Origin of the sequence: Pseudomonas sp. NPDC012596, assembly GCF_042902325.1 — a bacterium.
In the GTDB taxonomy this organism is placed as follows: Bacteria; Pseudomonadota; Gammaproteobacteria; order Pseudomonadales; family Pseudomonadaceae; genus Aquipseudomonas.
Genome location: NZ_JBIBEB010000015.1, coordinates 55,864 through 110,247 on the forward strand (window position 1 = coordinate 55,864; position 54,384 = coordinate 110,247).

Genomic DNA, 54,384 nt, shown 5'->3' on the forward strand with positions numbered 1-54,384 from the left:
TTCGCTACCAATCTCAAACTGGCATGCAGCCACTACCGCTCTATCTCCGAAGTTTGCCGCCAGCTGTCGATCAACCGCGCCCAGTTCAACAAGTACTTGAGCGGGCAGAGCCGTCCGACGGCGTTCAACCTCAAACGCATCGGCGATTTCTTCGGGGTCGAGGATTACGAGCTGAATTTGCCGCCCGAGCAGTTCGCCCGCCTGATTGGCGCACGAGTGTCCACGGTAAGCGACCAGCCCAGCGACCCCATCAGCGAGCTGTTCCGCCCGCTGCACGAGCATGCCGGCAACCTGTCGCGCTACTGCGGCTATTACTTCGAATACTCCAATTGCATGTCGGTACCCGGCACCATCCTGGTGTCGCTGGTGCACCTGCGCGAAGAGCGTGGCCGCTTCCTGTTCGAGCGCCAGGAGCGCCAGGAACGCTCCAGCGCCACCGATCAGCATGCCGAGGTACGCTGCCGCTACCTCGGCGCGGCGTTCCAGCTGCAGGACCGGATGTTCCTCATCGACTACGAGTCGCTGACCTTGAACGAGATGAGCCAGACCATCCTCATCCCCAGCTTCAAAAGCCGCATCACCCGCTTGAACGGGCTGAAGACCGGCGTCTCCAGCGGCGATCGACGCAACCCGGCCTGCACCCGCGTGGTGTGGGAGTTTCTGGGGGAGGAGATCAACCGCATCAACGCCTACCGGCAGGTCAAACTCTACCGACCGGATGATCCGCGCATTGATGACGATGTGCGCGAGCGGTTGAGCGTGGGGCCGCTCAGTAACGGGCTGTTCGAAATCGAGTGATGGTCAGGGCATCAGCCGCCGTCGAGGATGAACATTTCAACCGCATTGGCAACCTGGTCCGCGATGGCTGGCGTGCTGCGCAGGTGGGCGGCGATGCCGTGGTCGCAGTCGGTAAGAAACAGGCATTGCAAACGCGCTGCCGGTACGGCGCTCATCAGCGCTTGGGTGACTTCTTCAGGGATCGGGCTGTAGCGTTCGGTGCCGCCCAGCCACAGGTTACCTGCGCTGGTGCCCGGCCCTTTGCCGAAGCGTTGTGAGTTGAGCCCGTCGTACTCGCCAATCACCATCAGCACTCTGCCCTGGAACTGCTTGAGGAAGGCGTAGCTGTTGCTGTCCAGAAAGCCATAGGGCTTGCTGATGGCGGCAGTGAATGCCGGGCCAAACGGCGCCTGGTGGGCATCATCTGGATAGACCGCCGGGCAGATCAATACGATGCTGTCCACTTGCGGCAACCGTGCTGCAAGTTTCAGCGTGATTGCCGCGCCCAGGCTGTGGCCTATCAGCGTTCTGCATCGAGGTGCGATATGCGCGTAGAAGCGCTGTGCCTCTTCGAGGTTGGTAACCAGTGACGGCGCCACTGCGCCTGGCTCGCTGGCATGGCTGTGACCAGAAAGGTTGCCCGTGAGCGACCCGATACCAGCGGCTTGCAGGCGATAGAGCAGAGGGTTGAGCCGGGTAAAGTCCGAACGCGCGCCACCCAGCACGAATACCGGCGCTGCGCGCTCGGTATCAGGTACCAGCAACCTGGCCTGTTGCTGATAGCTTGCGAAGTGTTCGTCGATGAACAGCTCTCTGCCCGGGGCAGGCTCGTCGAACTGCCATTTAAGACGCTGATCAATGCCCGTTTCCAAGTGTCTGGTGTCCCTAGGCTCTGTTCGAAAAGCCTTGATACTTGTCCATGCTGCGTTGAAAACAGCCTCGGAATGCTCATGTACTCCAGTACACTCCGCTTCCTCGGCTGTTTTCGCCTTGCTGCCCTGCGTCTCAAGACTTCTCGTACAGAGCCTAGAAAGCCCGGAGGTGCAGCCATTCGCCAAGTGGGTTGTCAGTATCGAGCAGCAGCTTAAGCGCCATGATGCAGCAAACGCAGACCAACAGCGGCTTGACTAGACGCGGGCCGAAGCGGACTGCACAGCGTGCACCCAACTGTGCACCCACGAACGCAGCAAATGCCATAGCCAGTGCCAGCGGCCAGATGATAGCTCCGCTGAGTGAAAACACTGACAACGCGCCCAGGTTGCAAGCTGCGTTCAAAAGCTTTGCGTTGCACACCGCTTGGATCAGATGTTGACCCAGCAGAATCACGCACGCCAGCATGAAAAACGACCCGACGCCCGGGCCAAAGATTCCGTCATAAAAACCGATGACGGGAGCCACTGCCATGCAGAACAGGCTAGTCGAGATCTTCGCCTGGCGCGCTTGTTTATTGGGTTTTGGACTGAACGCGAAGTAGGCCGCTACCAGAATAAGCAATATGGGTACGCAGGCCTGCAAGACGTGCTTGGGTACGTAGCTTATCGATAAGGCGCCCAAGGCCCCTCCGATAAATGACATGACAGCCATTGGGCTGCCGCGCTTCCAGTCAATCATGCCTTTGCGGGCAAAAGCACACGTAGCCGAAACCGTGGCAGAAGCCGCCTGGAATTTGTTGGTGGCGATTGCCGCCAAGGGTTCTATACCGGCAATGAACAAGACTGGCAGCGTGATCAGCCCTCCGCCTCCAGCAATCGCATCGAAAAACCCAGCCATAAGTGCAACCAGGGCAAGTATCAGTACGAGGTTCAAGTCGAGTTCGATCATTGGATGTTTTCCTGTATTCAGCCACGGACCAGGAGGGGGTCTTCAGCGAGTACCAGCGGTTGTGCGAAGGGTGAATATCCGAACTGACGAACAAGCAAGCGTCGGTTGTCCTGGACTCTGTCGCGGCCGTGATGGCGCACCAGTTCCAGCAGTAATTGATTTCTTGAAGCGAGATATTGGCAACGAGGGCTCAGCATCAGGGTGGAAATGTCGGGTAGCTGGTCGGGTAGTGGGTCGTCAGGGAAAGGCATTTGCCTGTACATCAAGGCAGACAGATTTCCTTCGCTAAAGCGCTGCAGGGTCGAACGCTGATCTTCGCTCAAGGTCTTTCCAGCTGTTTGGCGAGTCGGCGAGCTTGAATCGCAACCCCTTTGACTTCAGGGCCGCCCGCTGCAGCGATGGCTAGGCTTGCGGAGGCTATGGCTCGGCTTTGTTCCGAATTGAAATCCAGATAATCGACTTCCGAATGAGGCATTGAACGTTCCCTGTAGTTGTTTTTATGCCGTTCCCACCTGGCTAGTGGGTGAGTCAACTATTCAATGCAGTTATGCTGCTACGCGAAAGCCAGCTCGTTCCCGGTATCTCGTAGGAGATTTCTGATGGCGACGGTCTTGGCCAGGCCCTGCGTTGGACTTCCCGGGCAGGAAACCGCAAAATGACCCCTTTCCCTCATCAATCTGTTCGGATCTGCTGACTCTATGCGTATGCGCCTGATGCTGTTGGGTGGTGGCAATGCCCTCGGGCAAGCGCTGATTCGTCTCGGGGCCGAGGAGGACATCGCATTCCTGGCGCCGCGCCCGCCGGAAGACGGCTGGACGCCAGCCAACCTGACCCAGCTGCTTGACGATCACCGTCCCGATGCCCTGGTCAACCTGGCTTACTACTTCGACTGGTTCCAGGCCGAGTCGGTCAGCGAGCAGCGCCTGGCTCAGCAGGAGCGGGCAGTTGAGCGGCTGGCGGAGCTGTGCCAGCACCACCAGATCACCCTCGTGCAGCCTTCCAGCTACCGGGTGTTCGATGGTTCGCGGGCCACGGCCTACAGCGAAAAGGACGAGCCGGTACCGTTGGGCCTGCGTGGCCAGGCGTTGTGGCGCATCGAGCAGAGCGTGCGTGCGGCGTGCCCGCAGCATGTGCTGCTGCGCTTCGGCTGGCTGCTGGACGAGAGCATCGACGGTGCCCTGGGCCGCTTCCTGACCCGCGCCGAGCAACCTCAGGAACTGTTGCTGGCCGATGATCGCCGCGGCAATCCGACGCCGGTCGACGATGCTGCGCGGGTGATCCTGTCGGTGCTCAAGCAGCTCGATTGCACAGCGCCGTTGTGGGGCACGTACCACTACGCCGGCAACGAAGCGACCACGCCGCTGGCGCTGGGCCAGGCGATCCTCACCGAGGCCGGGCAGCATCGCCAGTTGGCGGTGCAGGCGCCGACCGCGCAGGCGCATGCCGCTCGCCCGGATGCCAGCGAAGAGCCGCAGAACGCGGTGCTGGCCTGCAAAAAAATACTTCACACCTTTGGCATCAAGCCGCGTGCCTGGCGCGCTGGCCTGCCGCCTCTACTGGACCGATTCTACCGCCATGGCTGATGCCCCCATCCTGATCACCGGCGGCGCCGGCTTCATTGGCTCCCACCTGTGCGATGCGTTGCTGGCCAAAGGGTACGCCGTGCGCGTGCTCGACGACCTCTCCACCGGCAAGCGCGACAACCTGCAACTAGGCAACCCGCGCCTTGAACTGATCGAGGGTGATGTCGCCGATGCCGCGCTGGTTCAGCGCGCCGCAACCGGTTGCCGCGCCGTCGTGCATCTGGCTGCAGTGGCTTCTGTGCAAGCTTCGGTGGAAGACCCGGTGAAGACCCACCAGAGCAACTTCATCGGCACCCTGAATGTCTGCGAAGCCATGCGCCTGCAGGGCGTGCGCCGGGTGCTGTTTGCCTCCAGTGCGGCGGTGTACGGCAACAACGGCGAAGGCCAGTCAATTGCCGAGGACACGCCCAAAGCGCCCTTGACGCCCTATGCGGTGGACAAGCTGGCCAGCGAGCAATACCTGGACTTCTACCGCCGTCAGCATGGGCTGGAGCCGGTGGTGTTCCGCTTCTTCAACATCTTCGGGCCGCGCCAGGACCCTTCGTCCCCGTACTCCGGGGTGATCAGCATTTTCAGTGAGCGGGCCACCCAAGGGTTGCCGATCACGGTGTTCGGCGACGGCGAGCAAACCCGTGACTTCCTGTACGTGGGCGACCTGGTGCAGGTGATGGTGCAGGCGCTGGAACAGCCGCAGGTGGAGGAGGGTGCGGTGAATATCGGCCTGAACCAGGCGACTTCGCTGAACCAGCTGCTCAAGGCGTTGGAAAAGGTGGTCGGCAGCTTGCCGCCTGTCAGCTATGGCGAGGCTCGTTCAGGTGACATTCGCCACTCCCGGGCGGATAACCAGCGTTTGCTGGCGCGATTCGATTTCCCGCAGCCGACATCGATGGTCGAAGGGCTGGCGCATTTGCTCGGCAAGCCCTGAAACCAGGGCCTCTGCAGTAGCGGGCTTGCCCGCAAAGACGGTACTGCTCAGCCATGGCTGATCACCCGTCTCCGGCAGTCTTCCGGCCCCACAACCCGGCCATCCTGCGCGCGCACCAGCAGCGTCTCGATCGGCTTGCCGCTGGCGTTATCGAGTAGCTCCGACCGCGCCTCCCCCGCCTCGAACAAAAACCGCTCCCCCCACTGCCGCAGCCCCACCACGATCGGAAACACCGACCGCCCTTTGTCGGTGAGCACATATTCCTTGTAGGCACTGCCATCCGATGCTGGCTGCAGCTGCAGCAGGCCGCTTTCCAGCAAAAGCTTGAGCCGCGTTGTGAGGATGTTCTTCGCCAGCCCCAGGTTCTTTTGGAATTCACTGAAGCGGCGCAGGCCGTCGAAGGCATCGCGCAGGATCATCAGCGCCCAGCGGTCGCCCAATACTTCCAGGGCCCGTGCTACAGGGCATTGAGCGTTCACGTCATCGAGCATGGGTGCAACCTCTAGCGATCATCTGGTTGCAGATTAAAACCACATTTGCTAAATAGCCAGCAGGTGGTTTCAATTTGAAACCAGAAGCGCTGGAGCTGAGCCGATGAACGATGTGCCGACCCGCGGGATAACCCTGCTGCTCGCCGCCACCTGCGCCATGGCCGTGGCCACGGTCTATTTCGCCCAACCTTTGCTCGAGTCGATCGCTGCGGACCTGGGCGTGCCGCAGGCACGGATTGGCTGGGTTGTCGGTGCCACCCAGGCGGGTTACGCGCTGGGGCTGATCCTGATCGTGCCGTTCGGAGACTTGTTCGATCGCAAGCGCCTGGTATTGGGCCAGCTGCTGGTCGCGGCGCTGGCGCTGGCCGCCGTTGGCCTGGCACAGAACTGGGCGGTAATGCTTGCCGCTTTGGCCGTGGTCGGGCTGATGGCGGTGATGGTGCAGGTGATGGTGGCGTATGCCGCAGTCCTTGCCTCACCTGCCCGCCAGGGGCAGGCCGTGGGTACGGTCACCAGCGGTGTCGTGCTGGGCATTCTGCTGGCGCGCCTGGTGTCCGGTGCGCTTGCCGATGTGGCGGGTTGGCGCAGCGTCTACTTCGTGGCAGCGGGGTCGCTGTTGCTGATGGCCCTTGTGCTCTGCCTTAGCTTGCCAGCAGGGCGCCGCCCGCAACGTCGATCAGGTTACCTGGCATTGATCGGCTCGCTGTTCAGCCTGTACCGCCAGGACCGCTTGCTGCGCCGGCGCGGCCTGTTCGGCCTGTTGATCTTTGCCGCGTTCAGCGTGCTGTGGAGCAGCATGGTCTTGCCCCTGGGGGCCGCACCTTTGGCGTTGAGCCACAGCGAAATCGGCCTGTTCGGCCTGGCAGGCATCGCCGGTACGTTGGCGGCGTCGCGTGCAGGGCGTTTGGCCGATCAGGGGTTGGGTGAGCGCACCACGGGCCTGGCGCTGGCAGTGCTGACGCTGTCATGGCTGCCGACAGCTTTGGTCGGGCAATCGTTGATAGCTTTCACCCTGGGTGTACTGATGCTGGACTTCGCCGTGCAGGCGGTGCACGTCACCAACCAAAGCCTGTTGCTGGCCGGGCGGGGCGAGCTGGCCAGCCGGTTGATCGGCGCCTACATGTGCAGTTATGCGATTGGCAGCGGGCTTGGCGCGGTGCTGGCGAGCTGGGTGTATACCCGTTGGGGCTGGGGCGCAGTGTGTGCGCTGGGGATGTCGTTCAGCGCGCTGGCGCTTGGTTACTGGCTGTGGCTGCAAACAGAAAGGGCGGCCTCGGCCGCCCTGTCTCGCAGTGGTCAGAACTTGTAGCCAAGGCCGACCATGTAAACCCACGGGTCGACTTCCACATTGACCTTGGTCTTGCTGTAACCCAGCGCGCTCGGGCCGTCGACGCTGGCCTTGGTGTCGATGTCGACGTACCAGACCGAGGCGTTGACCAGCAGGTTGTCGGTCAGCATGTAGTCCATGCCCAACTGGCCGGCGATACCCACCGAGTCCTGCAGCTTGAGGTTGCTGAAGCCCTGTTGCTTGCGCGCGCTGCTCAAGTCTTCATCGAAGAACAGGGTGTAGTTGATGCCGATACCGGCGTAGGGCTGGAAGCGCGAGTTCGGGGCCATCGGGTAGTACTGCAGCGACAGGGTCGGCGGCAGTTGCTTGATGTCGGCCAGCTTGCCGTCCAGGCCGCCGCCCAGGCCTTTGACGCCAACGGTGTGCTGGAACGGCGTGGCGGCCAGCAGCTCAAGGCCGATGTGGTCGGTGAGCATGTAGGCGAAGGTCAGGCCCAACTGGGTGTCGCTGTCCAGGGTAGCCTTGGTGCCCGACACCTTGTTGCCATCGAACTTCAGGTCGCCGCTGCTTTCGTTCGGGGCGGTGGTGATGGCGCCTGCGCGCAAGATCATGTCCCCCGCCTGATAGGCGTGGGCGGCAGGGGCGACGAGCGCAAGGGCCAAAAGCGAGGCGCCGAGCAAGGACTTGTTCATGGAAGCTCCCAAAGGACGTTATTAATCGAGTAGTCCAATGGTACGGAGCCGTCTAAACCGATTGTTTGACCCAGCTCAAAGAACCGCGTTCACGAATTCGAAACAGTTCTCACTTCAGGTCATAAACGTATATTTTCTCGGCTTCCATCTGGTAGCCAGCGTCGGCCAGTTCGCTGCTGGAGGCTCTAACCTGCAGCTTTCCTTCTATCCAGTAGGGCTGGTAGAGGTCTTCGACGCGAACGCCCATCTCGCTGAAAATATGCACGATCTGGTTGGAGGGCGGGGGTGGCACATGGATGCAGGCGCCGTAGTAAGGCACCAGCAGAAATTCGGTGGTGCGGCCTTCTTCGCTGACTTCCAGCGGCACGATGTAGCCAGGCAGCTTGATCTGCTGGCCATCCAGGCCTTTGACCACGGGCGCATCCGGCGCTTGCTGGCGCGCCGGTGGCGCCGATTCGGCAGACAGTGCGTTGCTCAGCTGCGACATGTCATGCAGCGGTGCAAGCTGCGGTGGGATGACCGGCGCGCCTTCAGGGATCAGCGCGGGCCAGTCGAGTTCGCGGGGCTCCGCCGCCCAGGTTTGGGCGGCGAACATCAGCAGGGTTAAAAACAGCGCGCGGAGCATGGCGTTTTCTCAGAGGTGAATCGACAAGCCATCAGCCAGCGACTGCCGATAGGCGCGCCAGGCCGGCACGCTGCCCATCAGCAGTGCTGCGCCGAGGATGATAGCCAGCAATGTCCACTCGTGCGCACTGGGCCAGGCCAATGGCAGGTACAACCCGTAGTTGGCCTGCACGTAACCCTGGGCAAGGGCGATACCGGCGTAAAGCAGGCCAAGCCCGGCTACGATCCCGGCAGCCGCCAGCGCCAATGCCTCAAGCACCAGCAACCCAGCAATGTGCCAAGGCCGGGCACCCACCGAGCGCAAGATCGCCATCTCCCGGCGGCGCTCGTTCAGGCTGGTGAGGATCGCCGTAAGCATGCCGATCAGGCCGGTCAGCACGACGAACAGCGAGACCACGAACAGCGCCTGTTCGGCGGTGCCCATCAGGCTCCACAGCTCCTGCAGTGCCACCCCCGGCAAAATCGCCAGCAGCGGTTCGTTGCGGTATTCGTTGATCTCGCGCTGCAGGCTGAAGGTGGCGATCTTGTTGTTCAAACCGAGCATGAATGCGGTGATCGCAGCTGGCTGCAGGTCCATGCCACGTGCCTGATCGGCACTGATGCGCCCGGCGCCACGGGCCGGCACGCCGTTGTGCCAGTCGATATGGATCGCCTCCATGCCTGCCAGGCTGATGTGCAAGGTGCGGTCGACCGGCGTGCCGGTGCGTTTCAGCACGCCGACCACGGTGAAGGGTTTGTCGTCGTGCTTGACCAGGCTGATCGCTGCTACGCCATGCGCCAGCACCAGCTTGTCGCCCAGCTTGTAGTGCAAGGCGTCGGCGACTTCTGCGCCAAGCACCACTTCGAACGGGTCGTCGGCAAACTCACGGCCTTGGCTCAGCGTCAGGTGCTGCCTGCGCCCATATTGATAGTGGCTAAAATAGTCGCCGGTGGTGCCCATCACCCGGTAGCCGCGGTGCGAGTCACCTAGCGAAATAGGAATAGCCCACTTCACCCGCGGGTCTTGGGCGTAATGCTGGTAGCTGTCCCAGCGAATGTTGTTGGTGGCGTTGCCGATGCGGAACACCGAATACAACAGCAGGTTCACCGAACCTGAGCGGGCGCCGACAATCAGGTCGGTACCGCTGATGGTGCTGGCGAAGCTGGCGCGGGCTTCGGTACGCACGCGCTCTACGGCCAGCAGCAGGCACACCGACAGGGCGATGGCGAACGCGGTAAGGAAGGCGGTGAAGCGGCGGTTGGCCAGGCTGGCCAGGGCAAGACGAAGCAGGTACATCAGGCCTCCCGGGGCTTGGCGGCGCGGTTGAGTTCGGCCAGTGAAAGGTGACGGTCGAACAGCGGCGCCAGGCTCTGGTCATGGCTGACGAACAGCAGGCTGGAGCCAGCCGCCCGACACTCGGTGAACAGCAGGCGGATGAACGCTTCGCGGGTGTCGGCATCGAGGGCCGAGGTTGGTTCGTCGGCGATCACCAGTTCGGGCTGGCCGATCAGCGCACGGGCCGCGGCCACGCGCTGCTGCTGGCCGATCGACAGGCTGTCAGCGCGCCGCGCAAGCATGGCCGGGTCGTCCAGGCCCAGGTGCGCAAGCAACTCGGTGGCGGCCTGGTCGACACTGCCGTGACGCTGGCGCGCACGTTCGGCGCGGCTGCGCGAGAAGCGGCAGGGCAGTTCGACATTTTCGCGCACCGAAAGAAACGGCAGCAGGTTGAACTGCTGGAAGATATAGCCGGTGTGGTCGACCCGGAAGCGGTCCCGGGCGCCTTGGCCCAACGCACCGAGGTCCTGGCCGAGCAACCGGATACGCCCCTGGGCTGGCAAGTGGACCCCGCCCAACAAGCCCAGCAAGGTGGTCTTGCCGCTGCCGCTGGGGCCTTTGAGGAACAACGCCTCACCGGCATCCAGGCGAAATGCCGGGATGTCCAGCAGTGGGGGCTGGTTGGGCCAGGCGAACACCAGGTCCTGCAGTTCGATCAACGGCAGGCTCATTCAGAACGCGACCATGGCCTTGGCGGGCGAAGTTTCAACGCCTTTCTGGCCGTTCGGGCCGATCAGCTGCACGTTGATTTTCTGTGTGGCCGGAAAAGCCTTGAACAGCGGCGCAAGGTCGAGCTGGGTGAGTTTCTCAGGTGCCGAGCAGTTCAGCTGGTAATGGGCACCGATGTCGCTGTGCGGGTGGGCGTGTTCGTGCTCGTCGCCGTCGTCATCTTTTACCGCATTACCGAACAGCGGGCTTTCAAGCTCCTGAGCGTCCTCCTTGCAGCCTGCGGCCGCCGCCAGGCCAAACAGTTTCAGCGGTTGTTCGAGCTGCTGGCGCACGGCGGCGACCTTGGCCTTGTCGGCATCAGTACTGGCCGCGTGCTCGAAGCCGACCAGGTTCATTGCCGGGCTGTCCAGCTCCAGCTCCAGGGTGTTGCCGTCGAGCACGGCGTTGAGCTTGGCCACGCCATGTTCGTGGGCGCCGAGCGTGCCATGGGCGTGGTCATCATCGTGGGCATGGGCCACGGCCAGTGGCAGCAAGGCGAAGGGCAGGGCGAGCAGCAGGCGGCGCATGGACGACTCCGGAACGGTCTGGAAGATTGGGTTATGTTATAACAGCTTTTCTCCCTATCGCCAGCCCACGTGGCGCAGGTTTCATCTTGCGGTAGCATGGGTACATTGACATGGGCTCAAGGAAAGCATCGTGAGAATTCGTGGACAGATTGGTGACTGGCCGGTGGACCTGACCATCGAGCTGGAACCGGCGGAATGGGCGCAGATGGGGCGGCAAATCGAGGGGCAAGCACCGCAACCGGGTGGCGCCGTGGGTGCGGCGATGGTACCGGCCCCGCGCCAGGATGATGGCCAGTGGGCGGCAGCGCTCGATATGTTGCGCCAAGCGGGGAGGCTATCCGGGCCCGAGTTTCTGGAGAGCCTGACGGGTCTGGCTGGGAGTGCAGCAGCAGGAAAGAGAATGCTGGTGCGTTTGCGGCACTGTGCACAGGTCCGCGTGCTGGCAGGTGAAGATGCTCCACTCTACTGTTGGCAGGAGAATGCAAACGAGCAGTCTTGAGCAAATGCGGCTGCGATCACCTGATATTTTTGCCAGTTTTCATTGAGTGTCCAAAGGTGTCGAATGTGTAGATCTCCATATAGGAAGGCCTGCCATGCACACCCAGAACGACGCAGCAACCCAGCAGTACGACCTGCGCGGTTGGCGCTCACACTTTATTTTTGACGCTGAAAAACTGAACGCCCTCTGCCTGCATTATTACGAGGGGCGGCCTGACACTGTCCACACCGACGCTGTTGATTTTGTCCATCAACGCCCTAGCGGCTGGCTGACGACGCGTTGTGTGTTGGGCAGTCCGCTGCCGGAGTTTCCAACCGGCAACGGTGAAACGATCACTGTGGCAAGGCGTTTTGTGTCGTACACCAGTTACGAATTTCACAGAGAGCAGGGTGCGCGGTACGCCGATATCCTTGAAATAGTTGCCGGCAGCCGGAATGAGCGCAGGGCATTGTTTCAGACATTCAGACTGGATCAGTGCGTTGGTACATACCAATACAACGATGACACAATTTTTACGCTGTCGGCAGGCTCCGACTTCTCAGTCGGATTTCTAGGATTCCCAGAGCGTGACACGGACGCAGGCCTGCCATTCAAGATTCGCTTTGACAAACTTCCTGCGGGTGAAAAAATTGTCGTGCTGCCCAAGACTGCGGATGTCACTTTTGGCAAGTGGTTGATGCAGGATATACGTTTCTATCTGCGCCGCACTCAAGACCAGCATTCCCATGTCATGTATATTGCCAATGCGAGCGATGGCAACGGTTCAATTCCTGCCAGCACGGAAGATGAGCGTGAGCAGGGGCCGGCAACAGCATTGAATGCATTAGGGTATTGCTTTGTACATTGGGATGATATCCCGGATGAAGGTTTTTATGGCCGAGACTTCGAAGAATTTTCACAGTTACTCTTCCCGGTAGGGAGGGCGGCATACTACGGTTTCGTGGAGGACTATCCGGTCTCCAATGCCACGCTGCTTGAACCTTCCACGGGTTTTGAGACACCAACGCCAGACGCTGCCGTTTATTCGTCGCATATAGATCCCTTGGTCCGGATCGTATCTGCAGGCAGCCCCCGCCAACGATTGGTGCTGAATACCGTCAACCCTGCCACGCCGATCTGGCAAATCACTCCGCCTGCTGTTGGGCAGTTGGTCCCTAACGGCCGCTTCTGTGATTACATCCCGCAAGACGAGGGGGGGGTGATTTATGAAAAAAACCCGTTGACCGGCAAGGACGCTGCGCTGCGCACTTCAATGACAAGAGACCCAGTCGATATTGTCCGGATTCTTTCGGGCTTTGCGCTACTTCCGTATTTCTCGACCATGGTCGTACTCAATGCCAGGCCGACCCATTACTTCAAACTCGCCGCAGTCGGTGTAAAACTGCAGCTCACGTTAGTTTATGAGAAGTGGGGAGAGGGAGAAACAGTCGTACCGCCGGAGCTTATCGAGTGGAAAGTGCTGGCGGGGGATGGGAACCTGTCAAATGGCCTTTTTACGTCTGGCACCACCAATAGGTTCAGTGTTGTGCAGGCAATCCACCGGGATGAAAAATGGATGCAGTTCGCGGTAATCATCATTCCCATGCCATTGCTGACTGCCGCTGAGTTCGTGGCCATGCGTAATGGGGGTTGACCTCAAAAGGTGATGGGCAGGTAGCGGATACGCTACCTGCCCTCCCTGTTGGGCTACGGTGCAGGTTAGAACATCGCCGCCGACAGCTTGCGGCGATATACACCAACCAGCGGGTGGTCCCCACCCAGCAACTCGAACACCTGCAGCAACGCCTTCTGCGGCAGCCCATTCTCGTAGCCACGGTTACGCTGGAACAACTTCAACAGCCCATCCAGCGCCGCTTCATACTGCTGGCGCGCCAGTTGCTGAATGCTCAGCTGGTAAGCCGCTTCGTCATCCTGCGGGTTCTGCGCCAGGCGGCTTTTCAGGTCGGCCACTTCCGGCAGGCTCTCAGCCTGGCGCAGAAACGTCAGCTGGGCCTTGGCACCGGCCAGCGCCGCCTTGTGCTCGTCGGTCTTCACTGCATCCAGTACCACCTGGGCTTCACCCAGTTCGCCACGCTCTGCCAGGCAGCGGGCATACAGGATCAGCGCCTCGGCATTGCTGTTGTCTTCACCCAGCAGCACCTGCAGCAAGGCTTCGGCCTCGGCAAAACGGCTTTCGGCGAACAGCGCCTTGGCCTGCTCCAGTGGCGAAGCGGCCGGGGCGGCAGGCATTTGCACGTGCGGTTCGAGCATGGCGCGGATGCCCGACTCCGGCTGCGCACCGGCAAAGCCATCGACCGGTTGGCCGTCCTTGAACAGCACCACGGTCGGCAGGCTGCGAATGCCGAATTGGGCAACCACCTGCTGCTCCACGTCGCAGTTGATCTTGGCCAGCAGCAGCTCGCCCTGATATTCCTCGGTGATCTTCGCCAACAGCGGCATCAGCGCCTTGCACGGCGCGCACCATTCGGCCCAGAAGTCCACTAGGACCGGCTTGTGGAAGGAGTTCTCGATGACCAGTTGCTGGAAGTTGGCATCGGTGGCATCGAAGATGTACGGCAGATCTTTACTAGGAGCTTGGCTCATCGCGACTCTCGCAAAACCGTGAATCGCACCACTATAAAGGCTCGCGGCTGGCGTGGTACAGGCTGACCCGGCGGAATTCGTGCGGCTCGGCCAGGTCCGGCAGGGTCAGCGCATCGAGCACGCCCAGTTGCCGGTACAGCGGGTGGCTGAAGTCGCGTACCCGCGAGTCGGCCACCAGGGCCTGTCGACCACGGCCCAGGAAGGCATCGAGCAGCGGCAGGTTGGCGCGGTCGTAGAGCACGTCGGCGACCAGGATCAGGTCGAAGCGGTCTGCCTCGGCGAAAAAATCAGTGCTGTAGCCGAGCTCCACGCCATTGAGCAAGGCATTGGCCTGGCAGGCTTGCAGCGCCAACGGGTCGAGGTCGCAGGCCACCACTTCGGTGGCCCCGGCTCGCGCAGCGGCAATCCCGGCAATGCCCGAGCCTGCGCCAAAGTCCAGCACGCGTTTGCCTGCCACCCACTCGGGGTGTGCGGCCAGGTAGCGGGCCATGGCCAGGCCGCTGGCCCAGCAGAAGCTCCAGTACGGCGGGTCTTCGAGAATGCGCCGGGTTTCTTCCATGCTGAAAGCGCGGTCCATGTTCTGGTCGTCGATCAGCCACAGCTTGAGTGCGCATTCCGGCAGCTCACTGACCACCAGGCGCGCTTCACCGATCAGGCCGCTGAGGGCTTGTTGCAGGGCAAGTGGCGCCACTTACGGTGCCTTTTCGAACTGCAGCGGGCCGGTGGCCTGGGTTTGCGCCTGCGTGATGCGCACCGGTGGCAGGTGCAGGATCAACTGCCCGGAGTTGCTGGCGCGGCCGCGCAGCTCCACCCTGGCGCCGGCCGGGAAGGCCTCGGGGTTGAAACGCAGCTGGTAGGGCAGGGCCTGGCCGGTACCGGTCAGGGTGCTGCTGGCCAGCAACTGTTGCGGGCGGCCGCGCTCGTCGATAACGAGCAGTGCCAACTCCACGTTCGCGCCGGCGGGGATCGCCATCAAGGTCCCGCTCAGCTCGCGCTGGTAGGCCGGCAGGGGGCCGAGCGGCTGGGCTTTTTTCGCCACCTTGGCAGGTACGGGCGCGGGGGCTTGTTCAGTCTTGGGCCGGTCACTGCCGCAGGCAGTGAGCAAGGCGGCGCAGCACAGCACGGCGAGCGCTCGAAGATGCATGGGGTAGTCCTTCACGGGCAGAATTCTATGGATGTTAACCCCTTTGGCTTGTCTTGCCAGTGGGATGCGCTACCATGGCCCTCCCTTTTTTTGTTGCCTGCCACCATGCACTGTCCGTTTTGCGGTGCCAACGACACCAAGGTCATCGACTCGCGCCTGGTCGCCGAGGGCGAGCAAGTGCGCCGCCGTCGCGAATGCGTCGCCTGCGGTGAGCGCTTCACCACCTTCGAAACCGCCGAATTGGTACTGCCCCGGCTGATCAAGCAGGACGGTACCCGCCAGCCCTTCGACGAAGACAAGCTGCGTGCGGGCATGCAGCGCGCGCTGGAAAAGCGCCCGGTCAGCGTTGAACGCCTGGAGGCGGCGCTGGCGCATATCAAGAGCCGCCTGCGCGCCACCGGCGAGCGTGAGGTGAAGTCGCTGGTGGTCGGAGAGCTGGTGATGGCCGAGCTGCGCAAGCTCGATGAAGTCGCCTATATCCGTTTCGCTTCGGTGTACCGGCGCTTCCAGGACCTCGACGAATTCCGCGAAGAAATCGACCGCCTGGCCCGCGAGCCGGCTAAAGAGTGAGCATGCCGAGCCAGACCGCGATCCTCGACGCCCATTACATGGCCCGTGCCCTGGAGCTTGCCCGTAAGGGGGTGTACACCACCCACCCTAACCCGCGCGTGGGTTGCGTGATTGTTCGCGATGGCGAAGTGGTCGGTGAGGGCTGGCATGTGCGCGCCGGCGAGCCGCACGCCGAGGTGCATGCCCTGCGTCAGGCCGGTGAGCGTGCTCGTGGTGCCTGCGCCTACGTAACCCTTGAACCTTGCAGCCACCATGGCCGCACGCCACCGTGCGCCGAAGCGTTGGTGAAGGCGGGCGTGGCGCGTGTGGTGGCAGCGATGCAGGACCCCAACCCGCAAGTTGCCGGCCAAGGCCTGCAACGCTTGGCGGATGCCGGCATCGAAGTCGCCAGTGGCGTACTCGAAGCCGAGGCCCGCGCCCTCAACCCCGGTTTCCTGAAGCGCATGGAGCACGGCCTGCCATTCGTCCGCGCCAAGCTGGCAATGAGCCTGGACGGCCGCACCGCCATGGCCAGCGGCGAAAGCCAGTGGATCACCGGCCCGGCCGCGCGCTCCGCCGTGCAGCGCCTGCGTGCGCGCGCCAGCGTGGTGCTGACCAGTGCCGCCAGCGTGCTGGCCGACAACGCACGGATGACCGTGCGCGCTGCCGAGCTGGGGCTGGATGAAGAAACCACCGCGCTGGCCATGAGCCGTACCCCACTGCGGGTGTTGATTGACGGGCAGCTGCGCCTGCCGCTGGATGCACCGTTCTTCCAGGCCGGCCCGGCCCTGGTGGTGACCGCCATGGGCGATGACCCGCGTTACGCCGAAGCTGGCCACCAATTGCTGAGCCTGCCCGGCAGTGGCGGCCACGTCGATCTGCCGGCCCTGATGCAGGCGCTGGCAGCCCGTGGCGTCAACGAGGTCCTGCTGGAAGCCGGTGCCGGCCTGGTCGGCGCCTTCGCCCGGCAAGGCCTGGTTGACGAGTACCAGCTGTTCGTTGCCGGTACCTTCCTCGGCTCCCAGGGCCGCCCGCTGCTGGACTGGCCGCTGAGCAGGATGAGTGAAGCGCCGCGGCTGAAAATCACCGAAATGCGCGCAGTAGGCGATGACTGGCGGGTCACGGCCATCCCTCTGCCGGCACCCGGCGTATAATGGCGGGCTTGCCCCGTGCAAACCGTTTTTGAGGAACACCCCATGTTCACCGGCATCATCGAATCCATCGGCACCATTCGCAGCATGACCCCCAAGGGCGGTGACGTGCGCGTTTACGTCGAAACCGGCAAGCTCGACCTGGGTGACGTCAAGCTCGGCGACAGCATCGCCGTCAATGGCGTGTGCCTGACCGCCGTCGAACTGCCGGGTAACGGTTTCTGGGCCGACGTCAGCGTCGAGACCCTCAAGCGCACCGCGTTCATCGACCTCAAGAGCGGCAGCAAGGTCAACCTGGAAAAAGCCCTGACCCCTACCACCCGGCTGGGCGGCCACCTGGTTAGCGGCCACGTCGACGGCGTCGGCGAAATCATCTCGCGCAGCGATAACGCCCGCGCCATCCAGTTCCGCGTGCGTGCGCCCAAGGAGCTGGCCAAGTACATCGCCCACAAGGGTTCGATCACCGTCGACGGCACCAGCCTGACGGTCAATGAGGTCAATGGCGCCGAATTCGAGCTGACCATCGTCCCGCACACCCTGTCCGAAACCATCATGGCCGACTACCGCGCAGGGCGTCGGGTAAACCTTGAGGTCGACCTGCTGGCCCGTTACCTGGAGCGTCTGCTGCTGGGTGACAAGGCTGCCGAACCGAGCAAGGGCAGTGGCATTACCGAAAGCTTCCTGGCCGCCAACGGCTTCTTGAAATCCTGATTGAGAAGGGGGTGCCGCGTGGCGCTCAACAGCATCGAAGAACTGGTTGAAGACATCCGCCAGGGCAAAATGGTCATCCTCATGGATGACGAAGACCGCGAAAACGAAGGCGATATCATCATGGCAGCCGAGTGCTGCCTGCCTGAGCACATCAACTTCATGGCCAAGCACGCCCGCGGCCTGATCTGCATGCCGATGACCCGCGAGCGCTGCGAAACGCTCAAGCTGCCGTTGATGGCACCGCGCAATGGCTCGGGCTTCGGCACCAAGTTCACCGTCTCGATCGAAGCTGCCGAAGGCGTTACCACTGGCATTTCCGCTGCCGACCGTGCGCGTACCGTGCAGGCGGCGGCCGCCAAGGACGCCAAGGCCGAGGACATCGTCAGCCCGGGCCACATCTTCCCGCTGATGGCCCAACCCGGCGGTACCCTGGCCCGCGCCGGCCACACCGAAGCGGCCTGCGACTTGGCGCGCATGGCCGGCTTCGAGCCAAGCGGTGTCATCTGCGAAGTGATGAACGATGACGGCACCATGTCGCGCCGCGCCGAGCTGGAAGTGTTCGCCGCCGAGCACGGCCTGAAGATCGGCACCATCGCCGACCTGATCCACTACCGCATGATCCACGAGCGCACCGTACAGCGCGTTTCCGAGCAGCCGATCGAAAGCGAGCTGGGCGAGTTCAACCTGGTCACCTACCGCGACGCGGTGGAAGGCGATGTGCACATGGCCCTGACCCTGGGCAAGATCTGCGCCGAAGAGCCGACCCTGGTGCGCGTGCACAACATGGACCCGCTGCGCGACCTGCTGATGGTCAAGCAACCGGGCCGCTGGAGCCTGCGCGCGGCCATGTCCGCCGTGGCCGAGGCCGGCAGCGGCGTGGTGCTGCTGCTGGGCCACCCGCTGGACGGCGACGTGCTGCTGGCGCACATCCGCGAAAGCGCCGGCGACGCCCCGACCAAGGCCCCGACCACTTACAGCACCGTCGGTGCCGGCTCGCAGATCCTGCGTGACCTCGGTGTGCGCAAGATGCGCCTGATGAGTTCGCCGATGAAGTTCAATGCGATATCCGGATTCGATCTGGAAGTTGTAGAATACGTGCCCTCCGAGTGACTTGAGGCGGCGCTTGCGCCCTCACGCTCGAGTCCAAACCCTCCCGAGGCCGCCAGTGCGCGGCCTCGCTCTTGAAGATGAGAACATCGGAATGACCCTGAAGACCATCGAAGGTACCTTCATCGCCCCCAAAGGTCGCTATGCTTTGGTGGTTGGCCGCTTCAACAGCTTCGTCGTCGAAAGCCTGGTAAGCGGTGCCGTTGATGCCCTGGTACGCCATGGCGTCAGCGAAAGCGACATCACCATCATCCGTGCCCCGGGCGCGTTCGAAATCCCGCTGGTGGCACAGAAAGTCGCCCAGCAAGGCGAATACAACGCGATCATCGCCCTGGGCGCAGTGATCCGCGGCGGTACCCCGCACTTCGAATACGTGGCGGGCGAATGCACCAAGGGCCTGGCCCAGGTGTCCATGGAGTTCGGCGTGCCGGTGGCCTTCGGTGTCCTGACCGTCGATTCCATCGAGCAAGCCATCGAGCGTTCCGGCACCAAGGCCGGTAACAAAGGTGCTGAAGCTGCCCTGTCCGCACTGGAAATGGTCAGCCTGCTGGCGCAGTTGGAGGCCAAGTGATTAGCGACGAAAGCGATCGTTTCAACCCGCGCGATCCAAAACCTGCGGATGCCGGCAAGCCATCGAAAAGCGCCAAGCGCCGCGAAGCCCGCAAGCTCGCGACCCAGGCCCTGTACCAATGGCACATGGCTCAGCATTCGCTGAACGAGATCGAAGCGCAGTTCCGGGTCGATAACGATTTCACAGATGTCGACGGTGCCTATTTCCGCGAGATCCTGCATGGGGTCCCGGCGATCAAGGGCGAAATCGACAGCGCACTGAAGCCGTGCATGACCATGACCCTCGAAGAACTCGACCCGGTCGAGCTGGCCGTGCTGCGCCTGTCCACCTGGGAGCTGATCAAGCGGGTCGACGTACCATACCGCGTTGTGATCAACGAAGGCGTGGAACTGGCCAAGGTTTTCGGCGCCACCGACGGCCACAAGTTCGTCAACGGCGTGCTGGACAAGCTGGCACCTTCGCTGCGCGAAGCAGAAGTCAAGGCGAACAAGCGCTGATCCTGGCGCTGTCGAGCCATGGGTGAGTTCGAGCTGATCAACCATTACTTCGCCGCCGCGCCCTGTGCGCAGGGCGGTGAGGGCGTGGCCCTGGGTATCGGCGACGACTGCGCCTTGCTCGACCTTCCCCCCGGCGAGCAACTGGCGGTGTCCACTGACACCCTGGTGGCCGGGGTGCACTTCCCAACGGTCTGCGACCCGTGCCTGCTTGGCCAGCGTTCATTGGCCGTGGCGGCCAGCGACCTGGCGGCCATGGGTGCCCACGCCATCGGCTTCACCCTCGCCCTGACCCTGCCCGATGTTGGCCCTGACTGGCTCGCAGCCTTTGCCGACGGCCTTAGCCGCATGGCCGAGCGTTGCCGCATGAGCCTGATTGGCGGCGACACCACACGCGGCCCCCTGAGCATTACCGTCACTGTGTTCGGTCGCGTGCCGGCCGGTCAGGCCCTGCGCCGCAGCGGAGCGCGGCCGGGCGACCTGCTGTGTGTCGGTGGCGTGCTGGGCAAGGCGGCGGGTGCGTTGCCGCTGGTGCTCGGTGAGCGCGAAGCGCCGGCCGAGCAGGCCGAACCGCTGCTGGCCCATTACTGGTCGCCGCTGCCGCAGCTCGATCTCGGCCTGCGTTTGCGCGGCCTGGCCACGTCGGCGCTGGACATTTCCGATGGCCTGCTGGCCGATTGCGGGCATATCGCCAAGGCCTCCAGGGTCGCGCTCGAGGTGAACCAGGCGCAGGTGCCAGTGTCTCCTGCACTAGAGGCTTTTCTCGGTCGCGAAGCGGCGGTGCGGGCGGCGCTCACCGGTGGCGACGACTACGTGCTGGCATTCACCTTGCCGCCCGAGGCCCTTTCAGCCCTGGCCGATGCCGGCGTGCATGTGATCGGCCGGGTGTGCGAAGGGCAGGGCGTCATCCTGCGTGACCCGCAGGGCCAGGACATCACCCCCGTACAGCGGGGCTATCAACACTTTAGGGAGACACCGTGACCGACCACCCGAACCAGGTGCCTGCGGAGTTCGTTCCGCCATCGGTCTGGCGCAACCCGTGGCACTTCATCGCCTTTGGCTTCGGCTCCGGCACCCTGCCCAAGGCCCCCGGTACCTGGGGGTCGATGGTGGCCATTCCGTTTATCCCGCTGTGGCAGATGCTGCCTGATTGGGGGTACTGGCTGCTGTTGGGCGTGACCATGCTGTTCGGCTTCTGGCTGTGCGGCAAGGTGGCGAATGACTTGCGTGTACACGACCATGAAGGCATTGTCTGGGATGAGATGGTCGGCATGTGGATCACCCTGTGGCTGGTGCCCGAAGGGTGGCAGTGGATCCTCGCTGGGTTCCTGATGTTCCGCTTCTTCGACATCCTCAAGCCGTGGCCGATTCGCTGGATCGATCGTCACGTGCACGGCGGTGTCGGCATCATGCTCGACGATATCCTGGCCGGTGTCTTTGCCTGGCTGGGCATGCAGGTTCTGGTGTGGGCGGTTGGCTGAGACAGGGAGCGCTTTGATGGCCATACGGACTGTGCTGCTGGCAATGATGCTTGGCGTTGCCCCATGGGTGGCGGCGGCGGAGCAGACGCCGAAGCAGGTCCATCTGGTCAGCGAAGAATGGCTCGACTACACCAATGCCGATGGCAGCGGCGTAGCCTGGGACGTGCTGCGTAAGGTGTTCGAGCCAGCAGGGGTCAAAGTGGTGGCGCAAAGCGCGCCTTACAGCCGGGCAGTTGGGCTGGTCAAGCGCGGCGAGGCCGATGCCTGGGTCGGCTCGTACAAGGATGAGAACGAAGACAACCTTTACCCACGCTGGCACTTCGACATGGACCATATCTATGCCCTGGGCCTTGCCAGCAAGCCTGTGCCAACTCTGAACACCGTCGGCCAGTACCGCCTGGCGTGGGTACGCGGCTATGACTACAGCAGCTACCTGCCGAACGCCAAGACCTTCCGCGAAATCCAGCGCCGCGAGGGTATCTTGCCGATGCTCGAGCATGATCGGGTGGACTTCTACATCGATGCATTGACCGAGGTGGACTACGTGCTCGGCCAGAGCCCCCAGCCCGAGCGCTTCCGCCGCACCCACGTGGCCGAACTGCCGCTGTACCTGGCGTTCGCCCGCAACGACCAGGCCAGGGCCTTGCGAGACCTGTTCGACAGGCGCATGGACGAGCTGGTGCGCAGTGGCGAGCTGCGGCCGATTTTCGAGCACTGGAAGCAGCCGTATCCATTCGCTACCGACAGCCAGCCGCAGTGATGCCACCCTGCTCAGCATCGAACTTTTCGATCTTAAGCCACGGTATTCAACGAGCGCGCAGCCGCCGACCTGCTGATACAATCGCTTCACGAGAAATTTCCTACTTATCCAGGAGCACAACGTGCCCGTCGTCTTTGTTGCCGCCTCTAAACTCCCGACTCCCTTTGCGACTTTCACCATGCATGGTTTCCTCGAAGAAGCCACCGGCCGTGAGCACGTGGTGCTCAGCCTGGGTGATATTGCCGACGGCGAGCCGGTGCTGGGGCGCCTGCATTCCGAGTGCCTGACCGGCGATGCCTTGTTCAGCCAGCGTTGCGACTGCGGCTCGCAACTGGAAGCCGCTTTGCAGGCCATCGCCCGTGAAGGCCGTGGTGTGCTGCTGTACCTGCGCCAGGAAGGCCGTGGCATTGGCTTGTTGAACAAGATCCGCGCCTACGAGCTGCAGGACGGTGGTGCCGACACCGTCGAGGCCAACGAGCGTCTGGGCTTTGCCGCCGACCAGCGTGATTACGCAATCTGCCTGCCGATGCTCGAGCACCTGGGCGTGAAGTCGCTGCGCCTGATGACCAACAACCCGCGCAAGGTCAAGGCGCTGACCGACATGAACATCAAGGTCGCCGAGCGCGTGCCGCTGCACACCGGGCACAACCCGCACAACCGCTACTACCTGGCCACCAAGGCCGACAAACTTGGCCACATGCTGGGTAACGAGCACCAGGGCGAGGTGCCCCAGGCGTGACCCGGGGCGAGGTGAAGCGGCGCCTGGCGCTGGCCTGGTGGCAATACCTGGCAGTCGGCGTGGTGCCGCTGCCGGTCATGGCCTGGGCCTTTGGCGGGGGCGATGCGCTGATCCCGGTGCTGGCCATGCCGCTGTTCATCGCGGGCGCGGCGACCATGTTCCTCAGCCTGCCGCGCTTTGGTGCCTACAAACGTTCCTTGATTGCGGCCTCCAAGGTCATGGGCACTGCTGAAGAGCCCGAGGCCTGGATCGAGTTGGCGCGGGTGCGGCGTATGGCGATGCTATACGCCTGCTTCCCTGCCTGGGTGGCCGCGCTGTCAGTGCTGGTGGGGCTTGAGGCGGTACCGCAGATCCTTCTGGCGCTGTCCACCGTGGTCATCCTTTACCTCTACCGCATTCCGCGTCAGCTGGGCTGATGCGCATCCTGCTCTGCCTGCTGACGCTGCTGGCCTGCACCGCCCGGGCTGGCGAGCCCTTGCGCGTGGTCAGCCTCGCGCCCTCGATGAGCGAGATCATGCTCGAACTGCAGGCCGATGACCTGCTGGTGGGCGTGCTCGATGGCGGCGAGCGGCCAGCGGCGCTGCGCAACCTGCCTTCGGTGGGGCGCCAGGGGCAACTGGACATGGAGCGCTTGCTCAGCCTCAAGCCGGACCTGTTGTTGTTCTGGCCTGGCAGCGTGGTGCCGGCCCAGCGTGATCAGCTCAAGCGCCTGGGCATTGCCATGTACAGCGCCGAACCCCACAACCTTGACCAGCTACTCGAACAGATCGAGGCCATTGGCGTGCGTGTCGGGCGGGCAGAGCAGGGGCGGCGCTACGTGACGGGCTTGCGTGAGCGCTTGGTGCAGTTGCGCCAGCAGTATCGGCGCGAGCAGCCGCTGCGGGTGTTCTATCAGGTCTGGGACCGACCGTTGTACACCTTGGGTGGGCGCCAGGTGGTCAGCGACGCCTTGGCGGTGTGCGGGGCCCGCAACATCTTCGCCGACTTGAGCCAGCCGGCCCCGCAGGTGAATGTCGAGTCGGTGCTGCTGCGTGATCCGCAGGTGATCCTTGCTGGCGATGCGGCGCAGCTTGCCAGCTGGAAGACATGGCCACGCCTCAGTGCAGTGGCCAGTAACAGCTTGTTGGTGGTGCCAGACAAGGGCCTGGAGCGGCCTAGCGGGCAAATGATCGAAGCCACCGCCCGCCTGTGCGCATTGCTTGCGGCTAAAGCGCCGGTGTCCAGGTGACGCTGAACAGCGCTGTGCGGCCTTCTTCGCGGTAGCCGTAGCTGGCGCCTTCGTAGCTGTACAGTGCGCGGCTGTAGCCCTTGTCCAGCAGGTTATCCAGCTTCAACTCCAGCTTCAGCTCATCCGTCGCAGCCCAGCTGCCACGCAGGCCCAGCAGCCCGTAGCCAGCCAGGCGATTGCGGTTGGCCTCGTCGTCGTAGCTGGCGCTGACGGCTTGCCAGCTGCCCCCCACCGTAAAGCGCTCGAACTGACGGTCCAGATCCAGGCTCAAGGTGCGCCGGGCGCGGCGGGCGAGGGTGTGGCCGCTGTCCCGATCACGCGGGTCGATCAACGCCAGGCCGAGCTGGCTGCGCCATTCACCCCACTGCTGGTCCAGGGCCATTTCAAAGCCGTTGATGCGTGCCGAGGCAACGTTACGCGGGATCGAGTCCTGCCCGAAGATGATCGCATCGCGCAAATCGGTGCGGTACAGCGAGGCTTCCAGGCGGCTATCGCGGCTCAACTGGCTGCGCCATTGCAGCTCGTAACTCTTCGAGTGCTCTGGGTCCAGGTTCGGGTTGCTGAACTGCGGGTAGTACAGGTCGTTGAAGGTCGGGGCGCGGAAGCCTTCGCTGTAGGACAGCAGCACATCGTTGTGCGCGTTCAACGGTACGGTGACGCTGCCGCTCCAGGTGGTCTGGCCGCCGAACTGTTGGTTCTGGTCGCGGCGCACGCCGAGCTCGGTGGACAAGTGCTCGCCACTGAAGCGGTGCTGGATGAAGACGGCGCGGTTCCAGCGGCTGTCCTCGGTAAAGTCGGTGCTGCCGTGCACGCGGTCTTCGTACCAGTCGCCACCCACCAGCAGGTTGTGCTGCTCGGTCAGGGCCAGGTCATTCTGCCAGGTGACCTGGTCGCGATAGGTGTTGAACACCGAGCGTTCGTCGCTCAGCTTGTCGCGCTTGTCGTCCCGGTTTTCGCTGTGGCCCAGCTCCAGGCGGGAATGCCACGCGTCGGTAAGCTGGGCGTCGAGGTAAGTGCCGATGCTACTGACGCTGAAGTCGGTGTAAGGCTTTTGCCCGAAGCTTTCGAACGTCACCGGGTCAAAACCGCCGAACGGGTTGTCGTACTCACTGCGGCCACGGCTGTCGAGCAGGTTCAGGCCCGCTTCGAAGCGTTCACCAAAGGTGTGGCTCAAACTCAGGTTCAGCGATTTGTTGCGGTAGGCATCGTGGTCGCCGTCGCTGGCGAAGGACGGGCCGGTGGAGTCGATGCCGGCCGTTTCGTCCAGGCTGGCGCCCAGGTTGAAGCGCGTGGCGCCGTCACCGCCGGACAGGCCCAGGCTGCGTTGCCAGGTGTGGTTGCTGCCTGCGGCCAGGCGCAGGCGAGGCTGCAGGCCGGGGCCAGTGCTGCGGCGGGTGAAGATCTGGATCACGCCGCCGATGGCGTCGCTGCCGTAGACCGCCGAGCGCGAGCCGCGCAGTACTTCGACGCGTTCGATCTGGTCGACATCGAGAAATTGCAGGCCGCTGTCGCCGGAGGTGGCATTGGCGATGCGTACGCCATCCACCAGCACCAGGCTCTGGGCGGCCTTGGTGCCACGGATGAAGATACCCGGCAGGCTGCCGCGGCCCCCGGTGGGCGCAACTTGTACGCCGGGTACTCGGGTGAGCAGGTCGGTGACACTGGTGGGTTGCAGGCGGTCGATGTCGCTGCGGGTGAAGACGGTGTTGGCTGCGCTGGTGGCGGTGCGGGATTCGACCTGGCGGTTGGCGCTGATCAGCACGTCAGGGAGTTTCAGGGCGTCATCGCGGGCAGGTTCGGCTGCAAGGGCAGCGGCGGGGACACAGAGCAAGGCGGCAAAGGTCGGGATCTTCATCGGTTTATCCAAAGCATTCGCGGGGCAAGCCCGCTCCCACAGGGGTTCAGCGCATAACCTGTGAGAGCGGGCTTGCCCCGCGAAAGGGCCGCAATGCGGCCCCGGGGATTACAAGCCGAGCGTAGCCATGCGGGCCTTCACCGAGGCTTCGATCCCAGCAGCGTCCAGCCCACACTCAGCCAACATCTGCGCAGGCTTGGCGTGCTCGACATAGATGTCCGGCAGCCCCAGGTGCAGCAGCGGCTTGATCACGGCCTGGCTGGCCAGGAATTCACCGACGGCAGCGCCCGCACCGCCCATGATGGCGTTCTCTTCGAGGGTGACCAGCAGCTCATGGCTGGCAGCCAGTTCGAGTACCAGCGCCTCGTCCAGCGGCTTGACGAAGCGCATGTCGACCACGGTAGCGTTGATCTGCTCGGCCACCTGCAGCGCTTCGGCCAGTTGCACACCGAACACCAGCAGGGCGACTTTTTCACCCTGGCGGCGGATAACGCCCTTGCCGATCTCCAGGGGTTCCAGGTCGCCGCTTATCGGTGCGTTCGGGCCCGTGCCCCGTGGGTAGCGCACCGCCGCCGGGCCGTTGTACAGGTGCCCGGTACTGAGCATCTTGCGCAGTTCGTTCTCGTCGCTCGGCGTCATCACCAGCATGCCCGGGATGCAGCGCAGGTACGACAGGTCGTAACTGCCGGCGTGGGTCGGGCCGTCTTCGCCGACCAGGCCTGCGCGGTCGATGGCGAACAGCACGTCGAGGTTCTGCACCGCCACGTCGTGGATCAGCTGGTCGTAGGCGCGCTGCAGGAAGGTCGAATAGATCGCCACCACCGGCTTGCTGCCTTCGCACGCCATCCCTGCAGCCAGGGTAACGGCGTGCTGCTCGGCGATGGCGACGTCGAAGTAGCGCTCCGGGAAGCGCTCGCTGAATTCGACCAGGTCGGAGCCTTCCTTCATCGCCGGGGTGATGCCCACCAGGCGGTTGTCGGCCGCGGCCATGTCGCACAGCCACTGGCCAAACACTGCGGAGTACTTCGGCCCGCTGGCCTTCTTCGGCGCTGCCGGCTTGTCGGCAGGCTCGAGTTTGGTGATGGCGTGGTAGCCGATCGGGTCGATCTCGGCCGGCGCGAACCCTTTGCCCTTTTTGGTCACCACATGCAGGAACTGCGGGCCCTTGAGGTCACGCATGTTGCGCAGGGTGGCGATCATGGTGGGCAGGTCGTGGCCGTCGATCGGGCCGATGTAGTTCCAGCCCAGCTCTTCGAACAGGGTGCCGGGGACCAGCATGCCCTTGGCGTACTCTTCGGTGCGGCGGGCGATTTCCCAGGCGCCGGGCAGGCGCGACAGCACCTTCTTGCTGCCCTCGCGCATGCTCGCGTAGGTGCGGCTGGAGAGGATCTTGGCCAGGTAGTTGGACAACCCACCGACGTTGCGCGAAATCGACATGTCGTTGTCGTTGAGGATAACGAGCATGTCGGCGTTGACTTCCTGGGCGTGGTTCAACGCCTCGAAGGCCATGCCGGCGGTCAGGGCGCCGTCGCCGATGACCGCAATCGACTTGCGTGCACTGTTTTGCAGGCGGGCGGCAATGGCCATGCCCAGCGCTGCGCTGATCGAGGTGCTGGAGTGGCCGACGCCGAAGGTGTCGTACTCGCTCTCGCTGCGGCGTGGGAAGGCGGCGATGCCGTCCTTCTGGCGCAGGCTGAGCATGCGGTTACGCCGGCCGGTGAGGATCTTGTGCGGATAGGCCTGGTGGCCGACATCCCACACCAGCCGGTCGTCCGGGGTGTCGAAGACGTAGTGCAGGGCGATCGTCAGCTCGATGACGCCCAGGCCGGCGCCAAAGTGCCCACCGGTCTGACCCACGGTGTAGAGCAGCTCCTGGCGCAACTCGTCGGCCAGGGGCTCCAGGTCGGCTTCGGCCAGCCGGCGCAGGCCGGCAGGCGTGTCAGCGCGGTCGAGCAACGGCGTGACCGGGCGTTCGCGGGGGATCTCTTGAAACGTCGTGGGCATCAGGCGAGTCGTTATAGATGTTAAGACGCGGCAGTTTACCCCATTGTGGGAAATACTGCCCATTCAGACGGGTGTGGGATTGGGCCGCAAGGCGGCCGCAATCAATGGCGGCGTTCGACGATGTAGCGCGCCAGCGCCCGCAGGGGTTCTGCGTTTTCGCCCAAGCCTTGCAGTGCGTCCAGCGCCTGGTCGCGCAGTTCGATTGCATAGGCTTTGGCAGCCTCCAGGCCGAGCAGGGCCGGGTAGGTCGGTTTGTCACGGGCTATGTCTGCGCCCTGTCGCTTGCCAAGGGTGGCGGTATCGCTTTCCACGTCGAGGATGTCGTCCTGAACCTGGAATGCGAGGCCGATGGCCTGTGCATAAGTCTGCAGGGCATCCAGCTGAGCCTGCTCGGCGCGGCCACTGGCCAGGGCGCCCAGGCGCACGCTGGCTTCGATCAGCGCGCCGGTCTTGTGCCGGTGCATGAATTCGAGTGCCTGCTGGTCCAGCTTGAGGCCTACCGAACCGAGGTCGATGGCCTGCCCGCCGACCATACCGGCCGGGCCGGCCGCTTTGGCCAGCGCCTGGACCATGGCCAGGCGAATGCTGTCGGGTTGCGGGCTCAGGCGTGGGTCGAGCAGGGCGCTGAACGCCAGGCTCTGCAGGCCGTCGCCAGCAAGGATGGCGCACGCTTCATCGAACGCCTTGTGGGTGGTCGGCTGGCCGCGGCGCAGGTCATCGTCGTCCATGGCCGGCAGGTCGTCGTGCACCAGCGAATAGGCGTGGATCAGTTCCACTGCGCAGGCGGCGCCATTGGCCTGTTCGGCCGGCACACCCAGCGCCTCGCAGGCGGCATAGGCCAGCAGCGGGCGCACGCGCTTGCCGCCGTTCATCACGCTGTAGCGCATGGCGGCGTATAGGCGCTCGAGTTCTTTGGTCGGTGCGATGAACAGCGGTTCGAGGGCGGCGTCAACGCGGCCCTGGCTGCTGGCCTGGTAGGCGCTGATCATGCCTCTGGCTCCGCATCGAAGGGCTGCGCGGCGAGCTCGCCGTCACGCTCCAGCAGAATTTGTACTTTCTGTTCGGCCTGGGCCAACGCACCTTGGCAGTCGCGGGTCAGGGCAATGCCTTGCTCGAAGGCGGCAAGCGAGTCTTCCAGCGACAACTCGCCGTTCTCCAGGCGCTCGACCAGTGCTTGCAGGTCTGCGAGGGATTGCTCGAAATCGATGGAGGCTTTTTTGCGGGCCATGGCGACAGGTCTCGGTAGCGGTTCAGAACGGCGCGACACTAGCAGAGCGGGGCGGGGGGAGCAAACTTGAATGGGAAGGGCTTGGGGCTCGACGTGGATAATGTTGCGTACGTGAGATCGAGCGCCGCCCGCGCGGCGCATCGCGGCTAAAGCCGCTCCTACATTTGTTGCAACGTGCCATTCCAGTCGGGCCATGGTTGCTCGCCTAAGCGCATGGCTAATGGCAGGCGGGGCGGCGCAAGCCCCAGCCGAAATATCTCGTCGTGCTAACAAGGCTGCCAACGATGGCCTATCAGGCCATGGCACGTTGCAACAAATGTAGGAGCGGCTTTAGCCGCGATGCGCCGCGCGGGCGGCGCTCGATCTGCGCGCCACCATCACTGGCAAGGCAGGCGCCTGACAGCCTTCAAACCGCAACCGCTGCCTGTTCCACCATCGCCTCGCGGCAGCGCGCCAGCTCTTCGATGGTCAGCACCGGCAGGTTGTATTGCCGCGCATACACCGCCACCTGCTCGCCACGGGCCATGCTGCCATCGGGGTTCATCAGTTCGCACAACACGGCCGCCGGGCGCAACCCGGCGAGGCGGGCCAGGTCCACCGAACCTTCGGTGTGGCCACGGCGGGCAAGCACGCCACCATCACGCGCGCGCAGCGGGAACACGTGGCCGGGGCTGACGATATGGCGTTGTTCCGCGGTCGAGCGCAGTGCCGCTTCGATGGTGGTGATGCGGTCCTGGGCAGAAACGCCCGTGCTGACGCCTTCGGCGGCTTCGATGGTGACGGTGAAGCCGGTGCCATGGCGAGCCTGGTTGTTCTGCACCATTGGTGCCAGCTGCAGGGCATCGACGGTGGCTTCGTCCAGGCACAGGCAGACGATGCCGCTGCAGTCGCGAATCATCATGGCCATGGTCTGCAACGACAGGTTTTCGGCAGCGGCAACGATATCCGCTTCGTCCTCGCGGTCGTCATCGTCGAGCAGCAGCACGGGGCGGCCGGCCTGGAAGGCGGCAATGGCGGCGGAAACATTGGGGAATTGCTGGTGATGCTTGGGGGACATGAAACGCTCCTCGTGATTGATCGATGAACGTCTCGGGGCGAACAAAATGCGCGCGCAAGGGCGCCCGAATGGCCCTTGGCTGACGCCTTCTTTCATCCGGACTATGACCGTCGGCTCTGGAGTCGCACCAGATCTGCTGACCCCCGGCATGGCCGGGGCGCTCGCGGGCTCATCTTTCGATTTACCGCCGGTGGGGACTTTCACCCCGCCCTGAAGACCTGCCAAGCATACAGCACCGCGCCACACTGCTGGCAACCCACGGGGCTAAGACTTTAGCCGTTTTTCATTGCAGGCAAGTTCTATTCGGAATCACCAGCATGGACACTCTCCAGACCGCCGCAACTGACATTTTTACCAGTTGCCCAGGTTATGGGGCTGGCGCTTAATGACCCAAATCGAGCGCTTTACGGGTGATTTCTATCTCCATGAGTACGCTTCTGGCGAAGCGGCACTGTTCCGAGGCGTCATATGAGCAAAGATCTTGCGTCATTGGCCAAGCGGGTCAAGAAGTTGGAGGGTGTGGATATCTCGAAGGCTTCGCTGGATGACAAGTTGACTAACTATATCGACGGCCCAGAAGGCGTTGCAGATCTAATCTATGATCTGGCGCCGCACACTGATCAGGACTGGTCGGAACTTGAAACAATCCAGGACCTCCTCGGCATCATCCCGGAGGCGAATCTTGGTTTCGGTGTCCTGTTGGAAAACGGCCGGCGCGGTTTAGCGAGATATATCCTCAATTACTTTTTTCAGTGAGGCCGGCAACATCGGCCCATGCCCCAATCCCTCGAACCGTTCGAATCGTACCTGCAGCCCCGCCACCTTGGCCAGGTCCGCCGCCAGCTCACGCGCCGGCCGCTCCGCGTCACCCTTTACCTGCGCCCGCGGGTTCGACGGCTCATCACCTCCGCGCATCAGCACCAGCGTGGGGCGGTGATCACCCAGGCGCCCCTGCAGCCCCTGCGCCTCACCAACGATCGCCCCGTCATGCCACCACAGCGACGGGCTTGCCGCGGCGTAGTCACTGAATGCCCCAGGCCGGGTGAACAGCGCATGCAACACCGCCAGCCCACCATACGAATGCCCCCACAGCGTCTGCCGTTGCAGGTCGATTGGCGCCACGCTGGCCACCATCGGCCGCATGCGCTGTGTCAGCAGGTCGAAGAACGCATCCACGCCGCCGCTCGGCAGGCCGGTCAGCGGGTCGCGCTGCTCTGCCTGCCCGGCAATCGCCGGGGTGTAGTCATACGTACGCCCTGCGCGCTCGATGCGCTGATCGGTCTGGTAACCCACCGCTACCAGCAGTGGCGCCTGGCCGGCTGCCAGTTTGCCTAGTAGTGCACTGTCCAGGGCGCCCAATGCGGCATTGCCGTCTAGCATCCACAATACCGGGTAGCCTGCGGCAGGCGCGGGGCGGTCCGGTTTGCCGATCCACAGGCGGTAATGGCGCTGGCCATCGGCCGAGTCCAGGTCAAGGTGGCTGAAGCGGTAGGCCAGGTCCTGGCGCTGTAGCAGTGAAGTGTCCATCTTCTGCTCGCGCTCGGGCTGTGCCAGGGCAACCGGAGCCGCAAGGGCCAGCGCCACAGCCAGGGGCAGGAAAATCTTGCTCATCAGGCGTCTCATCAGGGCTTTGCAGGGAGCGCAAGGCGGGAGAACCAAGATGATAATCAGTCCTGATTGAGCGTAAAGCGCATTAACTTTCTAAACATTCCCGGGCCATAGGCAGCACCAGATGCAGGCAAAGGCCGGGGTGGCCATTGCTGGCCCACAGCCGACCGCCTTGCAGTTCGATCGCGCGGCGGGCGATGGCCAGCCCGAGGCCGAAGCCTGCGCCGCTGTCGGGCAGGCGTTGGTAAGGTTTGAAGATGCGTTCCAGGTCCGCTTGAGGTACACCGGGGCCTTGGTCGCTCAGGCGCAGGTGCCAGCTGTCGTCTTCACGCCAGCCATCCAGGCTGACCCGGCCGTCGGCGGGCGAGTGACGAATGGCATTGCGCAGCAAGTTTTCCAACGCCTGGGCCAGGCTGTCCAGGTGCACCTGGACCCGGCAATCGGGGCCGAGCGAGCAGGGCAGGCGCTCGGCGGCCCAGCCGCTTTCGAAGCAGGCGTCCTGGGTTAACGCTTCCCACACTGACACCATCAGCACCGGCTCGGTGGGTAGCTGCGGCTGTTCGGTGTCCAGCCAGGCAAGGTCCAGGGTGTCCTCGAGCAGCTTCTGCATGTCGTTTACCTCGTGCTCCAGGCGCTCGCGCAACTGGGCCGGTGGCAGGTGGCTGTCGTGGGCGATGCGCAGCCGCGCCAAGGGTGTACGCAGCTCGTGGGACAGTGTGCGCAGCAGCAGGCGTTGTTGATCAAGGCTTTGGCGCAGGCGGCCGGCCATGTGTTCGAAGGCTTGCGCCAGTTCACCCAGTTCATCACGGCGTTTCTGCAGAGGCAGGCCAGGGGTGTCCAGATCATCCGCGCGCAAGGCGTCGGCGCGGTCGCGCAACCGGTTGAGCGGCACCACAAGGTGTCGATAAATCGCCAGGCCCAGCAGCAATGCCAGCACCGTAGGTGCTACGCCATGGGTGATGACGTGGGTCCAGGGTGTCAGGCCTGTGGGCAACAGCCGTTCTGGCAGCTGCATGACCAGGCGGCCGTCCTCGGGGTGCTGCGGGAACTCGATGCTGACGTAGGGCAGTTCATCCTGAAGCCGCCGGCTCATCGGCCAGTCGAGTTTGCGCATGAAGGTCAGGTGGCTGGCCTCCTCGGCGCTTAGCGGCGTAGTGCCAAGGCTTTGCAGGTGCGGGCCGACAAGCCCCACCCAGGTGTCTTCGGCGTGCGCCAGCTTACTGCGCAACGCTTCTGCGCCGGCCGCCCCACCTTGGCGCCAGGCCTGTTCGGCCTGCTGCGCATAACGCGCCAGGTAATCCTGGTCGGCCTGGGACAAAAAATAGGTACTGCGCTCCACCGACAGGCCCCAGGTCCAGATCAACCAGGTCAGCAGCAGGCAGAAGCTGACTTGCAGCGCCGCCAGTTTCCACAGCAGAGGGTGTCGGCGCATCACGCTTTATCCGTGTCGACCAGGATGTATCCCTGGCCGCGCACGGCCTGGATCTGTACATGCTGGGCGCCGATATCGGCCAGCTTGCGACGCAGGTTGCACACATGCACATCCAGGCCGCGGTCCAGGCGTGTGTAAGCACGATGCAAGACGGTCTGGTAAAGAAATGCCTTGCTCAAGGCCTCGCCCGGGTGGGCGCTGAGGGTGGCCAGCAAGCGGAATTCGGAGCTGGTAAGGCCGGCAGTTTTGCCGTGGTGAACGACATCGTGGTGGTCCTGGTCTAGGGTCACCCGGCCCGCTTCAGTTTGCAGCAGGGGCCCGCGGCCAAAGGCGACGCGCCTTAGCAGTGCATCCACCCGTGCATCCAGTTCGGCCAGGCTGAACGGTTTGGGCAGGTAATCGTCCGCGCCGCGGGTAAAGCCACTGATCCGATCCTGCTCGGCTCCCAGCGCCGACATCAGCATCACCGGGACTGCCTGGTGGCGGCGCAGCTCATCAAGCAGGCTGAGGCCGTCAAGGCCTGGAAGCATGATGTCCAGCAACACCAGGTCGAAGCGGCTGTGCTGCACCGCGCTCAACGCCTGAGTGCCGGTGGCGCGCGCGGTTACCTGAAAACTGCGGTTGAGGAAGTGGCGCTGGAGGTCCTCACGCAAGCGTGGGTCATCTTCGACGAGCAGGAGAGAGGTTGGCATGGGGCAGTCTTGAATGAGAATTTGTATCAGTTATCGATCATCCCACTGCGGGCAGGGGGAGGGCAATCGCCCTGTGCGAGGCGCATGTGTTAAGAAGGTTAATCCTGCTGCACCTCAGGATTTGCTCCGGTATCGTTCGCAAAAAGCAACGTATTTCGTTTGCGATTAAATATCATTTGGGCGATAGGTGCGTCATGAGCGGTTTCAAAGGTGTGGGGAGCCCGCAACGGGTTCGGGGATGGCTGGTACTGGGGTTGCTGGCGCCGTTTTCGTTGTCGGCACTGGCTGAAACGGTAGCGACGCAGTCTGTGGCTGCGGACACCTCGCTCGATCTGCCGGCATTGACCATCGAAGGCAACCGCCTGTACGACATGCTGCCCTCGGAGCAAACCGGTGGCTACAGCGTCGACGCTGCAACCGTAGGCACCAAGACCCCAGCGTCGCTCAAAGAGATCCCGCAGTCCGTCACCGTCTACACCCAGGACTACATCAAAGACCGCCAATTCGTGCACCTGGATGACCTGGCCAAATACACGGCGGGCCTGCGCACGCTGACCAACGACAGCGGCCGTTCGTCGATCTACGCCCGTGGCTACGAGTACAGCGAGTTCAACATCGACGGCCTGCCAGCCCCTATGCAGAGCATCTTCGGCACCGTGCCGTCGCTGGCGGCCTTCGACCGTGTCGAGATCATGCGTGGCCCGGCTGGCTTGTTCAGCAGCACCAGTGAACTGGGCGGCATCGTCAACATGGTGCGCAAGCGTCCGACCGCCGAGTTCCAGGGCCACGTCGAAGCGAGCTACGGCACTTGGGACACCAACCACGAAGAAATCGACCTGGGCGGGCCGCTGGATGACGCTGGCCGTGTGCGTGGCCGTTTCGTTGCATCGCGTGACGACAGCAACGGTGAAGTCGATTACAACGCCAACACCAGTAACAGCTACTACGGCGCGCTGGATATCGACCTGGACGACGACACCCAGTTGTCGTTCGGCCTGATCCACGAAGTGAAGAACATCACCCCGCACAACGGCTATCCAGCCACGCTGTCCGGTGAAGTCCCGGACTTCAGCCACTCCAGGTTTCTTGGCGCTGACTGGAACTACTTCGACGGCAAGACCACCGACCTGGTTGCCGAGTTGACGCACCGCTTCGATAACGGCGGTTATGGCCGTATCGCCGCCCGCGGTTCGCACCGCGACACCAACTACCTGTATGCCTTTACCGCGACCAATGGCACCACCGGTGCCAACTCCGAGCGCGCCAGCGCCAGGGACTTTACCCAGGACACCTACTCGCTGGACGCCAGCTACAGCCAGCCGTTCGAAACCTTCGGCCAGCTCAGCGAGTTCGTGGTTGGCACCGACTACAAGAACTACGACACCGAGTACCTCAACGGCACCACCAACCTTGGGGCCATCAACGTCAACAGCTATTCGCCGACGCAGTTCGCCAAACCATCGCCGAACTACAGCACCGAAACCGGCATGCAAGAGGAAGAATACGGCCTGTATTCAAAGGTCACCTTCCGCCCGATCGAGCGCCTTGCGCTGATCGCCGGTGGCCGCTTCAGCTGGTATCGCGGTGACTTCTACACCACCACCCTGAGCAGCGGCTCGACTGTCGATGACAACAAACGTGTCGATGGCCGCTTCACGCCGTACGGTGGTGTGGTCTACGACCTGACCGAAAACCATGCGCTGTACGCCAGTTATTCGCAGGTGTTCAAGCCCCAGTCTGATACCGATGGCAATGGCCGAGTGCTCAAACCGCGGCAGGGCGAGCAGTACGAATTCGGCCTCAAAAGCAGCTACTTCGGTGGCGACCTGAATACCCGTTTCTCGGTATTTCGCCTGACTGACGAAAACCGCGCCAGCACCGAATACGATGCCGATGGCGTCGATACCGGCTTCTCCGTCGCCTCGGGCAAGACTCGCGTAAAGGGCGCCGAAGTGGAAGTCAGCGGCAAGCTTACGCAGAACTGGGAGGTGCTGGCGGGCTACACCTGGATGGAAACCGAAACCGTGGATGGTGATGCCGAAACCACGTTCTTCATCATGCCGCGCAACCAGGCGTCGCTGTGGAGCAAGTACACCATCAGCCAAGGGCCGCTGACCGGGCTGGCAATCGGCGGTGGCGTCTCGGCGATGAGCCACTTCTATTCCGAGAATGGCGGCGTGCGCATTGATGCACCTGGCTATGCGACGGTGGATGCGATGCTGTCTTACCCGGTTACCTCGAAGCTGACGGCAACCCTCAACGTTAATAACCTGTTCGACCGGGATTACCTGTCGCGGGTGGGGTCGACTTCGACGTTCAACTTCTATGGTCCTTCGCGCAGCATGATGGTGGGGGCGCGGTATGATTTCTGACGAATATGCCTGGCCTCATCGCCGGCAAGCCGGCTCCCACAGGGTTCAGCAGCGCTGCGCACATTGTAGGAGCTGGCTTGCCGGCGATGAGGCCGGCTGGGCTCTGTGTTACCTCAGCGCCATGGCCAAGGCACTGATGGATGATGCGGAGCTGGGCATGGGGCACTGAGAATAGCGGTCGACATGCTGCTGACCCGTTGCGTCCTGCCGAAAAGCGGGCATTAAAAAGCCGGCTTGTGGCCGGCTTCTCGGGGACGCTTCCGACTAATTTATGGTAAGTCGCAACCGCCTTAACTGTGTGGTCGCAAGGACCTGATAGAGATGGCCAACGCCCGTATGGGGTGTCGCCGAGCCCTCTGCAACGCGGCTTGCGCCGGTAGGGGCTGAATGTGCCGCGTAGCATACAAGGGCCGGTGCAGGATGCCCAGCAAAAAATGGCACAGGGTGTTTCAGTCTGGGCGTTGCTGGCGGAAATGCGACCAGTGGAATACCCAACCGAGGACCTGCAGTTGCTGGGCCTGGCGCTGGGCGGGGGTATAGCGCTCCACGGTGTAGTTATGGCGGTCGTGGCTGTGCAGGCACAACGTGCCGTTGTGCCCGAGGCTGAGGCTGTTCACCCTGATCGCGCCATTGTGCAGCAGGGCATAGGTTTCACCGTCGATCACTTGCGTCAGGCTGACGTCAATGGCCAGGATGGCGTCGCGGGGGACCCATGGCGCCATGTTGCCGGCTGGCATGGCCAGGCACGCGGCGTTGGCGGGCGCGACGCCCAGTGCCTTCAGTGCCTGGGCCGGCAGCCGCAGGCAATGGTTGTGGAGGGTAGCGAGTTGGCCATCCTGCACTTCGTAGAAGGGGACATGCAGCAGTTGGGTCGTCGGGGTCAACAGCGCGGTTGGCAAGGCATCCTGGGTTGGTTGAACCGCGCAACTGCGCAGGATCGAACTGGGGTGCTTGGGGCCTTCGCCGCTGCGCAACCAGCGACGGTGCACGCAGAACAGGTCGGCCAGCTCGTCGAGGCGAGCCAGGGGGATGCCGCGCTTGAACCAGTTGTTGACGTGCTGGGGTGTGACACGGCGCTGGGCGGCGAAATCGGAAGGGGTCAGGCCACACTCGTGGAGAAGGGCTTTGAGGCGGTCACCGGATGTGTTCATGCGGCCGAGTGTAGCGGCGGTGTGCGAGCAGCGATATGAACCGGGTGTTGACGCAACGTGTACGAAAAGTACCTTGTTGTAGGGCGCTGGATTAGGAATGCGTAGGATTTTTTACTGCCTGCCGAGCGCCCACAAAAAAGCCCCAGCTCGGCGGTAATCCTTTTCACTCAAGAATGCCGGGGCCGCAGAGCGGCCCCGGCATTCTTGAGTGAGCAGCCGAGGCGGGGCTTTCTGCAACCGGTATCAGCCCTTGTAGGCAGCGACCGATTTGGTGATCGCGGCGCGGGCGGCGTCGGCGCCGTCCCAGCCTTCGATCTTGACCCACTTGCCCTTCTCGAGATCTTTGTAGTTCGCGAAGAAGTGCTCGATCTGCTGAATCAGCAAGGCGGGCAGGTCGGTGTATTCCTTCACGTCAACGTACAGCTGCGACAGCTTGTCGTGCGGAACAGCGATGACCTTGGCGTCGCCGCCGCCGTCGTCAGTCATGTTCAGGACGCCGACGGGACGGGCGCGGATAACCGAACCTGGGGCAACCGGGTATGGGGTAACGACCAGCACGTCCAGCGGATCACCGTCGTCGGCCAGGGTGTTGGGGATGAAGCCGTAGTTGGCTGGGTAGAACATCGGGGTAGCCATGAAGCGATCAACGAACAGGGTGTCGCTGTCCTTGTCGATTTCGTACTTGATCGGCGCGTGGTTGGCCGGGATCTCGATGGCGACGTAGATGTCGTTCGGCAGGTCTTTGCCAGCCGGAATCTTGCTGTAGCTCATTGGGCAGTGCCCCCGTGTTTGGTCAAAAAGTGGCGGCGATTATAGGCACATTCCGCCCGTGCATGCCACGCCCCACCTGATGCGCGGGCGCATCAGGCGTGGCTTTCGCGGTAGTCCGGGTGCTCGGCCTGCAAGCGTGTCAGGCGCGTAAGCGGGTCCTGGCGGTAGAACAGCGCGAGCTGCTGGTACACCTGTGGATAAGCCTGCTGCAGCAGGTCGGGGGCGCTGAAGAAGTATTCGCTGCTGACGGCGAAAAATTCCGCCGGGTTTTCGGCCGCGTAAGGGTCGATGAGGGTTTCGGCATCCGGGGCGGCGTCCAGCTGGCGGTTGAGGTCGTCATAGGCTTGCTGCATGGCCGTGGCCCAGGCTTGCACCTGCATGCCGCTGTGCAGCGGCGGCAGGCCATTGGCATCGCCGTTGAGCATGTCGAGCTTGTGCGCCAACTCGTGGATCACCAGGTTGTAGGCTTCCCAACCGCCGCTGGCCAGCACTCCGGCCCAGGCCATGATTACCGGGCCTTGCTGCCAGGCCTCGCCGCTGTGCTCGGCGTCCCACACATGCTCCACGCCACTGGCGTCGCGATGGCGCTGGGGGCTCTTGAAATCGTCGGGGTAGAGGATGATCTCGTGGAAGCCCTGGTACCAGTTCAGCTCGCCCAGGTGCAGCAGCGGCAGTTGGGCTTGTGCGGCGAGGAACAGGCGCTGCTCATCGCCCAGCTCCACCCCAGGCAGGGTGGTCAAGTGCTTGTCGAGCAGGAACAGGATGCAGGCTTCGCGCAGCCAGCGGTCTTCGTCATCACTGATGCCATCAAGCATCGGCAGGCGTTCGCGCACCGCCTGCCATTGCTGCGGGTCGACCGGGTAGCGCGCCAGCGTGCGTTTGCGCCGCCAGGCGCTGAACGACCACATACCTGCTGTCAGTGCGCCTTGGCCGTGCGGCCGAGGCGGCCACGCAGCAGGCCGAGGACCATCGGCACCAGCGACAGGAAGATGATGCCGACCACCATCAGCGACAGGTGCTGCTTGATGAATGGCACGTTGCCGAAGAAGTAGCCGAGGGTCACCAGGCCGCCGACCCACAATAGAGACCCGGCGACGCTGAAGCCTAGGAAACGCGGGTAGTGCATGTGGGCGATGCCGGCGACGAACGGTGCGAAGGTCCGCAGGATGGGCAGAAAGCGCGCCAGGGTCACGGTCTTGCCGCCATGGCGTTCGTAGAATTCGTGGGTGCGCTGCAGGTAATCGCGGCGGAAGATTTTCGAATTAGGGTTGTTGAACAGCCGTTCGCCCGCCGTTCGCCCGATCACGTAGTTGGTGCTGTCGCCCATGATTGCCGCAGCCATCAGCAGGCCTGCCAACAGTACTGGGTCCATGCCGCCACCGGCGGCCACGGCGCCGGCGATGAACAGCAGCGAATCGCCCGGCAGGAACGGCATGACCACAAGGCCGGTCTCGCAGAAGATCACGGTGAACAGGATGGCGTAGATCCAGGGGCCGTAGTTGGTGACCAGCAGATCAAGGTAGGCATCGAGATGCAGGATGAGGTCCAGCGGGTTGAAATCCATGTACAGCACCTGTGTTCTTGACCCGCAGCTACGGGCGCGCGGACCTGCGGGAGGGTAAATTTTCACACATGTCAGGAGGGGGCATTATACGGCTATGTAGGAAACATGCCCGGGGAGATTGTAGCGGGGGGTTACTGGCGGGCTGCAGCTGCCTCATCGCGGGCAAGCCCGCGCCTACAGGTTCAACGCTAAACCTGCAGGCGCGGGCTTGCCCGCGATGAGGCCAGTAGGTTCAGTCCGAAGTAATTGGCAGGATGTAGCTCTCGAACTCGGTGTCCTTGCGAAACCCAATCGACTCATACGTCTTGCGCGCCGCCTCGTTATTCGCACTGGTCGATACCCGCATACGCACGGCCTGGGTGTCCTTGGCCATCTTCCTGGCCTCACGCATCAGGTGGTCGGCTACCAGCATGCGCCGCGAGTCTTCGGCAACGTAGATATCGTTGAGAATCCAGACGCGCTTGAGCGACAGCGACGAGAAGCTCGGGTACAGCTGGCAGAAGCCCAGCAGCTTGGCGTCGTCGTCATCCGGCAAGGCCAGGTAGATGACCGACTCGTCACGCTTGAGGCGGGTTTCGAGGAATTTACGCGAGCTGTCCGGATAGGGCAGTTGGCCGTAGAACTCGCGGTATCTGACGAACAGCGGGGTGAGCAGGTCGAGGTGTTCCAGGGTTGCCTTGATGATGCGCATGTGCGGCCCTCAGAGTCCATTTGGGGAAACAGCGGAATGCCAGCAGCTTTCAAACGCATGCTGCCCCAATGCGGGCCAGAAGCGCAATCCGCCTTCCGTGACATGTTTTATTACCCTTCGCCGAGTAGGAAGTTTCCTTTTTGATTGAGGGTGTTTTCACTTTCGAGAGTATGGACCTCCGCCTCATCCTTCAGATTCACGCCCGACAACTGCCTGCGGCAGGCCTCGCGCATCAGGTAAAGCAGGCGATGCGCGGCCATGCCGTAGCTCAGGCCTTCCAGGCGCACGTTGGAGATGCAGTTGCGGTAGGCGTCGGTCAGGCCGACCTTAGGCGCGTAGGTGAAGTACAGGCCAAGGCTGTCGGGCGAGCTAAGGCCGGGCCGCTCTCCGATCAGCATCACGGTCATGCGCGCACCGAGCAACTGGCCCACTTCGTCAGCCACCGCCACTCGGCCTTGCTCCACCAGCACCACCGGTGCGCAAGTCCAGCCATCGGCGGCGGCCTGTTCCTCGAAGCGGGCCAGAAACGGCAAGGTATGGCGGTGCACGGCAAGGGCAGAGAGGCCATCGGCGACCACGATGGCCAGGTCGAACCCGCTCGGGTTGGCCTGGGCATGCTGGCGCAGCTGCTCGACCGAGTCGTCGTTCAGGCGCCGGCCAAGGTCGGGCCGTTGCAGGTACTGGTGGCGGTCGCTGGCGGCGCTGTGCAGTACCAGGCTGTCACGGCCGCGGCCCTTGAGTTGCTCGGCCAGGGCCTGGTGGTCGAAGGCCAGGTGCACGGCGTCCCGCGCCTGGGCGTGGGCGAACTGAAAGTCCAGTTGGGCGTCGGTCGGCAGGCTGATGCCGGTGCGGCCCAGGGCGATGCGCGCCGGGGTCAGGTTGCGCAGGGCCAGCCAGGGGTTTTCGGGGGTGGGGGTGCGATGGTCCATGGTCACCTCTATGCCAGCTGTGCCAACGCCTGGCGAAACGCCGGCGGCAGGTTGTCGCCGAAGCGCACGCGGCCATCGGCCTGGGTGAATATGCCGGTGCGCTGCAACCAGGCCTCGAATTCCGGCCCAGGCTTGAGGCCCAGGGTCTGGCGCGCGTACAGCGCGTCGTGGAACGAGGTGGTCTGGTAGTTGAGCATGATGTCGTCGGAACCCGGGATGCCCATGATGAAGTTGATGCCGGCCACACCTAGAAGGGTCAGCAGGGTGTCCATGTCGTCCTGGTCGGCCTCGGCGTGGTTCGTGTAGCAGATGTCGCAGCCCATCGGCACGCCGAGCAGCTTGCCGCAGAAGTGGTCTTCAAGGCCGGCGCGGATGATCTGTTTGCCGTTGTACAGGTACTCGGGCCCAATGAAGCCGACCACGGTGTTGACCAGAAACGGTTTGAAATGGCGGGCCACGGCGTAGGCGCGGGTTTCGCAGGTCTGCTGATCGACGCCGTGGTGGGCGTTGGCCGACAGCGCACTGCCCTGGCCGGTCTCGAAATACATCAGGTTTTGCCCGAGGGTTCCGCGCTTGAGCGACAAGCCGGCCTCGTAGCCTTCCTGGAGTACGTTGAGGTTGATGCCGAAGCCTGCGTTGGCCGCTTCGGTGCCGGCAATCGACTGGAACACCAGATCCAGCGGCACACCACGGTTGATCGCTTCGATCGAGGTGGTCACGTGGGTCAGCACACAGGCTTGGGTGGGGATGTCGTAGCGCTGGATAATGGCATCGAGCATCTCCAGCAAGGAGCAGATCGAGGCGATGCTGTCGGTGGCCGGGTTGATGCCGATCATGGCGTCGCCATTGCCGTACAGCAGGCCGTCGAGGATGCTGGCGGCGATGCCTGCCGGCTCATCGGTGGGGTGGTTGGGCTGCAGGCGGGTCGACAGCCGACCGCGCAGGCCCATGGTGCCGCGAAACCGGGTGACCACACGGATTTTCTGCGCCACCAGCACCAGGTCTTGCACGCGCATGATTTTCGACACGGCGGCGGCCATCTCCGGGGTCAGGCCCGGCGCCAGGGCGCGCAGGCTGTCCTCGTTGGCTTCGTCACCGAGCAACCAGTCACGCAGCCCACCCACGGTCAGGTGGCTGACCGGGGCGAATGCCTGGGCGTCGTGGGTGTCGATGATCAGGCGGGTAACTTCGTCCTCTTCGTAAGGGATCAGCGCTTCAGTGAGAAAGTGGCTGAGCGGGATATTGGCCAGGGCCATTTGGGCGGCCACCCGCTCGCCGTCGTTGCTGGCCGCCACGCCAGCCAGGTAATCGCCCGAACGTGCCGGGCTGGCCTTGGCCATGACTTCTTTGAGGCTGTCGAAGCGGTAGACCAGGTGGCCAACCGTGTGTACGAAACTTGCCATACAGAATCTCCAGAGCGCCGCGGGCGGGCCCGCGGCGAGTGTCGGCGTCAGTGCAAGGCCTCTTCGGCCTTCTGGATCGCGGCGAATTCCTCTTCCGGTGTACCCGCGACCAGGTGGTGGCGGCTGTAAAACGCAAAGTAGGCGATCAATACTGCATAGATCACTGCGGCGCCAATCACCACCCGAGGGTCGACCAGGAAACCCGCGACCACCGCGATGCAGGCCAGCACCAAGGCCAGGCCCGAGGTGAAGATGCCGCCAGGGGTGCGATACGGGCGCTCCATTTTTGGCCGGCGGATGCGCAGGGTGATGTGCGCGGCCATCATCAGTACGTACGACAGCGTGGCACCGAATACCGCCACCAGGATCAGCAAGTCGCCTTGGCCGGTCAGCGACAGGGCAAAGCCAATGATGCCGGGGATAATCAGCGCCAGTACCGGGGCCTTGCTCTTGTTGGTTTCGGAAAGTTTGCGCGGCAGGTAGCCAGCGCGGGAAAGCGCGAAAATCTGCCGCGAATAGGCATAGATGATCGAGAAGAAACTGGCAATCAGGCCAGCCAGGCCGACCAGGTTGACGAACCCGCCCATCCAGGTGGAACCGCCATACGCCTTGGACAGCGCCTCGACCAGCGGGTTGCCCGACGCTTTGAGGGCTTCGGAACCGGCGCCGCCCGGGCCGACCACCAGAATCAGCAAGGCAAAGGCCAGCAGCACCAGCATTGCGCCGATAAGGCCGCGGGGCAGGTCGCGTTTCGGGTTTTTGGTTTCTTCGGCGGCCAGCGGCACGCCTTCGACGGCCAGGAAGAACCAGATCGCGTAGGGGATGGCCGCCCACACGCCAACATAGCCGAATGGCAGGAAGCTGCTGGCACCGACCGCGTCGGTCTGGGCGATGTCGAACAGGTTCGCTGCATCAAAATGGGGCACCATGCTCACCAGGAATACCGCCAGGGCGATGGCGGCGATGGCGGTGATGATGAACATCAGCTTCAAGGCTTCACCCACCCCAAAGATATGGATGCCGATGAAGATGATGTAGAACGCCAGGTAAATCATCCAGCCGCCAATCCCGAACAGTGACTGGCAGTAGGCGCCGATGAACACGGCGATGGCTGCCGGGGCAATGGCGTACTCGATGAGAATGGCCGTGCCGGTCAAGAACCCGCCCCAAGGCCCGAATGCACTGCGTGCGAAGCCGTAGCCGCCGCCGGCGGTCGGGATCATCGAGGACAGCTCGGCCAGCGAGAAGCACATGCACAGGTACATGGTCGCCATGAGCAACGTGGCAAGGAACATGCCGCCCCAGCCGCCCTGGGCCAGGCCGAAGTTCCAGCCGGCGTAGTCGCCGGAAATCACGTAGGCCACGCCCAGGCCCACCAGCAGCACCCAGCCGGCTGCGCCCTTTTTAAGCTCACGTTGCTGAAAGTAGTCCGAGCCGACTTTTTCGAAGTCGACGGATGCACCTGCCGGCGTGCCGGCGGATTGATCGCTTGGCATAGATTCACCTGTTGTTTTTCTTGGTGGCCGGAACGGTTCCGGCCAATGGTGATGGGTACTGCAGGAAGCGAGCCAGAGCGGTTGGTGCACGCCAACCGCTCTGCTGAAGGGCTTAGAAGAAGCCCAGTGGGTTGATGTCGTAGCTCACCAGCAAGTTTTTGGTCTGCTGGTAATGGTCGAGCATCATCTTGTGGGTTTCACGGCCGACGCCGGACTTCTTGTAGCCACCGAACGCGGCATGCGCCGGGTACAGGTGGTAGCAGTTGGTCCACACGCGGCCGGCCTTGATGCCGCGGCCCATGCGGTAGGCGCGGTTGATGTCGCGGGTCCACACACCGGCGCCGAGGCCAAACTCGGTGTCGTTGGCGATGGCCAGGGCTTCTGCTTCGTCCTTGAAGGTGGTGACGCTGACCACCGGGCCGAAGATTTCTTCCTGGAACACGCGCATCTTGTTGTTGCCCTTGAGCAGGGTCGGCTGGATGTAATAACCGGTGGCCAGCGCGCCCTCCAGCTTCTCGACCTTGCCGCCGGTCAGCAGTTCGGCACCTTCGTCCTGGGCGATCTGCAGGTACGAGAGGATTTTTTCGAACTGCTGCTGCGAGGCTTGGGCGCCGACCATGGTGTCGGTGTCGAGCGGGTCGCCGCGCTTGATCTGCAGCACCTTCTTCATCACCACTTCCATGAACTGCGGGTAGATCGACTCCTGTACCAGCGCCCGCGACGGGCAGGTGCACACTTCACCTTGGTTGAAGAACGCCAGCACCATGCCTTCGGCGGCTTTGTCGATGAAGCTCGGCTCGGCCTGCATGATGTCTTCGAAGTAGACGTTCGGCGACTTGCCGCCCAGCTCGACGGTGGACGGGATGATGTTTTCGGCCGCGCATTTCATGATGTGCGAGCCGACCGGGGTGGAGCCGGTGAAGGCGATCTTGGCGATGCGCTTGCTGGTGGCCAGCGCTTCACCGGCCTCGCGGCCATAGCCTTGCACTACGTTGAGTACGCCCGGTGGCAGCAGGTCGCCGATCAGCTCGACCAGCACGGTGATGCCCAGCGGGGTCTGTTCGGCCGGCTTGAGCACCACGCAGTTGCCGGCGGCCAGGGCGGGGGCGAGCTTCCAGGCGGCCATCAGGATCGGGAAGTTCCACGGGATGATCTGCCCGACCACGCCCAACGGCTCATGGATGTGATAGGCGACGGTGTTTTCGTTGATTTCTGCTGCGCCGCCTTCCTGGGCACGGATGCAACCGGCGAAGTAACGGAAGTGGTCGACCGCCAGCGGGATGTCGGCGTTCAGGGTTTCGCGGACGGGCTTGCCGTTGTCCCAGGTTTCGGTGATGGCCAGGACTTCGAGGTTCTGCTCGATACGGTCTGCGATTTTCAGCAGGACGTTGGAGCGGTCCTGCACCGACGTGCGGCCCCAGGCGTCGGCGGCGGCGTGGGCGGCGTCCAGTGCCTTGTCGATGTCTTCGGCAGTGGAACGGGGGAATTCTGCGATCAGTTTGCCATTCACCGGGGAGGTGTTTTCAAAGTACTGCCCCTTGACCGGAGCTACGAACTCACCACCGATGAAGTTGCCGTAGCGGCTCTTGAAGGAAACCTTCGCGCCTTCGGTACCGGGATGTGCATAACGCATGATGTGTCTCCTGGTTAATTGTGTTTTGTTGAGGAGTTCAAAAGCCTAGTGCAAAGGTCGGGCCAGTGGGGTGGCGACTTTCTGAATCAATGGCTTGGGTTGTCCCAAAAGGTTTCGCAAAGGTGCGTTGTGTCGCCGCTGGCACGGCGCAGGTGACACTTTGTACCGTTTGCGACACGCTGCAGGGCGGTGCATTGCAAAGCCTGGGCGGGTGGAGGATGCTGGAAGCACGCTCTATCTGCGGAGAACAACAACTAATGCAGAGCAACCACCTCAGCCGCCATGCCCAGCAGGTGCATACCGTCGCCCATGGCGAAGCCGGCGGGGCCGGCAGCGACCCTTCCATCGCCCGCTCCTGGCTGCGTTGCCTGGAGGATTACCACCTCGACCCGTCGGTGATTGCCGCACCGGTGGTGCTTGAGCATGGCCGCCTGCTGGAGAGCCGTGAACGCCTGCGCCAAGTGTTGAAAATCGCCGATAACGAGATGACGAGCCTGCACCAGCAGCTTTCCGGTGCTGGCCACGCGGTACTGCTGACCGACGCCCGCGGGGTGATCCTCAATTGCGTGACCGCCCCCAGCGAGCGGCGTATCTTCGAGCGCGCCGGCCTATGGCTGGGCGCGGACTGGAGTGAGGCCCGCGAGGGCACCAACGGCATCGGCACCTGCCTGGTCGAGCGCCAGGCCCTGACCATCCACCAGAATGAGCACTTTCGCGGTCGCCATACTGGCTTGACCTGCTCGGCCAGCCCGGTATTCGACCCCCATGGTGAGTTGTTGGCGGTGCTCGATGTTTCATCAGCGCGGCCAGATGTGTCGCGCCAGAGCCAGTTCCACACCATGGCGCTGGTCAGTCTGTCAGCGAAGATGATCGAGAGCTGCTATTTCCTGCGCCACTTCGAGCAGCAATGGCTGCTGCGCTTCCATCTGCAGGCCGAGTCGGTCGGCTTGTTCAGCGAGGGGTTACTGGCTTTCGACGGCGATGGCCGGATTTGCGCCGCCAACCAGAGCGCCCTGAACCTGCTGGGCACCATCCGTGGCGGCGTGCTGGGCAAGCCGCTGGAGATGTTTTTCGCCTGCAACCATGACGAGCTGTTCAGCCGCGCCATGGCCAACGGCAGCACGGCCTGGCCGTTGTACACCCGTGATGGCCGCCAGGTATTCGCCAGCCTGCGGGGCCAGGCGAGGGCGCCGGTGTGGGCTGTGCCGGCCGGCTTGCCTCAGCCTCAGGCGCGAGCGCAGGCGATGCCGAGTGTCTGTCTGCTGGACCCTGCGCTGCAAAGCGACTTCAACCGTGCCGTGCGGGTATTCGAGCGGGATGTGCCGCTGCTGCTCAGCGGCGAGACCGGCTGCGGCAAAGAGGCATTCGCCCAGGCTGTGCACCAGGCCAGCCAGCGTTGCGGCAAACCGTTCGTGGCGGTCAACTGTGCGTCAATCCCTGAAAGCCTGATCGAGAGCGAGCTCTTCGGTTACCGCGGCGGCAGCTTTACCGGCGCGCGCAAGGAAGGCATGCGCGGCAAGCTGCTGCAGGCCGATGGCGGCACCCTGCTGCTGGATGAGATCGGTGACATGCCGCTTGCGTTGCAGACCCGCCTGTTGCGGGTGCTGGAAGAGCGCCAGGTGGTGCCGATCGGCGGTGAGCCACAGGCGGTGGATGTGCGCATCGTCAGTGCCACGCACCGGGATTTGCTCGAGCGTGTGGCGCAGGGGACCTTCCGCGAAGACCTGTATTACCGGCTCAATGGGTTGGAGGTCGCATTGCCTGCGGTCCGTGAGCGCAGTGACAAGGCACAGTTGCTGGACTTCCTGCTGCGCCAGGAGGCGCCGGGCCAAGCCATCGAAATCGAACCGAGTGCACGCCAGGCGTTGCTGGGTTTTGCCTGGCCGGGCAACGTGCGGCAGATGCGTAACGTGCTGCGCACGTTGGTGGCGTTGTGTGACAACAGCTATATCGGTCTTGCCGATCTACCCGCAATCGTCAGGGCAGCCGGGGCCCCTGTGGGAGCGGAATTGCGCCGTGAATGCGTTGGTTCAGGCAGCAACGTTGACACTGCTAGCTCATTCGCGGGGCTAGCCCGCTCCCACAATGGTTGCCTGGACCAAGCGGAATGCAAGGCACTGCTGTGCGTGCTGGAGGCAAACCGCTGGCACATGACCCGTGTCGCCGAGCATTTGGGTATCAGCCGCAATACCTTATATCGAAAACTGCGCAAACATGGTCTTGCCAAGGGCGCCTGAGCGAAACACCGGGTGCGATTTCCCTAGGCTTGGGCTACCCTGCCTCGAAGTTTTGCGAGGTGTTTCATGCATATTCATATTCTTGGTATTTGCGGCACTTTCATGGGCTCGCTGGCGGTGCTGGCCAAAGAGCTCGGCCACCGCGTCACCGGCTCTGACGCCAACGTCTATCCGCCGATGAGCACCCAGCTCGAAGCCCAGGGCATCGAGCTGACCCAAGGCTACGACCCGGCTCAACTGGACCCGGCACCCGACCTGGTGGTCATCGGCAATGCCATGTCGCGGGGCAACCCGGCGGTGGAGTATGTGCTGAACAAAGGCCTGCCTTATGTGTCTGGCCCTCAGTGGCTGGCTGACCACGTGCTGCAGGGCCGTTGGGTCCTGGCGGTAGCCGGCACCCATGGCAAGACCACTACCAGCAGCATGCTGGCCTGGGTGCTGGAGCATGCCGGCATGAGCCCGGGCTTCCTCATCGGTGGCGTGCCGCAGAACTTTTCGGTGTCGGCGCGCCTGGGCGGCACGCCGTTCTTCGTGGTCGAGGCTGACGAATATGACAGCGCGTTCTTCGACAAGCGCTCGAAGTTCGTGCACTACCACCCGCGCACCGCGATCCTTAACAACCTTGAGTTCGATCATGCGGATATTTTCCCTGATCTGGCGTCCATCGAGCGGCAGTTCCATCACTTGGTGCGTACCATTCCGAGCGAGGGCCTGGTTATCCACCCGACCACCGAGCTGGCGCTGGAGCGCGTGATCGGCATGGGTTGCTGGACACCGGTGCAGACCACAGGTGAAGGTGGCCAATGGCAGGCGCGCTTGCTCAGCGCTGACGGTTCGCGTTTCGAAGTGCTGTTCGAGGGTGAAGCGCAAGGCGTGGTGGACTGGGCGCTGACGGGTCAGCACAACGTTGCCAACGCCTTGGCCACTTTGGCTGCTGCCCGCCATGTAGGCGTGGTACCCGCCATGGCCATCGAAGGCTTGAGTGCCTTCAAGAGCGTCAAGCGCCGCATGGAGAAGGTCGCCGAAGTGCAGGGCGTGACTATCTACGACGACTTCGCTCACCACCCAACTGCTATCGCCACCACCCTCGACGGCCTGCGCAAGCGGGTGGGCGAGGCACCGGTGATTGCGATCATCGAGCCGCGCTCCAACTCCATGAAGTTGGGCGCGCACCGTGATGGCCTGCCGGAAAGCGTCAACGACGCTGACCAGGTGGTCTGGTACGCACCGGCCAACCTGGGTTGGGACCTGGCAGCCACCGCGTCGCAGTGCAAGGTGCCGAGCGTGGTCGCCGACAGCCTCGAAGCGATCATCGAGCGGGTCAAAGGCCAGGCGCGGCCGGGCACCCACGTGGTGATCATGAGCAACGGCGGTTTCGGCGGCCTGCACGGCAAGCTGGCCGAGGCCCTGAAGTGACCGGGCCCGACCGCATTACCCTGGCCATGACCGGGGCCTCTGGCGCGCAATACGGCCTGCGCCTGCTCGATTGCCTGGTGCGCGAAGACCGCGAGGTGCATTTCCTCATCTCCAAGGCAGCGCAGTTGGTGATGTCGACCGAGACCGACGTCGTGCTGCCGGCCAAGCCCCAGGCGATGCAGGCGTTTCTTACCGAATACACCGGCGCTGCCAGCGGGCAGATCCGCGTGTACGGCAAAGAGGACTGGATGTCGCCGGTGGCCTCGGGCTCCGGTGCCCCGGCGGCAATGGTCGTGGTGCCCTGTTCCACGGGCACCTTGTCAGGGATTGCTACCGGTGCGTGCAACAACCTGATCGAGCGTGCGGCCGATGTGACGCTGAAAGAGCGTCGCCAGCTGATCCTGGTACCGCGTGAGGCGCCACTGTCGACCATCCACCTGGAGAACATGCTCAAGCTGTCGCAGATGGGCGCGGTGATCCTGCCTGCAGCACCTGGCTTCTATCACCAGCCGCAAACCATCGATGACCTGGTCGACTTCGTCGTGGCGCGCATTCTCAACTTGCTGAACATCCCGCAGGACATGTTGCCGCGCTGGGGTGAGCATCATCTCGGGGCGGATGATTGAGGCATAGCCTGATTGGCCTGCTGGCTGCGCTGGCAGTCAGCGGCTGTGCCACGGTGCGCACGCTGGATGCCAACAAGCCGGGCGCGCCGGTGGTGTACGCCGGCACGCGCCTGGATTTGTATGTGATCAATGGCGGGTGTTGCCCCAAGGACCGTTTCGGCGCTGAAGCGCCAACGTACCCGCGGCTGGACCTGCCGGGGAGCATGCTGTTGGATACCCTGTTCCTGCCGCTGTCATTGTTGACAGCGGCAGGGGTTGGCTTTCAGGCGACTGGCGGGCTGTAGGGCTGGCGCTATTTTTTGCCCAGCCTGCGCAGTTCATCCGACTCGATCACCCGAATCCCGTCTTCCTCCTCTAGCGCCAGGCGCCACAGCGCCCGTGCCAAGGTGCAGGCCTCGATGCCCCGGTACTTGCCCGGCATCAACCGCGCGAAGGGCGAAGCCAGCCGCTCACCCAGGCGCGGTTCAATGCGCTCACCTATCAGCAGTGATGGCCGAACGATGGTAAGCTGAGGCCAGTCTTGCGCTTTCAGCGCTTCCTCCATTTCGCCCTTCACCCGGTTGTAGAAAATCGTCGACTTGGGGTCTGCGCCGATGGCGCTGACCACCAGCAGGTGGCGCGCACCCATCTCCCGCGCGCGCTTGCTGAAGGCCACGACCATGTCCAGATCGACCGCGCGAAACGCCTGTTCGGACCCGGCCTGCTTCAGGGTTGTGCCCAGGCAGCAGTAGGCAATGTCGACACGCCCGGCCAGTTGCGGCAGAAACACCGCGGGGTCGCCGACCGGGTTTTCCAGGTGCGGGTGTTCGGCCAGCGGCCGACGGGTCGGCGCCAGCACGCGGCTGATGGTGGGCTCGTTGAGCAGGCGGTCCAGCAGGTGTTCACCCGTCAGGCCAGTTGCTCCGGCAAGCAGGACATGCTGAGGCGTCAAGTACATGATGTCTCTCCTGTGTTACACACAAGCTTAGTGGCTGGCGGGGGTTTTTTCCTGTTCCCCAGCGGTCGCCTGTGCGGCATTACGCAAGGCTTCCTCGGCCTGCTGCTGGCGCAGGCGCTGCCAATGTGCCAGTACCGCGGGCGGTGCCCACAGTTGTGGCTCGGAGGCTTCGAAACCTTCCCTTCCTTCCCGTTCGGCAACACTGGTACGCGCCAGTTCAAACGCTTGTTTCAGGTCATCGGTCTGGTTCAGTGCCTCGGCGAACAGGGCGTCGCCGAAGTAGGTGAAGTCGGCCTCTTCCGAGCAGCCGAAAGACACCCGGTCTGCGCGAGCTGCCGTCATGATGACGGTCCGCTCATCTTTCAGCGGGGCGATGTAGCCCCCGGAATAGCAGGCGGAGATGACAATCACCTTATCGCGATCCTTGAGCGGCGACAGGGCACTGGCCAGTTCATCGGCGGACAGGTCTGCCAGTTGCAGGCGCGGCTGGTCGAACACCAGTTGGTGGTCCTGGCTGCCATGGCTGGTCAGGTAGATGAACACCAGGTCTTCCGGGCCGCTTCGTTCGGCCAGGGTGCGGGCAGCGCGGGTGAGCGTTTCGCGGGTGGCCATGGGGCGGGTGGCCATCTGGTCTCGGTGGTTGACCAGGGTAACCTGGCCACGGGCGCCGAAGCGTACCTTGAGCAAGTTGCTGACGTAGTCGGCTTCGCGCAGAAATACACTTTGCTGGCCGTCACCGGCTACCACCAGGCTATACAGCTGGATAGACGGCGCGGAGTGTGGCACGCGGGCCAGCGCCTCTTCCAGCAGCCTGCCCTGGTTGAGCAGGGCCAGGTCCAGCGGGTCCGGGAGCAAGGTGCCCTTGTTGTCGCGCACGCGCACGCCGTTGACCCAGAAACCGCTTTCGACCTTGCCACTGGCCAGGGTCAATTTGCCCTGGCCCTGGTAGGCATCGTTCTCGAAGCCCCCCACGTACTTGCTGCCATCGGGCAGTTGCAGGCTGCCGTGCCCGGACAGGCGCCAGTCAACGAAACCGCCTTTGTAGTGGCTGCCGTCGCTGCCAAGCAATTCGCCTTCACCGAGCAGCGAACCGTCCTTGAATTCACCGATCCACACATCGCCGTCGGCGTTCTCGTAGCGGCCGCGGCCTTCCAGGCGGTTGTCCTTGAATTCACCGATGTACTGCTCACCGTCGATGCTGTCGTAGGTGCCACTGCCCTGCAGCAGGCCGTCGACAAAGCGGCCGCTGAACTGATTGCCGCTGGCATCGCTGCGCACGCCGGCCCCATTGGGTTTGCCTTTGGCGAACAGGCCTTGATAGCGGCTGCCGTCGGCCAGTTCGAGCTCGCCCGCGCCCTCGTACTGGTCGTCCTTGAACTGGCCGCGGTAGGTCTGGTCGGCCTGCTTGAGCGTACCTTCGCCGTCGCGGCGGCCGTGGCTGAAGGTGCCGGCATAATGGCTGCCAGGGGTGGTCAGGTCGCCCAGGCCCTGGAACAGGCCAGCGGCGAACTGGCCGCGATAGACCTCGCCGTTGCTGCCGTGCCACTCGCCCTGGCCGTGCCACTGGCCATCCTTGAAACCGCCGGCGTACCAGCTGCCGTTGGGGTAGTCGATGCGCCCCTCGCCCTGCAACAGGCCGTCCACCACCTGGCCCCGATAACGCCCGCCATCGGGCAGGCGCGCGTCCGGTGGCGACAGCGCTTCGCCATCACCACAGGCGGCGAGCATCAAGGTCAGGGCGATTGGCAGCAGAGGACGCATGGCGGAATCCGGGCAAAAGGTCTGCCGAGTATGCCGCAGAATGGGGCTGATGAGACAGCCATGGTAGGGGGCCGCGTGGCGGCCCCGGGAACGCTTAGACGAAGCAGAGTGAAAGCGGCTCGGCGATGTAGGCAGGTTTCGCTTCGCCCTCGATCTCCAGGGTCACGGTGGCCTTCAGCAACCACTGCCCAGGCTTCTTCTCGGTCACTTCGCCCAGGTCTACCTTCAGCCGCACGTTGCTGTCGACTTTGACTGGCTGAATGAAGCGCACGCTGTCCAGCCCATAGTTGACCACCATCTTCAGGCCTTCAGGCAGCACGAGAATGTCTTCCATCAGCTTCGGGATCAGCGACAAGGTCAGAAAACCATGGGCAATGGTGCTGCCAAAGGGCGTTTTGGCGGCCTTTTCCGGGTCGACATGGATGAACTGGAAATCGCCGGTGGCCTCGGCGAACAGGTTGATGCGTTGCTGGTCGATCTTCAGCCATTCGGAACGTCCCAGTTCCTTTCCAACGTACTGCGCAAGCTCGGTAACAGGTACATAGGGCATCACGACTCTCCAAGGTTGTCATTTGGTACGAAGGTGCAAGATCAGCACGGTGAACAGTGAGAGTCAAGTTGCCAGCACCCAGGCGAATAGCCGCTTATAGCCGGCAGCATGCTTATAATGGCCAGCATGCTCGAAGGAGATCCTTATGCTGTTGCGTGGTTTGACCTGGCTGGTGCTGTTTCAGCTGCTGGGTACGGCGATGAACCATCTGATCGTACCGATTCTGCCTGGGCCGATCATTGGCCTGTTACTGCTGTTGATCTACCTCATGGCCCGCGGTGAGGTCGGCAAGCCGCTGAACGAGGCGGCCAGCAGCTTGTTGCGCTACCTGCCGCTGCTGCTGGTACCGCCTGCGGTGGGGGTGATGGTGTATGCCAAGGACATTGCGGCAGACTTCTGGGCCATTGCCGGGGCGCTGCTGATCTCCTGCCTGCTGACCTTGGTGTTTGTCGGTGTGCTGATGCAGAGGCTGATGCACCGCCAGGGCAAGCGCGAGGAGCAGCCATGAACCTGGATTGGCAAGGCGCCCTCGATGCGGTTGTCCACCATCCTCTATTCGGCATCGGCATCACGCTGGGTGCCTACCAGATTGTGCTGGCAGCCTATGAGAAGACGCGCTGGATTTTCCTTCAGCCGGTACTGGTGTCGATGGTACTGGTGATCGGGGTGTTGCTGGCCTGCGGTATCGATTACCGCGAGTACCGTAAAAGTACCGAAATCATGAACATCCTTCTCGGCCCCGCCACGGTGGCCTTGGCCGTGCCGCTCTACCTCAACCTGCGGCGCATCCGCCAGCTGTTCTGGCCGACATTTACTACGCTGGTAATCGGGGGCCTGTTCGCCACGGTCTGCTGCCTGGTGCTGGGCTGGTGGTTCGGCGCCGAGCACATGATCCTGATGACCATGGCACCCAAGTCGGTCACTTCGCCGATCGCCATGCTGGTGGCCGAGCAGATTGGTGGTGTTGCGGCGCTGGCGGCGGTATTCGTACTGATCACCGGGGTGATCGGGGCCATTTTTGGCCCGGCGCTGTTAAGCCGCTTTGGCGTGCACAGCCCCGAGGCGCGGGGTATGTCGTTGGGTGTGACGGCCCATGCCGTGGGCACCTCGGTGGCCCTGCAGGAAAGTGACGAGTGCGGCGCGTTTGCCGCGCTGGCGATGAGCCTGATGGGGGTGGCCACGGCGGTGTTCCTGCCGTTGGCG

General features: G+C 63.3%; 58 protein-coding genes and 1 riboswitch (2 of these 59 cut by a window edge). Of the genes, 26 read left to right on the top strand and 32 right to left on the bottom strand.

The genetic code is table 11. The features are described from left to right. Positions 1-798 carry the 3' portion of a helix-turn-helix transcriptional regulator gene (locus ACFY68_RS18330; protein ID WP_346614674.1) on the top strand. The gene continues 12 nt to the left of window position 1, outside the view, so 798 of the gene's 810 nt are visible here — the last part of the coding sequence; its start codon lies beyond the left edge, outside the window; the stop codon is at positions 796-798. An 11-nt stretch (positions 799-809) separates the two neighbouring features. Here ACFY68_RS18330 and ACFY68_RS18335 read toward each other — a convergent pair whose 3' ends face one another. From ACFY68_RS18335 to ACFY68_RS18345, 3 genes are all read right to left on the bottom strand, one after another. Beyond that, entirely contained in the window at positions 810-1,649 is an 840-nt protein-coding gene (locus ACFY68_RS18335; RefSeq protein WP_387530062.1) for an alpha/beta hydrolase, read from the bottom strand. A 154-nt stretch (positions 1,650-1,803) separates the two neighbouring features. Next, complete coding sequence (locus ACFY68_RS18340) at positions 1,804-2,598, bottom strand: TSUP family transporter (RefSeq protein WP_387530065.1); 795 nt, start codon at positions 2,596-2,598, stop codon at positions 1,804-1,806. Between the two features lie 17 nt (positions 2,599-2,615). Next, entirely contained in the window at positions 2,616-2,921 is a 306-nt protein-coding gene (locus ACFY68_RS18345; protein WP_387530068.1) for a hypothetical protein, read from the bottom strand. Between the two features lie 375 nt (positions 2,922-3,296). Here ACFY68_RS18345 and ACFY68_RS18350 point away from each other — a divergent pair, with 375 nt between their 5' ends. Continuing rightward, positions 3,297-4,181: a sugar nucleotide-binding protein gene (locus tag ACFY68_RS18350; protein WP_346614671.1), complete on the top strand. Its 885-nt coding sequence runs from the start codon at positions 3,297-3,299 to the stop codon at positions 4,179-4,181. After that, positions 4,174-5,106 (top strand): NAD-dependent epimerase/dehydratase family protein, encoded by a 933-nt coding sequence (locus tag ACFY68_RS18355; protein WP_387530070.1) that lies wholly within the window; start codon positions 4,174-4,176, stop codon positions 5,104-5,106. Before ACFY68_RS18350 ends, ACFY68_RS18355 begins: the two co-directional genes overlap by 8 nt. A 47-nt stretch (positions 5,107-5,153) precedes the next feature. On the opposite strand, the gene ACFY68_RS18360 is transcribed toward ACFY68_RS18355, so the two are convergent. Beyond that, entirely contained in the window at positions 5,154-5,597 is a 444-nt protein-coding gene (locus ACFY68_RS18360; protein WP_387530072.1) for a winged helix-turn-helix transcriptional regulator, read from the bottom strand. A gap of 103 nt (positions 5,598-5,700) precedes the next feature. On the opposite strand from ACFY68_RS18360, the gene ACFY68_RS18365 reads away from it, so the two are divergent. Then, a complete protein-coding gene (locus tag ACFY68_RS18365; protein WP_387530074.1) occupies positions 5,701-6,906 on the top strand; it encodes an MFS transporter in 1,206 nt (401 codons plus the stop codon). Here the strand turns inward: ACFY68_RS18365 and ACFY68_RS18370 are convergent. The 5 genes from ACFY68_RS18370 to ACFY68_RS18390 form a co-directional block, all read right to left on the bottom strand. Beyond that, entirely contained in the window at positions 6,894-7,577 is a 684-nt protein-coding gene (locus ACFY68_RS18370) for an OmpW family protein (protein WP_387530077.1), read from the bottom strand. The genes ACFY68_RS18365 and ACFY68_RS18370 overlap by 13 nt on opposite strands. Positions 7,578-7,686: 109 nt before the next feature. After that, entirely contained in the window at positions 7,687-8,202 is a 516-nt protein-coding gene (locus ACFY68_RS18375; RefSeq protein ID WP_387530080.1) for a DUF3299 domain-containing protein, read from the bottom strand. Positions 8,203-8,211: 9 nt separating this feature from the next. Then, on the bottom strand, positions 8,212-9,477 hold the full coding sequence (locus ACFY68_RS18380; RefSeq protein ID WP_387530083.1) for an ABC transporter permease: 1,266 nt from the start codon (positions 9,475-9,477) through the stop codon (positions 8,212-8,214). Then, entirely contained in the window at positions 9,477-10,187 is a 711-nt protein-coding gene (locus ACFY68_RS18385; RefSeq protein WP_387530086.1) for an ATP-binding cassette domain-containing protein, read from the bottom strand. Before ACFY68_RS18385 ends, ACFY68_RS18380 begins: the two co-directional genes overlap by 1 nt. Then, positions 10,188-10,751 carry a DUF2796 domain-containing protein gene (locus ACFY68_RS18390; protein WP_387530089.1) on the bottom strand — a complete coding sequence of 188 codons (564 nt, stop codon included), beginning with the start codon at positions 10,749-10,751 and terminating at the stop codon, positions 10,188-10,190. Positions 10,752-10,881: 130 nt separating this feature from the next. On the opposite strand from ACFY68_RS18390, the gene ACFY68_RS18395 reads away from it, so the two are divergent. Then, positions 10,882-11,250 (top strand): hypothetical protein, encoded by a 369-nt coding sequence (locus ACFY68_RS18395; protein ID WP_387530092.1) that lies wholly within the window; start codon positions 10,882-10,884, stop codon positions 11,248-11,250. Positions 11,251-11,344: 94 nt separating this feature from the next. Beyond that, positions 11,345-12,883 (top strand): hypothetical protein, encoded by a 1,539-nt coding sequence (locus ACFY68_RS18400; protein WP_387530095.1) that lies wholly within the window; start codon positions 11,345-11,347, stop codon positions 12,881-12,883. Positions 12,884-12,948: 65 nt separating this feature from the next. Here ACFY68_RS18400 and trxA read toward each other — a convergent pair whose 3' ends face one another. From trxA to ACFY68_RS18415, 3 genes are read right to left on the bottom strand one after another with little or no spacing between them, the layout of a single operon-like run. Beyond that, complete coding sequence (gene trxA, locus ACFY68_RS18405; RefSeq protein ID WP_387530098.1) at positions 12,949-13,833, bottom strand: thioredoxin; 885 nt, start codon at positions 13,831-13,833, stop codon at positions 12,949-12,951. A 31-nt stretch (positions 13,834-13,864) separates the two neighbouring features. Further along, a complete protein-coding gene (locus ACFY68_RS18410) occupies positions 13,865-14,524 on the bottom strand; it encodes a class I SAM-dependent methyltransferase (protein WP_387530100.1) in 660 nt (219 codons plus the stop codon). After that, positions 14,525-14,977 carry a YbaY family lipoprotein gene (locus tag ACFY68_RS18415; protein ID WP_387530103.1) on the bottom strand — a complete coding sequence of 151 codons (453 nt, stop codon included), beginning with the start codon at positions 14,975-14,977 and terminating at the stop codon, positions 14,525-14,527. It lies immediately after the preceding gene. A 105-nt stretch (positions 14,978-15,082) separates the two neighbouring features. Here ACFY68_RS18415 and nrdR point away from each other — a divergent pair, with 105 nt between their 5' ends. The 12 genes from nrdR to ACFY68_RS18475 all read left to right on the top strand — a co-directional run bounded on the left by nrdR (position 15,083) and on the right by ACFY68_RS18475 (position 23,768). Continuing rightward, entirely contained in the window at positions 15,083-15,547 is a 465-nt protein-coding gene (gene nrdR, locus ACFY68_RS18420) for a transcriptional regulator NrdR (protein ID WP_016393425.1), read from the top strand. A 2-nt stretch (positions 15,548-15,549) separates the two neighbouring features. Next, positions 15,550-16,680 (top strand): bifunctional diaminohydroxyphosphoribosylaminopyrimidine deaminase/5-amino-6-(5-phosphoribosylamino)uracil reductase RibD, encoded by a 1,131-nt coding sequence (gene ribD / locus ACFY68_RS18425; RefSeq protein WP_387530106.1) that lies wholly within the window; start codon positions 15,550-15,552, stop codon positions 16,678-16,680. A gap of 42 nt (positions 16,681-16,722) precedes the next feature. Further along, the gene (locus tag ACFY68_RS18430) at positions 16,723-17,388 is read left to right on the top strand and encodes a riboflavin synthase (protein ID WP_027594907.1); all 666 of its coding nucleotides are present in this window, start codon (positions 16,723-16,725) and stop codon (positions 17,386-17,388) included. Between the two features lie 18 nt (positions 17,389-17,406). Then, positions 17,407-18,498 carry a bifunctional 3,4-dihydroxy-2-butanone-4-phosphate synthase/GTP cyclohydrolase II gene (gene ribBA, locus ACFY68_RS18435; protein ID WP_387530108.1) on the top strand — a complete coding sequence of 364 codons (1,092 nt, stop codon included), beginning with the start codon at positions 17,407-17,409 and terminating at the stop codon, positions 18,496-18,498. 91 nt (positions 18,499-18,589) lie between these two features. Continuing rightward, the gene (gene ribE, locus ACFY68_RS18440) at positions 18,590-19,066 is read left to right on the top strand and encodes a 6,7-dimethyl-8-ribityllumazine synthase (protein ID WP_176518320.1); all 477 of its coding nucleotides are present in this window, start codon (positions 18,590-18,592) and stop codon (positions 19,064-19,066) included. Continuing rightward, positions 19,063-19,563, top strand: coding sequence for a transcription antitermination factor NusB (gene nusB / locus ACFY68_RS18445; RefSeq protein WP_346614655.1), 501 nt, complete (start codon positions 19,063-19,065; stop codon positions 19,561-19,563). The genes ribE and nusB overlap by 4 nt, the downstream gene beginning before the upstream one ends. An 18-nt stretch (positions 19,564-19,581) precedes the next feature. Next, on the top strand, positions 19,582-20,541 hold the full coding sequence (gene thiL / locus ACFY68_RS18450; RefSeq protein WP_387530111.1) for a thiamine-phosphate kinase: 960 nt from the start codon (positions 19,582-19,584) through the stop codon (positions 20,539-20,541). Further along, positions 20,538-21,041, top strand: a complete 504-nt coding sequence (locus ACFY68_RS18455) for a phosphatidylglycerophosphatase A (protein ID WP_313714135.1) — start codon at positions 20,538-20,540, stop codon at positions 21,039-21,041. Before thiL ends, ACFY68_RS18455 begins: the two co-directional genes overlap by 4 nt. Positions 21,042-21,057: 16 nt before the next feature. Then, positions 21,058-21,801 carry a substrate-binding periplasmic protein gene (locus ACFY68_RS18460; protein WP_387530115.1) on the top strand — a complete coding sequence of 248 codons (744 nt, stop codon included), beginning with the start codon at positions 21,058-21,060 and terminating at the stop codon, positions 21,799-21,801. Between the two features lie 121 nt (positions 21,802-21,922). Then, positions 21,923-22,540, top strand: coding sequence for a GTP cyclohydrolase II (gene ribA, locus ACFY68_RS18465; protein ID WP_346614652.1), 618 nt, complete (start codon positions 21,923-21,925; stop codon positions 22,538-22,540). Next, complete coding sequence (locus tag ACFY68_RS18470; RefSeq protein ID WP_346614651.1) at positions 22,537-22,956, top strand: MFS transporter; 420 nt, start codon at positions 22,537-22,539, stop codon at positions 22,954-22,956. The genes ribA and ACFY68_RS18470 overlap by 4 nt, the downstream gene beginning before the upstream one ends. Then, positions 22,956-23,768 (top strand): cobalamin-binding protein, encoded by an 813-nt coding sequence (locus ACFY68_RS18475; RefSeq protein ID WP_387530119.1) that lies wholly within the window; start codon positions 22,956-22,958, stop codon positions 23,766-23,768. The genes ACFY68_RS18470 and ACFY68_RS18475 overlap by 1 nt, the downstream gene beginning before the upstream one ends. Here the strand turns inward: ACFY68_RS18475 and ACFY68_RS18480 are convergent. The 5 genes from ACFY68_RS18480 to ribB form a co-directional block, all read right to left on the bottom strand. Next, positions 23,746-25,623: a TonB-dependent receptor domain-containing protein gene (locus ACFY68_RS18480; protein ID WP_387530122.1), complete on the bottom strand. Its 1,878-nt coding sequence runs from the start codon at positions 25,621-25,623 to the stop codon at positions 23,746-23,748. The genes ACFY68_RS18475 and ACFY68_RS18480 overlap by 23 nt on opposite strands. Positions 25,624-25,731: 108 nt before the next feature. After that, entirely contained in the window at positions 25,732-27,627 is a 1,896-nt protein-coding gene (dxs, locus tag ACFY68_RS18485) for a 1-deoxy-D-xylulose-5-phosphate synthase (RefSeq protein ID WP_387530125.1), read from the bottom strand. 101 nt (positions 27,628-27,728) lie between these two features. Further along, positions 27,729-28,616 carry a (2E,6E)-farnesyl diphosphate synthase gene (ispA, locus tag ACFY68_RS18490; RefSeq protein WP_387530128.1) on the bottom strand — a complete coding sequence of 296 codons (888 nt, stop codon included), beginning with the start codon at positions 28,614-28,616 and terminating at the stop codon, positions 27,729-27,731. After that, the gene (locus tag ACFY68_RS18495) at positions 28,613-28,855 is read right to left on the bottom strand and encodes an exodeoxyribonuclease VII small subunit (protein WP_008092375.1); all 243 of its coding nucleotides are present in this window, start codon (positions 28,853-28,855) and stop codon (positions 28,613-28,615) included. Before ACFY68_RS18495 ends, ispA begins: the two co-directional genes overlap by 4 nt. 406 nt (positions 28,856-29,261) lie before the next feature. Continuing rightward, positions 29,262-29,912 (bottom strand): 3,4-dihydroxy-2-butanone-4-phosphate synthase, encoded by a 651-nt coding sequence (ribB, locus tag ACFY68_RS18500; RefSeq protein WP_387530131.1) that lies wholly within the window; start codon positions 29,910-29,912, stop codon positions 29,262-29,264. 80 nt (positions 29,913-29,992) lie between these two features. Continuing rightward, positions 29,993-30,134, bottom strand: a riboswitch (FMN riboswitch). Between the two features lie 246 nt (positions 30,135-30,380). Here ribB and ACFY68_RS18505 point away from each other — a divergent pair. Beyond that, on the top strand, positions 30,381-30,668 hold the full coding sequence (locus ACFY68_RS18505) for a hypothetical protein (RefSeq protein ID WP_387530134.1): 288 nt from the start codon (positions 30,381-30,383) through the stop codon (positions 30,666-30,668). Here ACFY68_RS18505 and ACFY68_RS18510 read toward each other — a convergent pair. The 3 genes from ACFY68_RS18510 to ACFY68_RS18520 all read right to left on the bottom strand — a co-directional run bounded on the left by ACFY68_RS18510 (position 30,633) and on the right by ACFY68_RS18520 (position 33,644). Next, a complete protein-coding gene (locus tag ACFY68_RS18510; protein ID WP_387530137.1) occupies positions 30,633-31,523 on the bottom strand; it encodes an alpha/beta hydrolase in 891 nt (296 codons plus the stop codon). The two genes, ACFY68_RS18505 and ACFY68_RS18510, sit on opposite strands and share 36 nt — an antisense overlap. An 82-nt stretch (positions 31,524-31,605) precedes the next feature. After that, positions 31,606-32,952: a histidine kinase sensor domain-containing protein gene (locus tag ACFY68_RS18515; protein WP_387530140.1), complete on the bottom strand. Its 1,347-nt coding sequence runs from the start codon at positions 32,950-32,952 to the stop codon at positions 31,606-31,608. Further along, complete coding sequence (locus tag ACFY68_RS18520; RefSeq protein WP_387530142.1) at positions 32,952-33,644, bottom strand: response regulator transcription factor; 693 nt, start codon at positions 33,642-33,644, stop codon at positions 32,952-32,954. The genes ACFY68_RS18515 and ACFY68_RS18520 overlap by 1 nt, the downstream gene beginning before the upstream one ends. 194 nt (positions 33,645-33,838) lie before the next feature. Here ACFY68_RS18520 and ACFY68_RS18525 point away from each other — a divergent pair, with 194 nt between their 5' ends. Then, positions 33,839-36,016: a TonB-dependent siderophore receptor gene (locus ACFY68_RS18525; RefSeq protein ID WP_387530145.1), complete on the top strand. Its 2,178-nt coding sequence runs from the start codon at positions 33,839-33,841 to the stop codon at positions 36,014-36,016. A gap of 449 nt (positions 36,017-36,465) precedes the next feature. Here ACFY68_RS18525 and ACFY68_RS18530 read toward each other — a convergent pair whose 3' ends face one another. The 9 genes from ACFY68_RS18530 to ACFY68_RS18570 form a co-directional block, all read right to left on the bottom strand. After that, on the bottom strand, positions 36,466-37,167 hold the full coding sequence (locus ACFY68_RS18530; protein WP_387530147.1) for a helix-turn-helix transcriptional regulator: 702 nt from the start codon (positions 37,165-37,167) through the stop codon (positions 36,466-36,468). 243 nt (positions 37,168-37,410) lie between these two features. Continuing rightward, positions 37,411-37,938 (bottom strand): inorganic diphosphatase, encoded by a 528-nt coding sequence (gene ppa / locus ACFY68_RS18535; protein ID WP_016484715.1) that lies wholly within the window; start codon positions 37,936-37,938, stop codon positions 37,411-37,413. A gap of 92 nt (positions 37,939-38,030) precedes the next feature. Then, positions 38,031-38,846 (bottom strand): zinc-dependent peptidase, encoded by an 816-nt coding sequence (locus ACFY68_RS18540; protein WP_387530151.1) that lies wholly within the window; start codon positions 38,844-38,846, stop codon positions 38,031-38,033. A gap of 8 nt (positions 38,847-38,854) precedes the next feature. Then, positions 38,855-39,502 (bottom strand): DedA family protein, encoded by a 648-nt coding sequence (locus ACFY68_RS18545; protein WP_346614638.1) that lies wholly within the window; start codon positions 39,500-39,502, stop codon positions 38,855-38,857. Positions 39,503-39,734: 232 nt separating this feature from the next. After that, entirely contained in the window at positions 39,735-40,193 is a 459-nt protein-coding gene (locus ACFY68_RS18550; protein WP_387530154.1) for a GNAT family N-acetyltransferase, read from the bottom strand. A 110-nt stretch (positions 40,194-40,303) separates the two neighbouring features. Further along, on the bottom strand, positions 40,304-41,122 hold the full coding sequence (eutC, locus tag ACFY68_RS18555) for an ethanolamine ammonia-lyase subunit EutC (RefSeq protein ID WP_387530157.1): 819 nt from the start codon (positions 41,120-41,122) through the stop codon (positions 40,304-40,306). An 8-nt stretch (positions 41,123-41,130) separates the two neighbouring features. Then, on the bottom strand, positions 41,131-42,525 hold the full coding sequence (locus tag ACFY68_RS18560; protein WP_387530159.1) for an ethanolamine ammonia-lyase subunit EutB: 1,395 nt from the start codon (positions 42,523-42,525) through the stop codon (positions 41,131-41,133). Between the two features lie 47 nt (positions 42,526-42,572). Further along, positions 42,573-44,021 carry an ethanolamine permease gene (eat, locus tag ACFY68_RS18565; RefSeq protein ID WP_387530162.1) on the bottom strand — a complete coding sequence of 483 codons (1,449 nt, stop codon included), beginning with the start codon at positions 44,019-44,021 and terminating at the stop codon, positions 42,573-42,575. 112 nt (positions 44,022-44,133) lie between these two features. Then, positions 44,134-45,654 carry an aldehyde dehydrogenase family protein gene (locus tag ACFY68_RS18570; protein WP_387530165.1) on the bottom strand — a complete coding sequence of 507 codons (1,521 nt, stop codon included), beginning with the start codon at positions 45,652-45,654 and terminating at the stop codon, positions 44,134-44,136. Between the two features lie 257 nt (positions 45,655-45,911). Here ACFY68_RS18570 and ACFY68_RS18575 point away from each other — a divergent pair, with 257 nt between their 5' ends. From ACFY68_RS18575 to ACFY68_RS18590, 4 genes are all read left to right on the top strand, one after another. After that, positions 45,912-47,891: a sigma-54-dependent Fis family transcriptional regulator gene (locus tag ACFY68_RS18575; RefSeq protein ID WP_387530168.1), complete on the top strand. Its 1,980-nt coding sequence runs from the start codon at positions 45,912-45,914 to the stop codon at positions 47,889-47,891. A 66-nt stretch (positions 47,892-47,957) separates the two neighbouring features. After that, the gene (gene mpl / locus ACFY68_RS18580; protein WP_387530171.1) at positions 47,958-49,307 is read left to right on the top strand and encodes a UDP-N-acetylmuramate:L-alanyl-gamma-D-glutamyl-meso-diaminopimelate ligase; all 1,350 of its coding nucleotides are present in this window, start codon (positions 47,958-47,960) and stop codon (positions 49,305-49,307) included. Beyond that, positions 49,304-49,933, top strand: coding sequence for a flavin prenyltransferase UbiX (ubiX, locus tag ACFY68_RS18585; RefSeq protein ID WP_387530173.1), 630 nt, complete (start codon positions 49,304-49,306; stop codon positions 49,931-49,933). The genes mpl and ubiX overlap by 4 nt, the downstream gene beginning before the upstream one ends. Further along, positions 49,930-50,217, top strand: a complete 288-nt coding sequence (locus tag ACFY68_RS18590; RefSeq protein ID WP_387530176.1) for a YceK/YidQ family lipoprotein — start codon at positions 49,930-49,932, stop codon at positions 50,215-50,217. The genes ubiX and ACFY68_RS18590 overlap by 4 nt, the downstream gene beginning before the upstream one ends. An 8-nt stretch (positions 50,218-50,225) precedes the next feature. Here ACFY68_RS18590 and ACFY68_RS18595 read toward each other — a convergent pair whose 3' ends face one another. From ACFY68_RS18595 to ACFY68_RS18605, 3 genes are all read right to left on the bottom strand, one after another. After that, positions 50,226-50,870 carry an oxidoreductase gene (locus tag ACFY68_RS18595; protein WP_346614628.1) on the bottom strand — a complete coding sequence of 215 codons (645 nt, stop codon included), beginning with the start codon at positions 50,868-50,870 and terminating at the stop codon, positions 50,226-50,228. Positions 50,871-50,897: 27 nt separating this feature from the next. Next, positions 50,898-52,631, bottom strand: coding sequence for a C13 family peptidase (locus ACFY68_RS18600; RefSeq protein ID WP_387530179.1), 1,734 nt, complete (start codon positions 52,629-52,631; stop codon positions 50,898-50,900). Positions 52,632-52,725: 94 nt separating this feature from the next. Then, the gene (locus tag ACFY68_RS18605; RefSeq protein ID WP_346614626.1) at positions 52,726-53,181 is read right to left on the bottom strand and encodes a MaoC family dehydratase; all 456 of its coding nucleotides are present in this window, start codon (positions 53,179-53,181) and stop codon (positions 52,726-52,728) included. A gap of 145 nt (positions 53,182-53,326) precedes the next feature. Between ACFY68_RS18605 and ACFY68_RS18610 the strand changes: the two genes are divergently transcribed. After that, complete coding sequence (locus tag ACFY68_RS18610) at positions 53,327-53,689, top strand: CidA/LrgA family protein (RefSeq protein WP_387530182.1); 363 nt, start codon at positions 53,327-53,329, stop codon at positions 53,687-53,689. Between the two features lie 2 nt (positions 53,690-53,691). Next, positions 53,692-54,384 carry the 5' portion of an LrgB family protein gene (locus ACFY68_RS18615; RefSeq protein ID WP_387530261.1) on the top strand. Its footprint extends 18 nt past the window's final position, so only the first 693 of its 711 coding nucleotides appear in the window; it begins with the start codon at positions 53,692-53,694; its stop codon lies beyond the right edge, outside the window.

Coding starts and splice junctions, on each gene's coding strand:
- ACFY68_RS18340 (WP_387530065.1), bottom strand. CDS start 2,598: ATGATCGAACTCGACTTGAACCTCGTACTGATACTTGCCCTGGTTGCA.
- ACFY68_RS18350 (WP_346614671.1), top strand. CDS start 3,297: ATGCGTATGCGCCTGATGCTGTTGGGTGGTGGCAATGCCCTCGGGCAA.
- ACFY68_RS18355 (WP_387530070.1), top strand. CDS start 4,174: ATGGCTGATGCCCCCATCCTGATCACCGGCGGCGCCGGCTTCATTGGC.
- ACFY68_RS18360 (WP_387530072.1), bottom strand. CDS start 5,597: ATGCTCGATGACGTGAACGCTCAATGCCCTGTAGCACGGGCCCTGGAA.
- ACFY68_RS18365 (WP_387530074.1), top strand. CDS start 5,701: ATGAACGATGTGCCGACCCGCGGGATAACCCTGCTGCTCGCCGCCACC.
- ACFY68_RS18370 (WP_387530077.1), bottom strand. CDS start 7,577: ATGAACAAGTCCTTGCTCGGCGCCTCGCTTTTGGCCCTTGCGCTCGTC.
- ACFY68_RS18375 (WP_387530080.1), bottom strand. CDS start 8,202: ATGCTCCGCGCGCTGTTTTTAACCCTGCTGATGTTCGCCGCCCAAACC.
- ACFY68_RS18380 (WP_387530083.1), bottom strand. CDS start 9,477: ATGTACCTGCTTCGTCTTGCCCTGGCCAGCCTGGCCAACCGCCGCTTC.
- ACFY68_RS18385 (WP_387530086.1), bottom strand. CDS start 10,187: ATGAGCCTGCCGTTGATCGAACTGCAGGACCTGGTGTTCGCCTGGCCC.
- ACFY68_RS18390 (WP_387530089.1), bottom strand. CDS start 10,751: ATGCGCCGCCTGCTGCTCGCCCTGCCCTTCGCCTTGCTGCCACTGGCC.
- ACFY68_RS18400 (WP_387530095.1), top strand. CDS start 11,345: ATGCACACCCAGAACGACGCAGCAACCCAGCAGTACGACCTGCGCGGT.
- trxA (WP_387530098.1), bottom strand. CDS start 13,833: ATGAGCCAAGCTCCTAGTAAAGATCTGCCGTACATCTTCGATGCCACC.
- ACFY68_RS18415 (WP_387530103.1), bottom strand. CDS start 14,977: ATGCATCTTCGAGCGCTCGCCGTGCTGTGCTGCGCCGCCTTGCTCACT.
- nrdR (WP_016393425.1), top strand. CDS start 15,083: ATGCACTGTCCGTTTTGCGGTGCCAACGACACCAAGGTCATCGACTCG.
- ribD (WP_387530106.1), top strand. CDS start 15,550: ATGCCGAGCCAGACCGCGATCCTCGACGCCCATTACATGGCCCGTGCC.
- ACFY68_RS18430 (WP_027594907.1), top strand. CDS start 16,723: ATGTTCACCGGCATCATCGAATCCATCGGCACCATTCGCAGCATGACC.
- ribE (WP_176518320.1), top strand. CDS start 18,590: ATGACCCTGAAGACCATCGAAGGTACCTTCATCGCCCCCAAAGGTCGC.
- thiL (WP_387530111.1), top strand. CDS start 19,582: ATGGGTGAGTTCGAGCTGATCAACCATTACTTCGCCGCCGCGCCCTGT.
- ACFY68_RS18460 (WP_387530115.1), top strand. CDS start 21,058: ATGGCCATACGGACTGTGCTGCTGGCAATGATGCTTGGCGTTGCCCCA.
- ACFY68_RS18475 (WP_387530119.1), top strand. CDS start 22,956: ATGCGCATCCTGCTCTGCCTGCTGACGCTGCTGGCCTGCACCGCCCGG.
- ACFY68_RS18480 (WP_387530122.1), bottom strand. CDS start 25,623: ATGAAGATCCCGACCTTTGCCGCCTTGCTCTGTGTCCCCGCCGCTGCC.
- dxs (WP_387530125.1), bottom strand. CDS start 27,627: ATGCCCACGACGTTTCAAGAGATCCCCCGCGAACGCCCGGTCACGCCG.
- ispA (WP_387530128.1), bottom strand. CDS start 28,616: ATGATCAGCGCCTACCAGGCCAGCAGCCAGGGCCGCGTTGACGCCGCC.
- ACFY68_RS18495 (WP_008092375.1), bottom strand. CDS start 28,855: ATGGCCCGCAAAAAAGCCTCCATCGATTTCGAGCAATCCCTCGCAGAC.
- ribB (WP_387530131.1), bottom strand. CDS start 29,912: ATGTCCCCCAAGCATCACCAGCAATTCCCCAATGTTTCCGCCGCCATT.
- ACFY68_RS18505 (WP_387530134.1), top strand. CDS start 30,381: ATGAGCAAAGATCTTGCGTCATTGGCCAAGCGGGTCAAGAAGTTGGAG.
- ACFY68_RS18510 (WP_387530137.1), bottom strand. CDS start 31,523: ATGAGCAAGATTTTCCTGCCCCTGGCTGTGGCGCTGGCCCTTGCGGCT.
- ACFY68_RS18515 (WP_387530140.1), bottom strand. CDS start 32,952: ATGCGCCGACACCCTCTGCTGTGGAAACTGGCGGCGCTGCAAGTCAGC.
- ACFY68_RS18520 (WP_387530142.1), bottom strand. CDS start 33,644: ATGCCAACCTCTCTCCTGCTCGTCGAAGATGACCCACGCTTGCGTGAG.
- ACFY68_RS18525 (WP_387530145.1), top strand. CDS start 33,839: ATGAGCGGTTTCAAAGGTGTGGGGAGCCCGCAACGGGTTCGGGGATGG.
- ACFY68_RS18530 (WP_387530147.1), bottom strand. CDS start 37,167: ATGAACACATCCGGTGACCGCCTCAAAGCCCTTCTCCACGAGTGTGGC.
- ppa (WP_016484715.1), bottom strand. CDS start 37,938: ATGAGCTACAGCAAGATTCCGGCTGGCAAAGACCTGCCGAACGACATC.
- ACFY68_RS18540 (WP_387530151.1), bottom strand. CDS start 38,846: ATGTGGTCGTTCAGCGCCTGGCGGCGCAAACGCACGCTGGCGCGCTAC.
- ACFY68_RS18545 (WP_346614638.1), bottom strand. CDS start 39,502: ATGGATTTCAACCCGCTGGACCTCATCCTGCATCTCGATGCCTACCTT.
- ACFY68_RS18550 (WP_387530154.1), bottom strand. CDS start 40,193: ATGCGCATCATCAAGGCAACCCTGGAACACCTCGACCTGCTCACCCCG.
- eutC (WP_387530157.1), bottom strand. CDS start 41,122: ATGGACCATCGCACCCCCACCCCCGAAAACCCCTGGCTGGCCCTGCGC.
- ACFY68_RS18560 (WP_387530159.1), bottom strand. CDS start 42,525: ATGGCAAGTTTCGTACACACGGTTGGCCACCTGGTCTACCGCTTCGAC.
- eat (WP_387530162.1), bottom strand. CDS start 44,021: ATGCCAAGCGATCAATCCGCCGGCACGCCGGCAGGTGCATCCGTCGAC.
- ACFY68_RS18570 (WP_387530165.1), bottom strand. CDS start 45,654: ATGCGTTATGCACATCCCGGTACCGAAGGCGCGAAGGTTTCCTTCAAG.
- ACFY68_RS18575 (WP_387530168.1), top strand. CDS start 45,912: ATGCAGAGCAACCACCTCAGCCGCCATGCCCAGCAGGTGCATACCGTC.
- mpl (WP_387530171.1), top strand. CDS start 47,958: ATGCATATTCATATTCTTGGTATTTGCGGCACTTTCATGGGCTCGCTG.
- ACFY68_RS18595 (WP_346614628.1), bottom strand. CDS start 50,870: ATGTACTTGACGCCTCAGCATGTCCTGCTTGCCGGAGCAACTGGCCTG.
- ACFY68_RS18600 (WP_387530179.1), bottom strand. CDS start 52,631: ATGCGTCCTCTGCTGCCAATCGCCCTGACCTTGATGCTCGCCGCCTGT.
- ACFY68_RS18605 (WP_346614626.1), bottom strand. CDS start 53,181: ATGCCCTATGTACCTGTTACCGAGCTTGCGCAGTACGTTGGAAAGGAA.
- ACFY68_RS18610 (WP_387530182.1), top strand. CDS start 53,327: ATGCTGTTGCGTGGTTTGACCTGGCTGGTGCTGTTTCAGCTGCTGGGT.